The organism is Effusibacillus sp. SKA8 (genome assembly GCF_058273125.1).
Genome location: NZ_JBZCSF010000011.1, coordinates 57672 through 112365 on the forward strand (window position 1 = coordinate 57672; position 54694 = coordinate 112365).

Genomic DNA, 54694 nt, shown 5'->3' on the forward strand with positions numbered 1-54694 from the left:
ACGCTTGGGCCAATCGCTGCTCGCCCTGGTCAACGAATTTCAATTGAACGCGAAGCTGATCGAACGCAAGAAAGTGCATGTGGTATATCTCAAGGAAGGAGACAAGATCATCGAATTCCTGAACATTATCGGGGCTCACCAAGCGCTTCTGCATTTTGAGGATGTGAGAATCCTCAAGGGCATGCGCAATCAGGTGAACCGTCTGGTCAATTGCGAAACGGCCAACCTGAACAAGACGATTCACGCGGCGGTCCGCCAAATCGAAAATATCCGGCTGGTTGAGCAGGTGATCGGGCTGGAAAACTTACCGCCCCATTTGAAGGAAGTAGCCGAACTTCGATTGAAGTATCCCGATATCAACCTCAAAGAGTTGGGATCCATGCTGGCGGGAAACGTTTCAAAATCGGGAGTGAACCACAGGCTGCGCAAGCTGGAAGAGATAGCAGACAAACTCAGGGAGGGATTCGGATGGCCGAAAAAAGTGTAAAAGTCAATTTGCGGGCCGGTCTCCATGCGCGTCCGGCAGCTTTGTTCGTACAACAGGCCAACAAGTTCACCAGCGAGATCTTTGTCGAAAAGGACGGCAAATCGGTCAACGCAAAAAGCATTATGGGCATTATGTCGCTTGCCATTTCAAAAGGGACGCAAATTACAATCAAGGCCGAAGGCGCCGATGCGGAGCGGGCGGTCGAGACTTTGGCCGAAATGGTTGCACGGGAAGAATAGGGCTTATGAATCCGTTGGACTGGATCCATCGCTGGGACGACTATGAAATGATGATGTATGTCGGGAAGGACGACTCTGGGCAGGAAAAAATTTTTATGCAGGTCTCAAGGATCATTCGCACGGAGCAAGCAATCGGCCAAGAGATCCTGTACGACCGGGAGATCGGTCTGTTGAACGCGGAAATCATCCGCGGCGTGAATCGTGACGCTTGGGAAGAAAAGCAGTTGCGCTGGTTTTTGGATACGCATCCCGATCTTGTCGAACGGGAAAAAGCATATCTCAAGGAATGGGAGAAAAGCCGCTAGTTCTTTTCTTGTAGAAGGATCGACGTGAAGCCAAGGTTGCTCTGCAGCAAGCGTTTGAAAAGTATGGTTTGCAGTAGCCTCTCGTTGCCTGTGAAAAAAGCGACCCTCCGTTTTTCGGACGGTCGCTTTTTTACGCGGGTTTGTTGCCGGTTTGTCAGAGCGTTTTTTGACCGGGTTTCCAGTCGGCCGGGCAAAGCCCGCCGGCTTGCAGAGCTTGCAGCACACGCAGCGTTTCGTCTACGCTGCGACCGATGTTGTTGTCGTGTACAACCTGGTAACGGATAATCCCTTCCGGGTCGATGATGAAGAGACCGCGCAGCGAAATTCCCTTGTCTTCGATCAAAACGTCATAGGCACGCGCCACTTCTTTCGTGATGTCGGACGCGAGCGGATAGTTGATTTCGCCCAATCCGCCCTTGTCGCGGGGAGTTTGGATCCATGCGCGGTGCGTGTACACGCTGTCGATGGACACACCGAGGATTTCGGCGCCGAGATCGGAAAATTCTTTCGCCCGGTCGCTGATTGCCGTGATTTCGGTCGGGCAGACAAACGTGAAGTCAAGCGGATAGAAGAACAGAACGAGCCATTTTCCCTTGTAGTCTTCAAGCGATGCGTAGTGATCGAGTGTTTCGAGGTTCTTGGTTGTCACCATTCGGAAGTCAGGCGCTTTTTGACCTACCAGCGGCATATGTAAAACCTCCCACGTAAAATTTTTACCCAAGAGGCGCAGGAACACCGGTGGCTCCTGCGCTCGGGTATTAGTGTAGACAATTGTATGATACCATTATAACTTTCTGGAATCAATACAATAATAAAATGTTTAAAAATTAGACAAAAAAGTTTGAATGTTGACGGCAAGGCTGCGGATTGTCTATAGGGTGAGAGTCCCGAATGGCGAAGGTAGCAGTAGCCATAGCTTAAAGCAAGGGTGTCCGCCGCGAGGCGGAAGCTGATGTTGCTGGCGGCAAACCTCCGGCCTGAGGAACACGAACTTCATATGAGGCTAGCGATTGTTGGATGAGTCTGCACAACAAGACAAGGTCCTTGCTACCAAAGACAATCGAGAGTAAATGAAGCAGGTAGATGGAGGGAAAGACAACGCCCTTACCCGGGGAGACCTGCCGGCGCGCCGATTCAATTGGTAACCCGTACCGTGAGGTACGGCTGAACCGGCAGGAGTCAGCAGAGGCCATAGTACCTGCGAGGAGACGACCAAACAGGGAAGGGCCGAACATGATTGTGAGGGTTGGTCATGGCAAGTTCGAGAGAAGAGCAAAGAAAGCAGAAAATCCCGAAGGGGAGCTATCTTCAGGAGGAAGCAGTGAATCTGCAGGGGACGGAAGAAGCGCCGAGTTCTTCACCGGCACGACCCAAGGAACCAACCCGCGAAGTGTGCCTGGATCACCTGATGGAGCAAGTGGTAAACCGTGAGAATATGCTCATAGCCTTGCACCGTGTCGAGAGAAACAAAGGAGTGGCAGGAGTTGACGGAATGGAGATAAAATCCCTTCGACCATTCCTGCTCGACAACTGGACGCATATCCGAAATCAACTTCTCAACGGGACCTACCAACCGAAACCGGTCCGTCGAGTCGAAATCCCGAAACCAGATGGAGGAATACGGTTACTCGGAATCCCAACGGTGCTGGACCGCTTGATCCAGCAGGCTCTTCTACAAGTCTTAACCCCGATCTTGGATCCCACTTTCTCGTTTTGTGCGCTATGCAGATGATTGTAACATTTACGTGAAAAGCCGACGCGCGGGTGAGAGGGTACTTGCCAGTGTCAAACGATTTGTAGAAGAACGACTCAAGCTGAAAGTAAATATGGAAAAGAGTGCGGTAGACCGGCCATGGAAACGCAAGTTTCTCGGCTTCTCATTCACGTGGTCCAAAGAACCAAAGATACGTCTCGCACCGAAAACGGTGAAACAGTTCAAGATAAAAATACGGGAATTGACGAGCCGGAGGAAAAGTCAATCCATGGAACAACGGATCCAGAAACTCAATGAATATCTTCTTGGTTGGAGCGGCTACTTTCGCCTGGCAGACACGCGTAGCGTATTCCAATCCCTTGATGAATGGGTTCGGCGAAGGCTGAGGATGTGTCTTTTGAAACAATGGAAGAAACCGAAGACAAGAAGAAGGAATTTGATTGCCTTAGGAATCCCAGAGGAGCAAGCGGTTCTGATAAGCGGATCACGAAAGGGTTACTGGAGACTCTCAAACACACCGCAAGTAAATAAAGCCCTTGGTCTCGCTTGTTGGCGGAACAAGGACTTACAAGCTTGGTCGAAAGACTTGACATACTTCGTTCCACAACATGAACCGCCGTATACCGAACGGTACGTACGGTGGTGTGAGAGGACGGGGGTTAGCCGCCCCCTCCTACTCGATCACAAAATGTCTGGTGCACCCGTAGGGAATTGAACCCCAACCTCAGGCTCCGGAGGCCTGCGTCCTATCCATTGGACCACGGGTGCGGATCCGGTGCCGGAACGATTCGGAACGATATTGAATTCGCAAGAACGACGATTTTTATCATACACGAAGCGAGCCGTTTTTGCAACCGCCAAAATCAGGTTCCGCAAAAAAATCAGGTTCAACACAAGGGAGGATGGCCCGTTGACCGGGCCGATTTTTCAGCCGTACAATGAAAGAAACTTGTTTTACATATGAGTGTCAAATTATGAAAGCCTTGGATTGGAAGGCGAAAGGGGATTGTTTGCCATGGCAATTGCGCGGGCATTGACCATCGCCGGGTCGGATAGCGGGGGCGGCGCCGGGATTCAGGCGGACCTGAAGACATTTACCGTGCTCGGGGTGTACGGCATGTCGGCTTTAACCGCGATTACGGCGCAAAATACACAGGGGGTACACGGGATTTACAACCTCCCGTTGGAAGCGATCGAACAACAGATCGATGCGGTGGTGACCGATATCGGAGTGGACGCGGTCAAGACCGGCATGCTGTCGCAAGCGCCGATTATCGAATTGGTGGCGGCGAAGATCAGGCGGCATGCGATTCCCAATCTCGTGGTCGATCCGGTAATGGTGGCGAAAGGCGGCGCCCGCTTGCTGGAAGAGTCGGCACAAAACGCCCTGATTCAACAGTTGATTCCGCTTGCGCAGGTCGTAACGCCGAACTTGCCCGAAGCGGAAGTGTTGACGGGGCTCACGATTCGAACGGTCGCCGACATGAGGGAGGCCGCCAAGCGGATCCGGGAATTTGGCACCCGCACCGTCGTGGTAAAAGGCGGGCACTTGGCAGGCGACGCGATTGACGTTGTCTATGACGGGGAGACATTTGACGAGCTTCGGGCACCGAGAATCGAGACGCGCCACACGCACGGCACCGGCTGTACTTTCTCGGCGGCGGTGACGGCCGAATTGGCGAAAGGCAAGAACGTGATGGAGGCGGTTGCGGTCGCGAAAGAGTTCATCACATGCGCGATAGCGGACTCCTTCGGGTTGGGAGGAGGCCACGGGCCCACCAACCACTGGGCGTACGGGAACAAGCAGCGAGAATCATAATGGAAGCTAACAAGCCCTTTGCGGAGCCTTGCACGGCAAAGGGCTTTATTTTGCGCATCCGGTGCAGGCGTGCTGTCTTCAGGTCCGGCAGACGGCGCTTCGATATGCATATTTGTCACTGCTGTCTGGAGTGCTGTTCCTGTTTTTGTTTCGTGGCGAGAAGCACTTGGTCGAAGAGTCCCGCCGCAACGGATTCCAACACTTTGAGTCCCTCCTCGGTGATGCCTCCCGGGACCGCGACCCGGGAGACGATCTCGTCAAAGGTATAGTTCTCCTCCACCAGAAGTTTCCCGAGTCCGTAAATCATGCATTTCACAAACCGGTTCGCTTGTTCCCGCGGGATGCCGCCCTGGCGGACGGCCGCTTCCGCGAAAGACTGCAGGAGAAACGCGAGAAAGGCCGGCCCGCAGCTCGTCAGATCGGAGCTGACGCGAATATCTTCTTCATTTATGGAAAGTGGAAATGAGATGTGGCGGCAGACCGTCTCGAACAACTCCCGGTCCTCCTGGGTAAGCCGCGTGCCGTACATCGTGAGAATCACGCCGGACAGAGCTTCTTGCGTAACGGAGGGGATGATTTTCACGACTTTGCAAGGCGTTGCCGCCTCCAGCGCGGCAATCGACCAGACGGAGTTGATCGACACCAAAAACTGGCCGGGCGTTAAGTGCGGCCCGATCCGGTCCAAGACGGTTTGCACATCCCCCGGTTTGACGCAAACAAAAATAAAATCGCAAGACTTCGCAAGCGAAACGGCATCCCCCATTTTGCGGATACGGGGGAATTTTGCGACGATTTGATTCAGCTTGGAAACGGTTCGGTTGCAAGCGACTACCTCCACATCCGGCATATCTGAACGGACAAAGGCCCTGGCCAGCATCCCCCCCATGCTCCCGGTGCCGATAAATCCGATACGCAAGGCAGTCTCCTCCCTTTTTCGGTATCTATTGCAGTGTATTCCGCAAGGCGGAAGGGCATGACTAAAACTTGAGAACAGGCAGGACAAGGGGGCACTCAGCCGATGGACAGAACGCCGATTTACCTGATCAGGCGGGGGCAAATTGTGCGCGAAAACCTGATCCGGATCGGACGAACGGAACCCTGGATGCGGGAGCGGTTGCAGGATCTGCAAGTGTATGACATCCGGCAGGTCCGATACGCTCATCTTGACCACAACGGAACTTTTCACGTTCATGTGAAATCTTAGTGACGGTCCGGGGGATTTAGGATAAGATAAAGAAGAATTCGAGCTTTGTCCAAGGGGGAGTTCCCGTGCGGATGGGGTATGGTCTGTGGCAGGAGCAAACCCAAAAACTCGTTATGACACCCGAACTGCGGCAGGCGATAACGATTCTGCAGTTTTCTTCGCAAGAGCTGCTGGAATATCTGGAGTCGGAAGCCGCGCAAAACCCGGTCATCGAATTGGACCCCCCCGACTGGACACAGGTCGCCCGCGAACTGCGTGACGACAGGCAACGCCGAAGCGTCGGCGAAACGAAAGAAGTCCCGATTGGATCGGTGATGCGTACCAACCAGTCGTTGGAGGAGCATCTGAAACGGCAGCTGAACCTTATCAAAACGACGGACCGAGAGCGGCAACTTGCTTCTTATATCATCGGCAGCCTGAATTCCAACGGATACTTGACGCTGCCGATCGAGGAGATTGCAGCGATTCACAAGTGCGACGCGGAACAGGTCGAACAGGCGTTGCGTCTGGTGCAGAGCTTTGAACCGACCGGCGTTGGCGCCCGCACGGCGGAAGAATGCCTGTTGTTGCAGGCGTTGGAGATCAAGGATGTAAGTCCCGTCGTCTTCGACATTATCGAGCATCATCTGGCGAATGTGGCACAGGGGAGAATCGCCAAAATCGCTTCCGCTCTTGGCATTACCGCCAAGCAGACGCAAGAGGCGATCGACCTCATCCGTTCCCTGGACCCGAAGCCCGGGCGCTGGTATACCAACGAGCAGCCTGCCTATATCGTCCCGGACGTAATCGTGGAACGCGTTTCGGGCGAGTATGTGGTGATCGTCAACGACCGTTCGGTGCCGCGTCTGCACATCAACGATTTTTACCGGAAAATATTGGAGCAGAAGGACGACGGAGTGTCCAAGGAAACCAAAGAGTACATCACGGGCAAATTAAACTCGGCCTTTTGGCTGCTGAAAAGCATCGAGCAGCGCCGTCAGACCCTGCAGAAGGTGACGGAAGCGATCGTGGAATTTCAAAAGGAATTTTTCGATCAAGGGGTGCGCAAACTAAAACCGCTTACTTTAAAACAGGTGGCCGAAAAAATCGGGATGCACGAATCGACCGTTTCCCGGGCCACAGCGGGGAAATACGCGCAAACTCCACGGGGCGTCTATGAATTGAAATTTTTTTTCGATTCCGGAGTCGCCACTCTGATCGGCGAAGGGGCTTCGGCGGAAAGCATTAAAGCGAAAATCAAAGCGCTGGTGGAGCAAGAGGATCCCCAACAGCCGCTTAGCGATCAGAAAATCGGCGAATTGCTACAAAAGGAAGGCATCCGGATTTCGCGGCGGACGGTGGCGAAGTACAGGGAAGAGATAGGAATCGCGTCTTCCTTGCAACGAAAGAGATATTAAGGTACAATAATATTATGGCAGATTTGCCATTTTCTTTTCGAGTTATTGGGACAAAAAATGTAATATTGGGACCTATTTCGTCCCGAGGAGGCTCCAGGATGACGAGAGAGATGACGAGAGAATTGATTCAGATTCAACAGAAGCTGGTTCCGGATCTGTTGCAGGAGATGAAGCGGAGGTACCGGATTCTGCAGCAAATCAACTTGACGCAACCGATCGGGCGGCGGGGGTTGGCCCAGCATCTCGAGACAACGGAGCGGATCTTGCGCACCGAAGTTGAATTTTTGAAAGAACAGGGTTTGCTCGCAACGGCGACAGTCGGTATGAGCTTGACGGAGGCCGGCCGTCAGGTTTTGAACGGTTTGCACGAAGCCATGCGCGAGATCGAAGGATTTAGGGAACTGGAGCAGCGCTTGTCCGAGTTTCTGCAAATTCCGGAGGTTCTTATCGTGCCCGGGGATTCCGAAAAAGATGCTTTGGTAAAACGGGAGATGGGATATCTGGCCGCCCGGCTTGTCAGAGACAAGCTGCAGGCGGGGGTTTTGGCGGTTACCGGCGGCAGCACGGTGGCCGCCGTGGCGGAGATGATGCCGGAATTGCCGGTCGCTTGCCCGGTCGAAGTGCTCCCGGCGAGAGGGGGGTTCGGGGAGAACGTGGAGATACAGGCCAATACGATTGCCGCTGTTTTTGCCAACAAACTTGGCGGCACTTACCGGATGCTGCACGTTCCCGACAACCTTTCCGAGGAAGCGTACCATTCTTTGCGCGAAGAAGCGTACACGCGGGAGTATCTCAGCCGCATCCGGAAAACCCGGATGCTGGTGCACGGAATCGGGCGGGCTTTGGTCATGGCCGAAAGGCGCGGAGCGTCGGAAGAAGTTCTGTCGTTGCTTGCCGAAAGGAGGGCGACGGGGGAAGCGCTTGGCTATTATTTCGACGCGGAAGGTCGGATTGTGTACGCGATAAACTCGATCGGCCTGCGAATGAACGATCTCGATCAGGTTGAAACGATTGTCGCGGTGGCGGGCGGGGCGGACAAAGCGGCGGCCGTCCTGGCGGTGGCCCGCGGCAGCAGGCAGGATGTGCTGGTGACAGACGCGGCCTGCGCGGAAGCGATCTTGGAGATGTATGGAAAACATATGAAAGGAGTCGAAAAACGATGATTCGCGTGGGGATTAACGGTTTTGGACGGATTGGCAGGAACGTGTTTCGGGCGGCGATGGCCCACACGGAGATTGAGATTGTGGCTGTAAACGATCTGACGGATGCCGAAACATTGGCGCACCTGCTCAAATATGATTCGGTGCATGGCATGCTGGAAGCGGAAGTCGAAGGAAAAGCGGGTTCCTTGTATGTCAACGGCAAGGAGGTCAAGGTTTTGGCCGAACGGGAACCCGGCAACCTGCCTTGGGGACGGATGGAAGTGGATGTGGTCGTCGAATCGACCGGGCGGTTCACGGACAAGGCGAAGGCGGAGGCGCACATTACGGGCGGCGGCGCGAAAAAAGTGATCATCTCCGCCCCGGGCAAAAACGAGGACATCACGATCGTAATGGGTGTCAATGAGGACAAATACGATCCGCAGGCCCATCACGTTATCTCGAATGCGTCGTGCACGACGAATTGCCTGGCTCCTTTTGCGAAGGTACTGCATGAAAAGTTCGGGATCAAGCACGGTCTGATGACAACGGTGCATTCCTACACCAACGACCAGCAGATTCTCGATTTGCCGCATAAAGACCTGCGCCGGGCCCGGGCAGCCGCATTGAGCATCATTCCGACGTCGACGGGCGCCGCAAAGGCGGTGGCGCTGGTACTGCCGGAATTGAAGGGCAAGCTCAACGGTTTTGCGATGCGGGTTCCGACACCAAACGTGTCTGTCGTCGACTTGAACGTTGAAGTTGAAAAACCGACCACCGTCGCGGAAGTCAACGCAGCGTTGCGAGAAGCCGCCGAAGGGCCGTTGAAAGGCATCCTCGGCTATTCGGAGAAACCGCTCGTTTCCAGCGACTACAATGGAAACCCCCATTCCTCCATCATCGACGCATTGTCTACCCTGGTGATCGACGGCACGATGGTCAAAGTCGTATCCTGGTACGACAACGAGTGGGGATATTCGAACCGCATCGTGGATCTGATCGAATACATCGCGAAAAAATCTTTCTGAACGGGACGGAATCAGTCCCGGGGTAGCGTCAGACGGGACAATTTACGTCCCGTCTAAACTTTGATAAAATAGTACGCTGACAGTGCCTCACTCCATCATCCGGGCACCAAACGAACATTTCATAAAATTTTATTTACATATCGGCGGAGGAGAAAAATGAATAAGAAAAGTGTGCGAGACATCGATGTCCGGGGAAAGCGCGTGTTTGTCCGCGTCGATTTTAACGTGCCGCTGGAAAACGGAAAAATCACGGACGATACGCGGATTCAGGCCGCTCTTCCGACAATCCGGTACTTGCTGGAGCAAGGGGCCAAGGTGATTCTGGCGAGCCACCTGGGCCGCCCGAAGGGGGAGGCGAACCCGAAATACAGCTTGGCTCCCGTGGCGGCCAGGTTGTCCGAGTTGCTCGGCAGAAATGTCGGGATGACGAGCGATTCCGTCGGTCCGCTGGTTAAGGAACGGATTTCGCTGATGCGGGACGGCGACGTTTTGTTGTTGGAAAACGTGCGTTTTCACAAAGGAGAGGAAAAGAACGACCCGGAGCTTTCCCGTCAGTTTGCGGAACTTGCCGACATTTACGTCAATGACGCGTTCGGGACCGCTCACCGGGCTCATGCGTCAACTGCGGGCATTGCCGAATACCTTCCGGCCGTCGCCGGCTTTTTGATGGAAAAAGAGATCTCCGTGATGGGCAAGGCGTTGTCCGATCCCGAACGGCCTTTCACGGCCATCATTGGCGGCGCGAAAGTCAGCGACAAGATTTCCGTCATCGAAAACCTGCTGACCAAAGTCGACCGCCTGATCATCGGCGGGGGGATGGCCAACACGTTTTTGGCGGGGCTGGGTTACAAACTTGGAAAGTCGCTGATCGAACCCGACAAATTGGACGACGCCAAAGCTCTGGTGGAGCGGGCGAAAGAAAAAGGAGTCGACTTGCTGCTGCCGGTCGATCTCGTGGCAGCGACCGAATTTGCGGCAAACGCGGAACAGCGGACGGTCGATTTGAACGAAATGCCGGACGATTGGATGGCCCTGGACATCGGACCGAAAACGGTGGCGAAGTACCGGGAAGCGATTCGCGCTTCCAAAACGGTGATTTGGAACGGGCCGATGGGCGTGTTCGAATTCGACGCGTTCGCCAAAGGCACCCATGCGATTGCGCAGGCGGTCGCGGAGGTGCGGGGAACGACGATCGTCGGCGGCGGGGATTCGGTGGCAGCCGTTGAAAAAAGCGGCCTTGCGGACCGCATGACCCATATTTCCACCGGCGGTGGCGCGTCTTTGGAGTTTCTCGAAGGGAAAGTACTGCCCGGCGTGGCAGCGCTGAACGACAAGTAACCGGCAGCGGGGAGGGGACACGGGATGGCGTCTACACGCACTCCGATCATCGCAGGAAATTGGAAAATGTACAAAACATCCGCGGAAGCAAAGGAGTTTGCGCGTGCGGTCGCGAAAGAATTGCAAGACACTACCGGCGTCGAGATGGTGGTGTGCGCCCCGTTTACGGCGCTGGCGGCGCTGCAAGAGACGCTTTCGGGCACCGGGATTGCACTTGGCGCACAAAATGTTCATTTTGCCGAGGAAGGGGCGTATACGGGGGAAATTGCCCCCCGCATGCTGACGGAACTGGGGGTTCGCTACGTGATTGTCGGCCACTCGGAGCGGCGGGCCTATTTTAACGAAACGGATGAAACGGTCAATCAGAAAGTCCACGCCGCTCTCAAGCATGCTCTGGTCCCGATCGTCTGCGTCGGGGAAAATCTCGCCGAGCGGGAAGCCGGGCAAACCCATGCGGTTGTGGAAGCTCAGACCCGAGCGGCGTTTGCGGGCGTGGAAGCGAGACAAGCCGGCGGAACCGTGATCGCCTACGAACCGGTTTGGGCGATCGGCACCGGCAAATCTTCAACGGCGGAAGACGCCAACGAAGTGATCGGGCATATCCGCAAGGTGTTGGCGGAACTGTATGGCGGGGAAACGGCCGGCTGTATCCGCATCCAATACGGCGGATCGGTGAAACCGGAGAATATCGGGGATTTTCTGGCGCAGCCGGATATCGACGGCGCGCTAGTCGGCGGGGCCAGTTTGGCGCCCGAGTCCTATGTGGGATTGATTCGCGGCGCGCAGGGAAAATTCCACTCAGCGGAGTAAAACATCCTGTTTTAGGAGGGAGACCAGATGGCAAGACCCAAACCTGTCGCGCTGATCATTTTGGACGGCTTCGGTTTGCGGGAAGAAAAAGAGGGCAACGCCGTCGCCCTGGCGAACAAGCCGAATTTTGACCGCTACTGGGCGGCGTATCCGCATACGCGGCTCAATGCATCCGGTGAAGCGGTCGGACTTCCCGAGGGACAAATGGGCAATTCGGAAGTCGGGCATTTGAATATCGGAGCGGGGCGGATCGTCTATCAGGACTTGACCCGGATCAGCAAATCGATCCGCGAAGGGGAATTCTTCGAGAATCCGGTGTTTCTGAACGCCATCCGCCACGTCAAACAAAACGGCACCAAACTGCATCTGTACGGCCTTGTGTCGGACGGCGGGGTGCACAGTCATATTGCGCACCTGTTCGCTTTGCTGGAATTGGCCAAGCGGCAGGATTTGAGCGAGGTTTATGTGCACGCGTTTCTGGACGGACGGGATGTGATGCCTCATACCGCCGTTAATTACATACGGGATCTGCAGGACAAGATGGATGAACTCGGCGTCGGGAAACTGGCGACGGTGCAGGGGCGTTACTACGCGATGGACCGCGACAAGCGCTGGGAACGGACGGAAAAAGCGTATCGCGCGATGGTGTACGGGGAAGGCCCGCAGTACACCGATCCGATTTTGGCGTTGCAAGAGAGTTATGAAAAATCGGTGACCGACGAGTTTGTGATGCCGACGGTCATTGTAAAGCCCGACGGTTCGCCGGTGGCGTTGATTGAGGACCGGGATGCGATCATCATGTTCAATTTCCGCCCGGACCGCGCCATCCAGATTTCGCAGGCGTTTACCAACAAGGATTTTCGCGGGTTCGACCGGGGGCCGAAATGTCCGAAAGATTTGTATTATGTGTGTCTCACCCATTTTTCCGAAACGGTTGACGGCTATGTCGCTTACAAACCGACCGATTTGGACAACACAATGGGCGAAGTGCTGACACAGCACGGTCTGAAACAGCTGCGGATTGCGGAAACGGAGAAATTCCCGCATGTCACCTATTTCTTTTCCGGCGGACGGGAGGCGGAGTTTGCAGGGGAAGAGCGGATTTTGATTCCTTCTCCCAAAGTCGCCACGTACGATTTAAAACCGGAAATGAGCGCGTATGAGGTGACGGACGCACTGCTTAAGGAACTGGACGAGGAAAAGTTCGACGCCGTCGTTCTGAACTATGCAAACCCCGATATGGTGGGGCATACCGGCGTGCTGGAGGCTGCGGTCAAAGCGGTGGAAGCGGTCGACGAATGCCTGGGACGGGTTGTCGACAAGATTCTCGAAAAAGGGGGTGTCGCGATGATTATCGCCGACCACGGCAATGCGGACATCATGATTGATCCGGTGACGGGCAAACCGTGGACCGCCCATACCACACAACCGGTTCCCTGCATTGTCACCAAACCGGGGCTTCAATTGCGGGAAGGCGGTGTTCTGGCGGATGTGGCGCCGACCTTGCTGAAGCTGCTGGAATTGCCGCAACCTGTTGAAATGACGGGAAAATCGCTGATTGTGGAATAACGGGAACCGCAGTGTCCCAAAACAATTTGAGTGCAAAGGATGATGGATGATGAGTATCATTTACGACGTTCGCGCCAGAGAAGTGTTGGATTCCCGCGGGAACCCGACAGTGGAAGTCGAAGTGGAACTGGAAAGCGGCGCTGTCGGCCGCGCCATCGTGCCGTCGGGAGCGTCAACGGGCGCGTACGAAGCGGTTGAGCTGCGGGACGGAGACAAAAACCGCTACCTTGGCAAAGGTGCTCTGAAAGCGGTCGAGAACGTAAACGAAATGATCGGACCTGAGGTCACCGGCATGGATGCGCTGGATCAGGTCGGCATCGATAACCTGATGATTCAACTGGACGGCACGCCGAATAAAAGCAAGCTGGGCGCCAACGCAATCCTCGGGGTGTCGATGGCGGTGGCTCACGCAGCAGCCGATTTTCTCGGGTTGCCGCTTTACGTTTACTTGGGCGGCTTCAATGCGAAGACACTGCCCGTTCCGATGATGAACATTCTGAACGGCGGAGCGCATGCGGACAACAACGTCGACATTCAGGAGTTCATGGTGATGCCGGTTGGAGCGGAAAGTTTCCGGGAAGCCCTGCGCATGGGTTCCGAAGTGTTCCACAGCCTGAAGGCGGTCCTTAAGGAACAGGGCCTGAATACGGCGGTGGGCGACGAAGGCGGCTTCGCGCCGAACCTGAAGTCCAACGAGGAAGCGCTCAAGGCGATTATGACCGCCATCGAACGGGCGGGCTACAAGCCGGGCGAGCAGGTTTTTTTGGCGCTCGACGTGGCGTCGACGGAAATGTACAGAGACGGAAAGTACCATCTCGAAGGCGAAGGCGTGACCAGAACTTCGGAAGAGATGATCGCCTGGTATGAGGAACTGACCGGCAAGTACCCGATCATTTCGATTGAAGACGGTTTGTCGGAAGACGACTGGGAAGGCTGGAAAAAGCTGACTGAACGCCTCGGCTCGAAAGTCCAGCTGGTCGGAGACGACCTGTTTGTGACCAATACGCAACGCCTTGCGCAGGGCATCGAATCCGGTGTGGGCAACTCGATCCTTGTCAAGGTCAATCAGATCGGGACACTAACCGAAACATTCGACGCGATCGAAATGGCGAAACGGGCGGGCTACACGGCCGTAATCTCGCACCGTTCCGGCGAAACGGAAGACGTGACGATCGCCGACATCGCCGTTGCGACCAACGCGGGGCAAATCAAGACCGGCGCTCCGTCCCGTACGGACCGGGTGGCAAAATACAATCAGCTGCTGCGGATCGAGGACATGCTGGACTATACAAGCCAGTATGCCGGCAGGAAGGCGTTCTATAACATCAAAAAATAGGTTTTCAAAAAATCGGTTTCCCGTGCAAGTGCATTTGTGTTACAATAACCGAGTACCTGTGTCGCAGTAACCGGGCATGGAATGGCCCAGGCAGCGTTGACGGGACCCGTTCGGAGGTGAGAGTATTGTGATGACATTTGCAAAAACCATGCTTGTGATCGTCTGTATCTTGCTGATTATCACGGTATTGCTCCAATCGGGACGCAACGCGGGGCTGTCCGGTGCCATTACAGGCGGCGCGGAACAGCTTATGGGACGCAAGGCCCGCGGATTGGATGCCGTACTTGCCAAGATCACCGCCGGGCTGGCAGTCGCTTTCATTCTGTTGTCGGTTTGGGTGGCTTGGCTTGTGACACACCAATAGTGAAAACGTTGGAAGTGCCGTTCTTTACGAACGGTACTTTTATTGACGAAACGGATTCATTTTTTCCGGGAGCCGCGGCATATGATGTGTCTGGGGTGTGATCAGGCGGAAATCTGCCGACTGGCGGCCGATTTTCTCGAAAGCGTTGGGGGTGGGAACGATGAGTCTGAAACGGCCGGAAGCGTTTGATTTGGCGGGTGGAAAAACGGGCGTGCTGTTGATTCACGGATTTACCGGAACGCCGTCCGAATTGCGTCCGATGGGCGAATATCTCGCGACGAAGGGATTTACCGTCAAAGCGCCGCTGTTGGCGGGGCACGGGACCACCCCCGAACAAATGATGAACACCGGCATGAAAGACTGGATCAAGTCGGCCGGAGACGCTTATTTCGATCTGCAGCGCCGCTGTAAAGACGTGTTTGTGGCCGGGCTTTCGATGGGAGGTTCGCTGGCCCTTCATTTGGCCGCGAGGCTTCCGATAAAAGGGGTGATCCCCATGTGTGCGCCGATTTTTGTCACTGACCGCAGGGCCCGATTTTCGCGGTTCGTTGCCCCGTTTGTCAAGTTTAACCCGCACAAAGTGCCTTACCCCGAACACGTTGAGCCTTACATGGCGGGTTACAACAAAACGCCGGTCAGGTGCGTGCCGGAGTTACTCAGGCTGATTCGTACGGTGCGGAACGAACTTCCGGAGATCGAGGCGCCCGCTTTGATTTTGCAAGCGGAACAGGATCAGACGGTGCGGCCCGAAAGCGCGACTTTTATTTATCAGCATATCGGCTCCCGGCAAAAGCGGCTTCTCTGGTACCCGAATTCCGGGCACATCCTGACGGTCGACCGGGATATGGAGCGGGTTTTTGCCGACGTGGAAGCGTTTCTTAAAGAAAACGGGGGATGAACGGGCAGGCGCATCCTCGTTTTTTGTGAATCGAGTAGTCGGCAACCGATTCGTGTATAATATCAGCACAAGGTATGCGAAAGGAGGTGTGGGAGTGTGGAGCGGCAGCAAATCGTCGATTTTATGAAAGAAAAGTTGTACAAACCGATGAATGTGCTGGAACTGAAAGAAGCGCTCGGCGTTGAGGACGGCGATGAACTGGAGCGATTGGTGCAACTGCTGAATCGCATGGAAGACGAGGGGATCGTCGTACGGACCCGGACCCACCGGTACGGGCTGCCTTCCAAAATGAATCTCGTTGTTGGCCGCTTGCAGGGGAAAGCGAAAGGGTTCGGATTTGTGATTCCGACCGATCCCGGGGAAATCGCCAACGGCGACGTGTACATCAACGCGGGCGACATGAACGGGGCGATGCACGGGGACAAAGTGATTGCACGCGTACATAAAAACGCGGGCATCAACGGACGCCGGGAAGGGGAAATCATCCGGATTCTCGAACGGGTACATAAAACGGTGGTGGGGACGTTTGTTTCCCAGCAGCAATATGCGTTTATCATACCGGACGATCAGCGGCTTGGCATCGAACTGTTCATTCCGGAAGCGGAGTTTAACGGCGCCGCCGACGGTATGAAGGTGGTGGCGGAGATCACCCATTATCCGGAAGGGTGGAAGTCGCTGCAGGGGAAAGTGATTGAAGTGCTCGGCTATCCGGATGAACCGGGAGTTGACATTCTGGCGGTGATCCGGAAACACGGGCTGCCGGAATCGTTCCCGGAGGAAGTCCTGCAGGCTGCCGAAGCGGTACCCGATACCCTGTCGGCAGAAGACCTGAAGGGGCGCAAGGATTTGCGGAGCCGCAAAATGGTGACGATCGACGGCGAAGACGCGAAGGATCTTGACGATGCGGTATCTGTCGAGCGTTTGCCGAACGGAAACATTTTATTGGGCGTCCATATTGCCGACGTGGGTTACTACGTTCGCGAAAATTCCGCTTTGGACAAGGAAGCGTTTAACCGGGGCACGTCCGTCTACCTTGTCGACCGGGTAATCCCGATGCTGCCCCACCGGCTGTCCAACGGAATCTGTTCACTCAACCCGAAGGCGGACCGGTTGACTCTCACCTGCGACATGGAATGGTCGCCCGATATGCAATTGGTGCGCCACGATATTTATCCCAGCGTGATCCGGACCGACGAACGGATGACTTACACAAACGTGCGCAAAATCCTGGTGGACAAGGACCCGGAATTGATTGAGAGATACAAAGAGCTGGTGCCGGATTTTCAATTGATGGAAGAACTCGCGATGAAACTTCGGGAGCGGCGGATGCGCCGCGGCGCGATCGACTTCGATTTCGTCGAGACGAAAATCGTTGTCGACCGGGAAGGCAAGCCGGTTGAGATCAAGAAGCGGGAGCGCTCCATCGCCGAACAAATTATTGAAGAGTTCATGCTGGCAGCCAACGAAACGGTGTCCGAGCACTTTCATTGGCTGAACGTCCCCTTTTTGTACCGGATTCACGAGGAACCGGACGCGGAGCGAATCAGCGATTTTAACGATTTTATTTACAATTTCGGGTATTCGTTGAAAGGGATTGGCAACAGGGTGCATCCAAGAGCGATGCAAAAACTGTTGGAAGAGGTGAAAGGCAAACCGGAAGAGCGGATTGTTTCGACGGTGATGCTGCGTTCGATGAAGCAAGCGAAATATTCCCCCGAACCACTCGGACATTTCGGGCTGGCCGCGGAATATTACAGCCACTTTACGTCGCCGATCCGCCGCTACCCCGATTTGGTGATCCACCGCATCATCCGGGAAGTCATCGCAAACGGAGGTACGTTAAGCCCGCAACGGATGGAAGATTTGCGTTCCCGTTTGCCGGAGATCGCGGAGCATTCCTCCGAGCGGGAGCGTTTGGCCGTCGATGCGGAACGGGAGACCGATCTGGTCAAAAAAGTGGAATACATGGAAGGGAAAATCGGCGAAGAATTCGAAGGGTTCATATCCGGCGTTACGGCTTTCGGAATTTTCGTCGAATTGGACAACTCCATCGAAGGAATGGTGCACGTCTCCTATCTGGAAGACGACTACTACCATCATGACGAAAAGCGGTACGCCCTGATCGGGGAACGAACGGGAAGAACGTTCCGGATCGGTGATAAGGTCAAGGTGCGTGTCGAAGCGGTCAGCAAGGAAAACCGGACGATCGATTTCCGCTTGCTTGCGGGCGGCGAATATCGCGGACTGGGCAGGGGCAAACGGGCGGACAAAGAAGAAAAAGCGAAGGAAGTTCGGGGAAGGGCGGCGGACCTTAAGCAACGGCAGGACAAACCGCAGCGAAAACGCAAACGGCGGGGCAATGCGGCAGTTTTGGCCAAAAGAGCAAGCAGGGCCAGCAAGAAGAAACGATCTAAATTTTGAAAGACCTCCAAGCAAAGAGATTTTATCAATAAATTGCCAATTTTCGCATGTTATGATAGTTTATCATATGAGGGATACTCTACTTGGGGGAGAAATTATGATAGCCTTGGGGGATAAGATTCAACGTCTCCGCGTATGGAGGGGGTTGACGCAGACCGAATTGGCTTCCGGTTTGGTCACACCGAGCATGATTTCACAAATCGAAGGCAACAAAGCGAATCCCTCCACCGAGTTGTTGTTGAGCATCATTCAAAAGTTAGGGGTTTCGGTGGAAACGTTCCTGAAGGACGTTTACCTCGACCTCGGCGGAAGGGGGATGTACCGCTTTGCTCTGGAACTGATGGAACATCAGCAGTACGGGGCGGCTCTGCAGTTTCTCGAACAGCTGGAAGGACGTCCAAACCTGGTGGAATCCGCCGAATTGCTGTATCACGTGGCTGTCTGCCAAAAAAATACCGGAAAGGTTCAAGCAGCGATCGACAAACTCGACCGTGTGTTAAGTTCCATTCAGAGCGGGGAAGATCGGGGATTCACCGCCAAAGTGTTGTATGAAATCGGCGACGCGTACAGTCAGTTGCACAACCACAGCTTTGCAAGCTTTTACCTGCAGAAAGCGGATTCCCTGTTAAAGGAACTGCCGGAAGCGGACCGGATTTTGCGGGCGAACGTGAAAAGCCGGTTAGGCATCGCTTGTTCCCGGCTGGGGAAGCATGAGGAAGCCATCCGTTATCATCAGGCCGCATACGAATTGTATCATCCGGAATATCCGTCCAAAGCCGCCGCGGCATGGATGAATACGGGGATGGAGTACCGGTATCTCGGGGAATACGACAAGGCAAAAAACTGTTATAAACAATCCCTTACCCTGTTTGCCGGACTGCCTGTTGAAAAAAACAGCATTCTGGCCAAGCACAATTATGCCGTCTTATTGAGTTTAACGGCCAAGTACGAACAGGCCCGGCAATTGTTTGAGGAATGTCTGGCCGAATTTAAGGAACACCAATTTTTAGATATGCTGCCAGACGTTTACCATGAAATGGCACAAAACGAACTGAACCGGGGGAACCTTGAACAAGCGAAGGCTTATGCGCTGCAAGGAATGGAAAATGTAAAAGACGACCACTGCGTGCTGCCGCATCTAAAACGGGTGCTTGCGGAGGTTTTATACAAAACCGGTCAGCCGGAAGCGGCCATTCAACACTTGGAACAATCGATTCCGATTTATGAAAAATGCGGTCGTTATGAGGATCTTGTGAAAACGCTGCCGCTTCTGAGCAAGTGTTACCAACAGCTTGGCGATGTCGGCAAAGCGGTGTCCACTCTGGAAAAATCCAAAGCCTACATGAAAAATCTGCTATAAACCGGGTCCGTCAGTTCGACGGGCTTTTTCTATTACGCTTTTTCTGAAGTTTATTTTTGTCACATTTCTGCCGCTCTATTGACGGGGATTCCCGCACTTGTTATAGTAAAGTTTGCTATCGTTGAAGGAGGTGTTCTTGCGTGGCGAAACAGACCGAGGGGCCGAAAGTGTTGGCACAAAACAAAAAAGCGTCCTATGACTATTTCATTGAAGATACGTACGAAGCGGGAATTGTGCTGACCGGGACTGAGATCAAATCGGTCCGCCAGGGCAAGGCCAACCTTCAAGACAGTTTTGCCCGGATTTCAAATGGGGAAGCATGGCTGATCAACATGCACATTTCGCCGTTTGAACAGGGCAACCGGTTCAATGTCGATCCGACGCGCACCCGCAAATTGCTGCTGCACAAAGCGGAAATCATGAAATTGCTGGGACAGACGAAGGAAAAGGGGTATTCCCTGATTCCGCTCAAGCTCTACATCAAAAACGGCTTTTGCAAAGTGCTGCTCGGGCTTGCGAAGGGGAAGAAGAACTACGACAAACGGGAATCCGTCGCGAAACGCGACGCCCAGCGGGAAATGGAACGGGCGCTCCGGGAACGGCAGAAATACTGAACCAAAACCGCTACAAAGTACCGTCGATTTGCGGCGGATTTTATGGTAAACTAATTGATGGAGCGGGGTTTCGTCTCAAATACACTTATGGGGGCGTTTTTGGATTCGACGGGGATTGATCGAGCATGAGTAGCGGGTCGTGGGGCTGCGGACACGTAAAAAACGCGGGCGTAAATATAAACGCAAACAACAAACAACAACTCGCTCTCGCTGCTTAATTGCAGCAGGCCGTCCTATTTCCTATCTCCGGTGTAGGGGATAGGGCGTCATCTTAGCCGGATAGTCCGGCGGCATCGGTCTGCGTGCGCCGGGCGAAATTCAGCGGACTAGCCGATCACCAGCCTGTCCCTCGGCGGGTGTGACGCGAAACTCCAGTAGAGAGGACTGCACCCGGAGAAGCTTGTGTGGCGAGGTCTTCGGACAGGGGTTCGACTCCCCTCGCCTCCACCAAAGTACAGAAAATGAGGTTTTAGACGGTGAGGAGATCGGTGATTTCCCAGCCGTCTTTTCCTTTCAAGATCACGATTTTTTGAAACATGGACTGGATCAATTGCTTTTGTGTTTCGGGTTCGATCAGGTCCCAATCTTCTTTCAAGCTCCTCATCATGTTCCGAAGTTCTTCCACTGGTATTGAAGGTTCCGGTCTGTCTTGCATTTGTTCGTAAAGCGCTCGCATTCGGGCATCTTCTTCTTCGATCAACATCGCATAGTCCTGCGCCGACAACTTGCCATCACCAAGGGCGAGCATCCAATTTTTGCGGCGGCGATTGCTCTTTTCGACTTCTTTCTGGATGTCGGTTTTGGTGTTCCTTTTTTTCGTTTTTTTACTTTGGAACCCGTCGTCGATCAATTGCAAGTGCTCAAATACAAGTTGGTTCAGCATCCGTTCTGAAATGCTCGGCGCATCACAAGTTTTCTTTGCATACTGGTTCAGACACCGATAGCTGCGGTATTCCCGTCCGTTATGCACCGATGTATTGCCGGCGTACGTGGCTCCACACTGTCCGCATTTAACGATGCCACTATACGCATAGGTAAACGACCGTCTGGACATATAACCGGCTGCGCGGCGTGACCGAAATTGCTTGATTCGTTCAAAGTCCTCTTTGCTTACAAGAGGCACATGTTGGCCTTCCGTCAAGATTCGGCTTTCTTCCGGCCAGTGGGCTGGCTTGAAATGGTTATATCCTGCATATGTCGGGTTGGTGAGCACGTTTCGAACGCTTTTGTTATCCCACTTTCCACCTTCTTTGGTGGTCGAGAATTCGTTCATATACTTGGCGATTTTTGTTACGCCCCAACCGCGGTTGAGGTATAGATCGAAAACCTCGCGTACTAGCTTCGCTTCTTCCTCCACAACGACCAGATTGTATTGGTCGTCAAATGTATAACCGAGCGGCGGTCGTGACATGTGTTTTCCGCCTTTTTGCGCTTTTTTGGTGAGTCCTTTAAGGGTTTCCTCCCGCAAATTCTCCAGATAAATCTGCGCCCAGATACCTGAGAAAAAGAGGAATGCTTTCCCCATGGGTGATCGGGTATCAATTTCCTCGGTTCCCTGTGCTGCGATGATCAACCTCACGTCCAGTTTGTTGATGAGTTCCACAAAGGCATACAAATCGCCAAGATTCCGGCTGAGCCTGTCCAATTTGTGAATGAGCAAGGCTTCAAAACGGCCGGCCTTCATGTCGGCGATCATCGCTTGGACGCCAGGTCGTTTGAATGTTTTTCCGCTTACGCCTGGATCCGAGTATACGCGGTACAATTCGAGCCCTTTTCGCTCAAGAAGCTCCATAAGGATATCGTGCTGCGCCTCAAGTGAAAAACCATCCTCTGCTTGCATGTTTGACGAAACGCGAGTGTAAATTGCCGCTCGCAAAGTCACCACTCCTCCTAATGTTCTTCTACATTCGCCGTGACGATATTCGCCATGTCAGCTCTGACGACACCAATCATGACGCCGGTCACGACAAAATCCTCTTTTTCACGTACAATCTCAGGGTACCGATCCCCAGACGTACGGAGGTAAACCGTCTGGTTGAAGATTCCCTCGAGTATCCGGATAACCGCTTCATCCCCGAATTTTAAATAACAGACCTGACTTTCGGTCTGCGGCCAGCGTTGATGGGCAAAGATCAGATAGTCACCCTCACGTATTCCTAGACCTTCGATTCCGTCGTCGGCAACCCTGACAGCAAACCGTGGAAATGGAATATAGGTTGTGACGATCAGACTCTCGCCGGTCTCGTAATCTTCTGCATATTCCGGCGCTATCGTCGATCGATCTCCGAGGATCGGAATTTTGTAATGGTGTTGCATGCTAGTCCACCTCACGAGATAAATTTCGATGTTATATAGCCCCTTCGGGCATGGTAAATATGAACGAGGTTTTCGGCTTTTCGGTCCTTCCGAATATAGAATCCGAACATCTGGGCAACGCGCGGATCCCAACGCTCGACCTTTCTTCCATCCATGAGATTGGTGAATAAACGGCGGACGATCTGGTCGTACCGCCAAGCAGCGAATTCACGGGGAACCTCGAACGTCTCGGCCAAGTATGCAATAGCCTGCTCGGGATACTCCGGAAGCTCGAGATCAGCGACCATAAAAGATGGGATTAGAGCGTACCCTGCAAAATTTTTAACTTGGCTCTCTTGCAACTGGATAAACAATTCCGGCATGCCATCAATCTGACTTCCCTCACTGATCAGACCATGTGCCAGCTCATGCGCGATTTTGACCCGCTGCTCGGGCCAGGATAGGCGGGAGTCGATATACAGCAAGACTTGGTGATCGACAACTGCTGCAAAGCTGGTGGATGGTTCGTAATAAATGGCTTTGACGTTGCATGCGTAGGAGATTCGTTCGATGTCGATGTCCGAAGGCTTTGAAATGCCCAATTCTTGATACAGGACATAAACATCTTCCTCGATCCAAGTAGTGGGTTGGGAGATCAGCGATTTTAACACCCCGGTTTCCTCCTCTCAAAATCAAACATATGTTCGTATTTTAGGGTAAAAGAAATAGCCATACGGCTATTTTTTCTTTTTGCGACGCGCCCGGTCCCAGGCTGATTCCTTCAGTTCTCCCTTATTATCTTCGGAGTCTTTCACAATTCGGTGCCAGTACTTCATAACCTCGGCTTTCTTCTCTTCGGGTGCAGAAAGGAAATCATCGAGGAAGATTTTTACTTCAGGTGAAAGCTCATTGGCTTGTCCGAGGTCTGGATCGGTGCGGCCTTTTACCAAATAATCAACGGTTACTCCAAAATAATCGGCGAGTCTCCGAACCGTCGCAATGTCTGGTTCATTTTCGCCAGTTTCATATTTAGCGTATGTAGAACGATTTATGTTGAGGTCCTCGGAGAGTTTTTCTTGAGTGACCCTTTTTTGTTTTCGACATTCTTTAAGTCGGTGCCCTAAATCCACGGGACGCACCCCCTTGTACAACTTAATTATATGTGATTGTACATCACATAAAAATGTTTGTTCTGAAAAATACCAAAAACATATTGACTGTGATGTTACAGAACATTATAATGTGATTAAACAGAACAAAATTGATTCAGAAAGAAGGTGGTGAACAATGAAACGAAGACAATGGCTCATTGACATCAGAAATCAACTGGGATTAACCCAAGAACAAATGGCTGAAAGAGCTGGTGTCGAACGATCCACTTACACAAAAGCGGAAAATGGAAGTTCTGTAAGGATTGAAACTGCAAAGAAGATCGCTTCAGCCGTGAATTGTCATTGGACTCTTTTTTTTGACACCAATTGTGACGAAACAGGACAATTGGAAAACGAGAACAAACAATCCGAGAGTGCGTAGGGGGTGAACCGCATGGAAAAGAAGGCCGTGAAAAAGGTTTCAGCGGTGGTTCACACGTCCAAGTTGCCGCGCGAGATCTTGGAAAAAGCATACCGCGAGATCCAAGCCAAAAAATCGCAGTCTGAGAAAGGTGAAACGGCATGACTGAATCACGAACGCTGCGCATCTGGAACTTGCCCGATGATCAACATCAGCGCCTGGTGGAGATCGCGGTCGAGCACACCAAACTGGCGGCCGAGTTCGGCCGGAGCGATACGCCGGAGGCCCGGAAGGCGGAAATCTGGCGGCGGATCGAGGAACTGAGGGCCGAGCGGGTAGAGATTTTGGGGGAGTGACCGCCGAAAGGCGGCGCGGACAAGCCTTGAAAGGGGGTGAAGCCAAGATGGATATACAAATCAACAAAGTCCAATGTGGTCACTGCGAAAACTTTTTCTATGAGATAGACGACTGTGAGCTGGGACAATGTCCGCATTGCGACGCAGATTTCTCCTTTTGTTGCAAGGCTTTCATTGAAGAGAGTCATATCGTTGTGCTTGAGATCGACTTCCAGACCGGAAGGTTGAGGCTCGTGTAGGAGGAGGTGAAACTGGATGAACGTGATCACAGGTCATTGGTTGGCGCTATCGAAAGAAACCCGCCTGTTGATGTTGCAGGCAGTGGCCGAGATGCAAAAGCTCCGGCGGGCGGTGGGACAAGCTTTGAAAGGGGGGATCGCGTTGGATAAGCCGGAAACCTGCCCGTCCTGCCGGGAGACGGTTCCGCTGATCGAAGTCAAAAACCCGTACATCCGGCAGTTCTTTCGGAAGCTTTGCCGCAGGTGCCTTTACGACGAGATGGAGAGGAGTAACTGACCGCCCGGTGTGGGGCCGAGCGGCCGCGATGAGGGGGTGATGTTCGAGAGGAGAAGTGCGAGGGGTTGAGTTTTGCGAGGAGGTTGGTGCGGGGTACGGTTCAACTATACCAAGTGTTTCCATCATAAGAAAGCAACTGATTATGCGGATTTAACATAAGGGGGTGAGTGTGAAACGTGGCGATGTGGGGAAAAGAACAGGGCGATCTTTTGAGGTTTGCCAGGAAGCGGAAGGGGCTGACGCAACAAGAACTTGGGAAACTGTTGCCGCTTGATCAGGGGCATGTGTCGCGAATCGAAAATGGCTTGGAGGAACCTGGACTTAGCGTGTTACTTAGGTGGACTGAAATTACGGATGCGCGGGATCTCCTGGCCATCATCATCGAGGCGCAGGAGGAACACCGGCGTCTGATGCAGATGAAACTCATGTTTGAGCATATGAAAACCATGTTCCAGCAGGTTGGAGCCTAAAGGAGGGATTGGTGTGAACGTTCAGGTGAAGATTTGGCGTTCGCTGTCGATGGATCAGAGGTTGATTCTGCTGCAAGCAGAGGCGTTTATGCAGTGGATGCGGAGGCAGACAAAGAAAACAGCCTGATCGTGAGCGGACGAGTCAGGCACTACGGTAAAGGATTCACGGACAGTATACCACATCTCAACTGAAAAATGGAGGAGATCATATGAACGCTCTGATGCAACAGGAGCTGGATTCCATCCAAGGACTTTTGGAAGCGGAAGAAACGGAAACTCTGGAAAACGCGCGGGAACGCTTCCGCGTGGAAATCCTCGAGCAAGCCACCTGGTGCCTGCGGAAGATCGCCGCGATCAAGGCGCAGGCGAACGAAGTGAAAGCGGTGGCCGAGGCTGAGATCCAGCGGATTCAACAGTGGTATGAGAAGGAGACGGAAAAGCTGCAGCGTTCCATCGACTTCTTCACTGGGCTGCTTCAGGAGTACCACATGAATGAACTGGCTAAGGATCCGAAACGGAAGACGATCAGCACGCCATATGGGAAGCTGACGTTTCGCAAGGCGCCGGCTAAGTGGGAATACGACGAGGAGCGGTTGCTGGCCTGGCTGAAGCAGAACGGATATGCGGGATATATCCGTGTGAAAGAGGAGCCTATGAAAGCCGAACTCAAAAAGGTACTTCAGCCAGTAAATGGCCGAGTGGTTGACGAGAACGGACAAGTAGTCGAAGGAATTACCGTCATCGAGCAGCCGGATCGGTTCAGCGTGGAGGTGGATGCGTAATGGCGAGCCATCTCCAAGTCGTCGAGAGCCAACAGCAACCGGTCACGATTGAATATGTGCCCTCGGTGGCCATAACGCTAGAGCAGGCGGCAGAGAACCTGCGCAAGCTCGACCAGATCCGGCAGCGAATCATGCGCCAGGGAACGGACTACGACGTAATCCCCGGCACCCCGAAACCGACGCTGTTGAAGCCAGGAGCCGAGCGACTGCTGCAATTTTTCGGCTTGGGGCACCGCGTCGAGTGCGTGCACAAGGTCGAAGATTGGGACAATGGGTTTTTCTACTACGTCTACCGGGCGACGGTGATTAAGCAGTACCCCACGCACACCATCGTGGTGGCCGAGTGTGAGGGCAGTGCAAATAGCAAGGAAAAGCGCTACCGCAACCAGGACGTTTTCAGCATTGTGAACACGCTGCAGAAAATGGCCATAAAACGGGCTCTTGTCGGAGCCACGTTGCAAGCGACCGGGACAAGCGGGTTCTTCACGCAGGATCTGGACGACATGGATCTGGACGTTTCGCAGCCGCAAAGTGGTGGCGGTGAACCGCGCAAGCCGGCCGGCAAGCAAGCTGCCGAAACCAAGGCGCCACATCCGAAAGCACAGGTTGTCGAGCTGATGCGTCAGCTCGGATTCGACTGGAACGCGCTGGCGGAAGTTGCATCGGACGTTCTCGGTAGGCAGGTTAAAAAGGTCATTTCCGACATCAAGACCCCGGAAGAATGGCAGGCGGTTGCAAATGTACTCTCGCAGATGCTCGCTGGCCGGAGTGAACAGCAGGCGGCGGACGGGCCAGTCACTGAACCGGAGCCGGAGATTCCACTGGATGATCTTCCATTCTGAGGAGGGATCTGCCGATGGGCCTGATCGAGGTCTTGTGTGATGCGGATCTCGCAGCCTGCTACGACGGATTCGAGCGGTTGCGGGAGGCCGTGACGATCGCACGGTGTCTGGAGCTGTACGAGGAAGCGGAGGGGGCGGCTTAGGTCGCCCCGAAATGGTGGAAGGGAGCGGCGGGGAGTGAGAAAAGCAGCTTATATTTTTATACCGCTTGCGATTGGCACACTTTGCCTATTCTATCTCTATCCAAGCGAGGCTAAAACTATTCGTCCGGTCGGCGAAAAAATCCACATCGTCCAGCCAGTGGACACCCTCTGGGGTATCGCGCAGGCGAATTATCCGGAGCGGGATCCGCGCGAGATAGTATGTCGGATCAAGAAGCTGAACGGGCTGGAGGATGCGAGATTGCAAATTGGGCAGATGTTGAAGTTGCCGTGAAAGGGTGAAGGTGATGGCGCACAAGGTTTATATCAGTAGCGATATGAGTGTGGATGGAAGATTGATTGATGTTGCGGAGCAGAGTCCTGAAGCTGCTTTATTGTGGCCTTGGATCCTGACCGTGTTCGATGACTGGGGGCGGGCTGAGGCCTCCCCCAAACGCCTCAAGGCCATTGTGTTTCCAGCAATCAGCACGGTGAGCGTTGAAAAGATAGAGGCGGCTCTTCAGCTCTATGCAAAGGTCGGTCTCATTCGGTTTGCGGAAGTGAACGGCAATACAGTTATTGAGTGTGTGGATTGGCTCCAATCGCAATATGGCGGGCGAATACCTTCAGCCGATTGGAAACGGGTCAGGAAGGCTATATTTAAGCGCGACGATTACACCTGCCAATACTGCGGAAAGCGTGGTGGTGACCTTGAGTGCGACCACGTTATTCCCGTGAGCCGCGGCGGTGCAAACGATATCGAAAACTTGGTTACGGCCTGCAAGGAATGTAACCGGAAAAAAGCGGCCAAGACGGCAGAGGAGTGGCTGGGATGAGCCGTAAGCGGTATATCAGCACGGAAATATCCCTTTCGGGAAAGGTTGAGGAACTAGCCAGCCGTGCTGGCGAGTATGCAGTCATCCTCTGGACATGGATGATTCCGCACCTGGACGACTGGGGACGGATGGAGGGAGATCCCGATAAGGTCTTCTTTACCGTGACGCCGCGGTTCGCATTCCTCGGTCGAAAGCCAGAGGACGCCGAAAAGGCACTTCAGGCCATGGACGAACTTGGTCTCATTACGTGGTATGAGGTTGACGGTCGTCGCTACATCCAGGTAAACACTGATACTTTCTATGCTCTTCAGTCTTACATTCCGAAGGCAAAGCGGGACGAAGACAAGTCTGCGTATCCACCGCCACCGTCGTCAGGTGTAGAGCCTGAGACAAGTAACGAGGTAATCCGCAATATGTCGCGGAGTAGATCTGATATCCGTAAAGTACAGCAGAGTAGCGCAGTGTGCGATTCTGCGCTATCAAGTGTACCTTCACCTTCACTTTCACCTTCACCTTCTATATCTTCTTCTGCTGCTTCTACTACGCGCACGCGCGAGGAGGACGATTCGGTCCATCATTCGCCGGTTCGCGAAACACTTTATGCCGCCCACGAAAGGGTGTTTGGATTCGGCTGCAATCCACATCAAGCTGAAATCCTCGGCTCTTACGTGCACGATGGGATGGACGAGGCGGTTGTCATTCGCGCATTGGAGAGAGCGGCAGCAAACGGGACAGGGTACAGTTTCCCGTTAATCCAAAAAATCCTGAACGATTACGTGGCAGCGGGCGTGACAACGCTCCAACAGGCAGAAGCCTTCGACAACGAATTCGAACGTCGACGATCCGCGCAACCACGTGCAAAACCGAGGAGGGTGAACTATGCAGGGGATCAAGGAGATACTCGAACGCCTGGAGCAGAGAGCTCTGGAGGCAAAATCTCATACGGATACTACGACCAGTTCCCAGGACTCATCAAAACAGTGTCCGATCTGTGAGGACACTGAGTTCATCGTGGATGGGTGGACGGCCAAACCGTGTCCATGCGCAGAACAAAAGCGTCTGTATCGCCGGATGAAAAACGCCATGATTCCGGAAGAATTTGCAGACGCCCGTCTCGATACCTACTTGATCAAAAATCCAGTGCAGAAACTGATGCGGGATGCAATCGAGCAGTATCTTGAGGAGTTTGACGAGATCCAGAACCAGTCGCACAACAGCCTCGGGTTTATCGCTGCGTTTGGGGAACAGAAAATCCGGGAGATACGGGACTATCGGCAGCGGGCTGAAGTCAAGCGCAAGCACAACAACTTTGGTTTGGGCAAGACTCATTTGCAAGTGGCGGCCGCTAAAGAGCTTATCCACCGCGGATATAGCGTATTGATCGTGTCCGACGTGGTGTTCATGGAGGACCTTTCAAGAGCGCGTGGCTACGACGACGAGGGCGAGGCAATCAATCGACTGCTGGGGGCTGCGATCCAGGCGGATGTGCTTGTTTGGGACGACATCGGCAAGGCAAAGGTCAGCGAGTTCCGTCGGGACATGTACTACCAGGTGATCAACGAGCGGTACCGGGCGCGTCGGCCGATCATGTTCTCGAGCAACGAGGACATGGAGACACTGACGGAGAAGATCGGGGACGCGGCGGCCAGCAGGCTTTTCGGGATGGCTAAGGGCCGGCTTTACGTGGTCGAGGGGCCGGACTATCGACTGGTAGGGGCGTGAGCTTATGGCAGACATGAAACAGAGTTTGCAACTGCGTCTGATCAAGACTTTCAGCCTGTTGCAGTGTAGTCGCAGCCGGCAGATGGACATTATCGAGCAGGCGCTTGGCGTTCGGAAGAACATTACGGCGATGAACGTGGACGAGCTGAACCGGGTACTGTACGAGATCAACGGTAACCAGGAAGGGGTGGCGGTGTGATATTCAAGGCGCTTCACTTGTTTTGCGGCATAGGCGGTGGGGCTCTCGGTTTCCAAAATGCGCGGGAGGAGTACCGCGGAGTAGTCGGCCGGATCGAGACGCTTTGTGGCATCGATGCGGATCCGGAGGCGTGCGCCGATTTTGAGCGGATCACCGGCGCGCCGGCCGTTCAGATGGACTTGTTTAGCCTGGAGCAATACCGTGATTTCCACGGTCATGAACCACCAGAGGATTGGCAAGAGGCCATGCCCTACGACATCTGGCGGGCGACAGGCGGGGAAACACCGGACATAGTGTTTACGTCGCCGCCGTGCAAAGGATTCTCCGGACTGCTGCCGGAGAAAAGCGCCCGGTCGCGGAAATACCAGGCGTTGAACCAACTGACGGTTCGAGGTATCCGCTTGGTGCTGGAAGCCTTTGAACACGATTTGCCGGCGCTGATCATTCTTGAAAACGTACCGCGAATCACCACGCGTGGCGCCGCGCTGTTGCAGCAAATCAAAGACTTACTCAAACGTCACGGTTACGCGATGCATGAAGGATACCACGATTGCGGCGAGATCGGCGGGCTGGCTCAACACCGGAAGCGGTACCTGCTGATCGCCCGAAACGAGCGTAAGGTGATGCCGTTTGTCTACCACCCGCCGAAAAAAAGCGGGTACGTACGATCGGAGAAGTTGTGGGACCGCTGCCGTTGCCAGACGATCCGGCCGGCGGGCCAATGCACAAGTTACCTCGTCTGCAGTGGAAAACATGGGTCAGGTTGGCATTGATCCCGGCCGGCGGCGACTGGCGGGATCTGGAGAAGATCCCATGGTGGCAGTACCGGATCACTCACATGCCGCGCAAAGGCGCAATGGCCGTCGGCAAATGGGACCAGCCGAGCGGTGCTGTTACTGGGGCCGCGGGGTTTGGGCGGAGCAACGGCGTCCAGGCCGTCGCCGATCCGCGCCTGACGCTGGAGAGCATGTACCCAAGTGGATACGGGGTGCAGGAGTGGGAAAAGCCAGCGCTGACCATCCGAGTGTCCGGCCGGATTATGAACGCACCGGTTTCGATCGCAGGTCCCAGACTGCCGGAGCGAGAAAACCGGCATCCGGGAGTGTACCGTATCGAGCGTTTCGAAGAGCCGGCCCCCTGTGTCACTGGTACGCGATTCGGTAGCGGTGCTCCCGCCATCAGCGACCCACGTACCGGGTTCAAGAAGGACACGCACGGAGCCATCTACCGCGTGATGCGTTACGACGATCCTGCGAACACAGTTACGGGCGCGGCCCGGCCGAACAACGGTGCCCCTTGCATCGCTGATCCTCGACTCGGCTGCTCACCACGATCCGGTACGCTGGGGGTTCAGTGTTGGGACGAGCCCGCAAAGACCGTGATCGGCAGCGGAGACATCCACGCCGGAGCAGCGGCGGTTGCCGATCCGCGGATTCCTGGCGATACCGAACGGGACGTGTGGGTGATCATCGCAGAGGACGGAACCTGGCACCGGCCACTGACAACATACGAGTTGGCCATTCTGCAGGGGTTCCCGACACATCTGGCCGACGGCACACCGTTTGAACTTGTCGGCAGCAATGACGCCAAGTGGCGGGAACGGATCGGGAACGCAGTCCCACCGGCGGCCGCCCAGGCGATTGCTGAGACGATGTTGCGCACGCTGATGGCCAACCGCATGAACGAGTGGCTGATGTCGGGGGAGGACATTTGGGTAGCACCGGAGACGGAAGGCGAAGCGGTGGAGATGCTGCAGTGAATTTGTATCGGAGGAAGTCGAGGGGAGAGGAATGACACGGCTGTATGTGCAGGTGCTCTGCGAACGCTGCGGCCAGCCGCATGGAGCCGCAACTGGGCAGTATTTTGGGAGTTTCATTAGGTGACGAGGACATCCGGAAGGGGCTTTGTCTTACGTGTGAGATCGAATCGAGAAAAGGAGGGCTGGCTGATGCCAAAATGCCGGGGATGCGGGGCTGAAATTGATTGGATTCGGACGAAAAACGGCAAAAGCATACCGGTGGATCCGGACGAGGTATCGGTGGAGGTCGGGGCTCTGGAACCGGACACATGTGTGGTGACAGATAGCGGCAGCGTCCTGTGGGGGCGGCATTACACAGGCGGCGAGATCAACGGGTACATCGTGACGGGGCGAATCTCCCACTTCGTAACCTGTCCGGCGGCGGAGCGGTTTCGGAGGTCGAGGGCACATGCCTAGTGGCATCATCATGGGCGAATGCCCAATCTGTACTGAGCTTGTGTGGGAAGATGAATGGGACTTCACGGACGAACTTGGCATTGTGCATGAAAAATGTTTGGCATCGAACGTTTTGGCGAGAATCGAGCAGGGAAACATCGTCATGCTAGTCATACGCAAGCCGAAGGAGGTAGACGATGCGGATCAGCCAAGCGAACCGCGGCATGGCGTTTGAGCAGCTGATCGAATCCGCAAACGCTCAGTATCTTGCCAGGGGATGGGCGACCATTCAAAAGGTCGCCACTCCGTGGAAAGTGATTCGCCGAGGAAAACAGATCGTGTCTGCATTCCCAGAGAAAAAATCGACCGTCGATTTCGTCGGGGTGTTCAATGGCCGTGCCATAGCATTCGATGCGAAATCCACCAGGGAGCGGACACGCTTTGAGTTGGCACAAGTGGAGCCGCATCAGGTCGATTTCCTACGGCGCTGGCAAGACAACGGTGGGATTGCGTTCCTGCTGATAGAGTTCGCTGTGCTTCATGAGGTATATGCGATGCCGTTCCGGGAATTCGAGAAATGGTGGATGGGACGGATGCAAGGCGGCCGCCAAAGTATCCCCATTCAGGAAATCCGTCTTTCGTGCGACCGCGTGGAACCGAACCATGGGATTGCGTTGGATTACTTAAAGGCGGTGGTATCATGGCAAAAACAAAGCGGAAACCGAGGTGGTACTTGTTGCACCGAAAAGTGCGCGGACGAGATGTGTTTATCTATGAGCCGTTGAAGCGGTACGAACGGAAATCGAGGCTCAAACGCGGTTGGCGGTTGATCGTTCAGGGGGCGATTGCATGGGACTTCATAGAGAAATGAACCGGATGATGAAAAATTCTGGGGAACAAAAACGGCTGTAAATGGCAAATAGGAGGTTTTCGGGCGTGGCTGTGAAGACGTACATGAACCGGCACGAGCGAACCAACTTCATTTTCCTTGTGTCACTTTTGGCGAAGGCAAACGAGATCATCGAAGAGATCGAAAAGCATGGCGGAGATAAAACGATGGTCCGCTATCTCAAAACGGGTTCAACGTGGATCGGAAAAGCACTCAGACACTGGAGCGAACAGGTAGACGAATACACAAACGAGCAAATCTATCGGGAGGCAGAGCGGTACACTACGGCACTGATTTTCCACCGCGACGCCGAAAAACATACGCTAGAGATGATGAAGAAAGACAGGGAGATGCGGGCGAAAGTCGCAGAGGAAATGGGACTTGATCCAATCCACGACCTGACGGAACTGGTGCTGGCAGCAGTCTGTCGGAAATGTGACGGGAAAATCAGTGAGCGGTGTGCGGTGTATGACACGTTAGATGCGCTTCGGGTACCGGAATGGGACGATCATCCGCTGTGTAAGTATGCAGGGTGCGGGGTGGTGGAGAATGCAAGTTGAACTGGCAAAACTAAATCAAGCTGGATACTAACGAGAGGAGGAAACGATCTATGCGCAGATGGAGAATCAAATACGAAAGCGGAATCCAGCAGGTCGTAGAGGCATCCGGCGTGCGGGAAGCATGGTACCGAGGGGACGAACTGAGAAAAGCACAGCCCGGGCTCGGGCGGATCGTGAGTGTTGTGGAGGTGCGGGGATGATGAAATTGACTGATCGCGAACAGGAAATCTTGGATTTCATTAAGAGTTATATCAGCACTAAAGGATACCCGCCATCCATGCGGGAGATCGCGAAGGGCGTTTGGCTGGCGTCGAGTTCCAGTGCACATAAATATCTGACTAGACTGGAGAAAAAAGGGGCGATCCACCGGGATCCGGCGACTCCTCGAGGGATTCAGGTGTTGATCTGAAAAAATGCCCCGGTTCTCTTTTGGGGGAGAGGGCCGGGGCTAACGGATGTTCCTATTGCCCATTATAGCACAAGGGGTGATGGGAATGGTTGAGATTTTGCTAGATAAACAACAGTGCATAGAAACAATTTGCGCCAAATGCCCTGGTACTCTGTGGGGCGAAAAAAGCGTTTGTAGGATTCACGGGAAATCCGTCGGTCAAATTGAGAATTGCCAAGAGTGGGGGAAATTCACACCGACCGGTCTCAAAGACCACGGTGGCCAGCTTGCGTTGTTCGATATTGAGCCAGCTATCGAAATTGTCCAACGGGTGGAGGAGGAGCTGAAGGACTATCACTGGATGGTCAAGGAAATCGATCGCATCAAGGATCTCCTGAAAGAAGCCGGTGAGGGGGCAGTCAGGCAATATGGTGTCGAGAATGGGCAAAAGCCTGTTGGACTGAATAGCGATCCGGTCCACCGTGAGGTGGCCCGACGGGAGCGGTACTGGAAGCGGCTTGAGAAGCTAGAAGCCAAGGTGAAGCGAATCGAGACCGCGCTGGAAAAGATCCAGGACGAGAAGGAGCGAACCGTGCTGGAGTGCATTCTCGATGGCGTTCGGATGAATATGATCGCTCGGCATGTAGGGGTGTCGCGGCAGCGGCTGAATGAAATCAAGCGGGACATCGTGAAGCGATTGGCTTGGGAAATGTACGGGGATGAATTGAAGGGGGCATAGGGTTTTGAAAACATGCTGGAAAGGTAGAGGTGATGTGTTAATGGATATTGGGAATCGGGATCAATTACAAGCCGCTTTGCGGGATATGGCAATTGCCTGCTGGGATTATTTCGAGAGATTGAAACAACAAGGGTTCAATGAAAATCAGGCGTTAATTTTAGTGGCTTCATGGCAGGCAGCAATTTTTCAGAACGGAAAATGATGTCACTATGAGGTTTACATTTCTGACAAAATGGACAAAAGTTTACACTTCTGACAAAATGGACGTTTTTTGCGGGCAGTATCCCGGGAGCATACAATGATTGTGCAGAGATTGGTTCATCCCTCTGTTTCTCTTCCTCCTTCGCCGGTTCTGCCCGGCGTTGGTTACTTGGGGCGCGCGTTAGGATTGTCGTGTATCCTGGCAGTCCGCTCCCTGGCCTCTGCGGTCGGGCGAGTTAAGCGCGCGTCTCCGGGTGACGAACGCTTGGCGGAACCGCTGTGTGGCGGATCATCTTTTGGGCTAATGTTGAGCATCAAGATAGCTTGATCGACATAGGATAAGCAAATGGAAACGCCGTTGTCGGTGCTGCTACGTACGTACCGGTGACGCTGCGAGATAGAGGCAAGGCACCGGAAGTGGGTGCCACGACCGCCAGCGTGCTTGGGGCTGGTGTTCTTTTGTTTGGAGACGGATAGGGCGGTGATGAGATGACGAAAAAGAAAGCGGCGGTGAAACCTCATCCCTGCACAGGATGCATCTGGAAGAGTGATGCGGGGACGAAGGTTGTGTGCCCGTTTACCAAGTGTACCAAGGAAAATGGATGGCGAGCAGGTGCGTAACGGTAACACCAGTGACAGTAACAAGCGTAACGGTAACAGGGAGGTGGCCTTGTATGCCGGCTGGATATTCCGCCCGATGCCGGGTGTGTAACTCGGCATACCGGGCTGAAATCGAAAAGTGGTGCAAGAAAGAGGGATTGAGTCCACGAGCGGCGTCGGCGCGGTTACTGGAACAATACCAGGAGAAGATCAGCCACAAGTCGATATGGCAGCATATGACGGAACATTTCGACGTCCGTGCCGAGGCCCGCGAACAATATCAGCGTAGTCAGGAACAGATGCGGCAACTGGCTGAGAAGCGCGTTTCCGATATAGAGATGCTTGATGACATCGCTTTAGGGTGCTTTGAACTCAACCATGCTGCCAGGGTGTGGTTGAATGATTTGGTCGAGCAGCGGAACCCAAAAATCCCGAAATCGCTGGTCGACCTGGTTTCAACGACAGCCGCCGAGGTACGGCAGCATCTGAAAGTTAAGCAGGATCTACTCGGTGAAAATCCGGCAAACGATATCGCGGATGCGCTACGCGCCTTGTGGGGCGAAGACAATGCTGACAACGAGACAGAAACAACGCCTGATTGAGACGCTGCACAAGGCACGCCGTGATAAAGTGTTTTTCGCCCGTGCGTTCTTCGGGATCGAACTTGGCGGCAAGCAGATCGACGCCGTGAACCTCGCGGGACGCGTCAATGTGAAGGTGGCTGGTCGGCGCTTCGGGAAGTCGACGACGACGCTGGTGGACGTGGTGCATGAGTGCGCCACGAAGGCCAAGCAGCAATGGTACATCACCGGACCGTCTATTGACCAAGCGAAAATCTATTTCCAAGAGTTCGAGCAGCGGGCAGGAGAAAACCCGCTGCTTTCGGTTTTGGTCAAGGACTTCAAGTGGAGTCCGTTCCCGGAAGTCGTTCTGGTCAACGATTCAAAGATCATGGGCCGATCGACGGCGCGTGACGGCGTATACCTGCGCGGGAAAGGAGCGCATGGTGTGGCCATTACCGAGGCCGCGTTTGTCAAAGACCGTGTATACCATGATGTCATCCGTGCAATGGTGCTTGACCGAAACGGTGTCATACGATTGGAGAGCACTCCGAACGGGCATAACTACTTCTTCAAACTATACCAAGAAGGGTTGAACGATTTCACCGGCTATTATCGTGCGATGCATGCCACGGCTTTCGACAACCCGCGACTTGATCCAGACGAACTTGAACGGATCCGCCGCGAAGTACCGGAATTGGCGTGGCGCATCGAATACCTGGCCGAATTCGTTGAGGATGACACGTTCATCTTCCCGTGGTCGGTCCTCGTAGAAGTGTTCGACGATTACGAACCGCAAAAGGCACCTGGGAACGGCCACCGGTACGCGATCGGCGTAGACCTTGCGAAATACCAAGACTACACTGTCATCGTTGTTCTTGACGTCACACGGGCCCCATACAAACTGGCCGAATGGCATCGGTACCAAGGGAAGCTTTACACCGATGTCGCGGCACATGTCAATGAACTTCAGGAGAAATACCAGGCGCGCGTTTACCTGGATGCGACGGGAGTTGGTGATCCGGTCGCGGAGCAGGTACGGAACTGCGAGCCTTTCGTATTTTCGGAACGCACGCGTCAGGAGCTCATCAGCAACCTGACCGTGCTGATTCAGCAGAAGCGGCTTTGTCTGCCGTCGTCCTGGACTGTACTGAGGGATGAGCTCCGGTACTTCCGGAACGTTCGCCGCGGGCTAAAGGTTCGGCCAGAGGCGGCGGAAGGGTATAACGACGATACTGTCATGGCTTTGGCGCTGGTTTGCTGGTCGGTAAAGCCTGGTCGTGAGCCTTTGCCTGAAGACGTCCGAAACTTGTTCAAGGGGGTGAGCATGGTTTGAGCAAAACGACGATACGAAAGCAGAGCTGGTTCTGGCGAGTGATCGGTGAAATCAGCATGTTGCGTACTTCCGGTTTGCAAGCGTTTGGCTTTTTCGCCCCATATACGCTCGACAGCAGCCGGGTGGACTACACCCTGGCCAGGGAGCTGTACCGGAATACGAACGATAGGTACAAGCTCGGGTCCGGGTTCGCGAAGCCTATAGTAAACACGACAGCCGGCTTCATGGGAGAACCGCACTTCACACATGCGGATCCGGAAGCGGATCAGGAGTTGGAACGGGCGTTTTCCAAATGGACAGGGAAAGTTCTCCGCATCAATCGGAACACGCTCCGGGATGGAGACGTGTTCGCTCGGATTGCGTTGATGCCGAGCCGGTTCAAGCCCGATGAGCAGCAGTTTAATTTGATGCTAACGCCTCCGGAATGGGTAACGCCGATCGTCGATCCGCTCACGGGTGGATGGCAACAGGTCATTATCCGGCATCCGGTGGTGGTGACCGACGCTAATGGCCGTAAGCAACAGGACTACACGATCATCGAAACGATCACCCCAACGCAGAGAACCATTGAGGCGGACGGACGGGCGCCGGCGGAGATCCGGGCCCAGAACCGGACGGAACCGAACCCGTGGGGATTCATCCCCATCGTCCATTTCCGGAATGAGGCTGAAGAAAACCAGCTCTTCGGTCTGAGCGACCTGGAACCGGTAGAACCGTTCATGAAAGCGTACCATGATGTTATGCTGTTCGCAGTCCAGGGGTCGAAATTGTTCAGCCGTCCGAAAGCGAAGTTCAAACTCAATGACGTCCAGAAGTTCTTGAGCGACAACTTTTCTCCGGAAGAGATCAAAGCCGGACGGCTGAAGTTTGCCGAGAAAGAAATCTTTCTGCTGCAGGATCAAGACGACGCCGCATTCATTACCGCCGACAGCGGACTCCAGGGAATCACAACGCTCCTGGAATTTATCTTTATGTGCATCGTTGACGTCTCTGAAACACCTGAATTCGCATTCGGTACGGCGGTTGCCAGCTCAAAAGCATCCGTTAGTGAGCAGATGGTCCCGTTGTCTCGGAAAATCCGGCGTAAGCGTGGGCAGTTCGAAGAGTATTACTCCGAGCTGGCGAGCATGTACCTGGCCATGTGGGCGCAGGTCGAGAACCGAACGCTTGACACCTACCACGTTGATGTCGGATGGGATGAGATATCGCCTCGAAACGACAAGGAAGTGGCAGAAACCGTAAAGACACTGGTCGAAGGGCTTGCCCAAGCAGTGGAAGGCGGCCTGATGTCCGTTGACGCCGCGGCCGAGTTCCTGCGCGAATTCGTCCCATCCATGTTGCCGTGGGTGGATCCGGATGCGGACGACGACGAACGCCGCAGGGTGGCGAAGACGTTCCAAACGCTCTCCAGGTTGCGGGACGGAGAAGGGCTGGACGGAGCAAGTGACAATCAGCCGGACGGACTTGGCCAGGAGGAATGATGAATGGCGATCGGTGACATTGACCGTGCCAAGCGGGATCTGGATGTCAAGGCCAAGGATTACCGGGAAGCTGCCGGGGATTACGCAGAATACCTGAAGCGTTCACGTGAACGTTTTGAACGTGCCGAGGTCGTCACCGTCCGGCAGGTACGGGAAGTGTACCGGAGAGCTGCACGGCGCGTCCGCGACGCCGTTCGCACCGTTACGCCTGGAACGCTTCGGGAACGACACCTGTTGGCACTTGCAAAAGCGCTGGACTCTGTAGCCGAGACGTTGCGAGGACAGTTGGACAGCGTATTGCGTTCCGGCATCCAGTTGGCCGTCGATATTGCTGTACAGCCCGCCGAACAGATTACGATGGAAGCGATAGGCGACGTCTTTGACCGAGCCGGCATCCGGGCGATGTTCACGAACGTGAACCAGCGCACGATGACTGCGCTGCTCAGTAGAACCCGCGGCGACGGACTCCGCTTGTCGGACCGGATATGGCGGACAAGCCGGACATGGCAGCGTGCAGCTGCTCGTGTCATTGAAGACATGATCGCCAGAGGACAAAACAGCCGGGAAGCGGCTCGTTATATCGACCGATACTTACAGCCGCAGACGCACACTGTACTCAAGGCGGAAACGCGACGGCGCTTGGGAGTGCCTAAGGACGTGTCGATGGAAGCCATGCGCCTAGCCGTGACGGAGATGAACAATGCCTTCCATGAAGGGACCATCATTGCCGGCCGGGCGACACCGAGCTACCAAGGCATTCACTGGCGCCTTTCGCATGCTCATGTGGTGCCGGATGTTTGCGATAAGTTGGCCGCGGGAAGTCCGTATCCGAAAGGGCAGGAGCCGACCAAACCGCACCCATGGTGCCGATGTGTGGCGATCCAAGCTCACGAGGATCCGAAAGTATTCATGCAACGGTTGCGGGAGTGGGTGGAAAATCCATCGTCGCAGCCGGATCTGGAATCGTGGTATAATGAACATGCGAAACCTTTTCTCTCCAAACCCGTATCACTCCCTGAGAAGGGTAAAGGTGGCGGACAGAGCCAGCCTCCGGCAGAAGAACCAGAGTCGCAAGAGAGTTCATACATTCGTCTTGCACAAGAACATGGCATCAGCCGAAAGGCAGCCGCTGTAATCGAGAAAGTCGGGGAAGACATACGGCAGCAAACTATCCGTCACGGTATTGAATACGCAGCCATGGTCGATATGAACAGCGGTGAAATGCTCGGGGAGATTTTGGACGGGCAACAAAGCGCAGTCGATATTGGCGAACACATCCGGCGGATGAAACCGGGGAAAAAATATGTTCAAATTCATACGCATCCCAGGAGTTCGTCGTTTTCGCCTCAGGATATTATGCTCCTATATCGTTATGATATTGGCGCAATGGCGGTATTCGGGACAGATGGACGGAAATACGTGATGTCGAAAGTATCGGATGCGATTGAAGATATTTTGGACATCAAAGAAGCATACGACAAAGAGATTCAGGCTTTACAGCAAAAATATGCTGATCTTGTACTGAGTGGCATGATGACGCAGGAAGAAGCCTGGAAGGAACATAGTCATGAAGTATGGCTGAACATTGCCGCGAAACTCGGCTTCAAATATAGCCGATTGAAGGAGTGACAGGCCGTGAAGGATAGAAAAGAGCCCACTGCCGGAGAAATCAAAATGCAAATTGAAAAAGGAATTGTCAACGACTGGAGCGATGCCAATCCTCCAGATTATGGCGTCCCGCCAAAGCAGAAAGTCGTTGATATAGAAACTTACCGAAACCGCCAGAAATAGGCGGTATTTCTTTTGCCTGAAAGTGAGGTGATCAATATGTCCATCTTGCGTTACAGTCCTCAATCAAAAACATACACGCCGCAGGGGCAGGACGGGAAATGGGCACCGAAGGTGCTGACGGCGAACACGCAGCAAAAAGCGCCAACCGGTCCCGTCACTTACCCGCCCGGTCATCAGGGATCGCCGAATGTCCTGACGCAGAAGTAACGAACCGTCTACCCGTTTTGGATAGGCGGTTTTTTCATGCCCATGAAGGGAGGTGAGAGCGTTGAAGAAGGGCGAATTGATTCGGCTCACGGCGCTGATCGCCGGCGAGATGAAGATAGAGGACGTACCTCTCGCTTCATGGGTGAATCTCGACAAACTGAAAGCGGGCGATGACGATCCGCTCGAGGTCGTAGTCGAGGTTCCATCCGGACGTTCGAAGAGAGGTTGGAATTACCGTCCAGCAGCGCTTCAGCGAATCGTAGGTGAAGTGATGAGCACCGGGCTTCCCGGATTTCTTGGCCACCAGAAAGCGGAGAACGTGGATACCGAATTCCCGACACCGGTCACGCACTGGATCGGTGCAAAATGGGAAAACGGGAAAGCCTACTTCCGCGGTCTGGTGGACGCCGCAGCTAAGGATTTGAAGCGCTGGATTCGCGCTGGTGTGATCCGTCAGGTCAGCATTTTTGGGCAACCGAAGCTGCAGCAGACGTCCGGTGAGATAGATGTAGTTGACTACCGGCCGATGTCGATCGACTGGACGCCGTTGAACCGTGCCGGGATGCCGACGCGGATCGTGGCGGTGGGCGAGATGGACACCATTGGCGGGGAGATGGACCCCGAAGATCATGGAGGTGATGACGGCGTGAAACGAACGCTGAAAGAAATTCTGGACGAACTGAAACAGGTCATGCAGGCCAACGGAACGACGTTTGCGGCTGTGGCCGGGGAAATGGGCTGGCAGTTTCAAGACGTTGCACAAACTTTGGGCGGCGAACAGTATGCGCAAATGCAGGCTGCACAGCAAGCGGTCGGTGAAATGGCGGAATTGTTTGGTCTTGATAAAAGTGCAAATCCGGCCGATGTCGTCGCTGCTGTGAAAGCAGCACGGGAGGCACAGGTTGCCGCGGCAAAGGTGCAGAGGGAGCAGTTGATTGATAGAGTAATCGGCGAAATGGTCGTGGCCGAGGCGGCCCGTCCGCTGGTGAAACGGCTACTAAACGTTCCGGAGAATGCGGACGAGGCCGCGATTAAAAAGGCTGTCGGTGAAATGTTGGAACAGCAGGAAATCAAACAGGTCGTCAGTGGTCTGTTTAATCAAACGGTGTACCGGCCGGCATTCACCGAGGCGCCTGTGACTGGTGGTGGACAACATACTGGGCTTGTGACACGGAAAGCAAGAATCTGAGGAAAGGGTGAGAGTGAATGGGACGCAAAGTATCTGACGGGCGTTCGGTCCGCGTGACCGTACCCCAAAACACAACGATTGAAGCAGGGAAGTTCTATCTGCTCAATGGTTTCTTTGGCTTGGCAGTGCAATCCGTGACCACCGGTACAGGTGAGACGGCCGAAATCATCCTGAACTGCGAGCAGGCCGAATACGAAACCAGCCAAATTACCACTGCTGATGCATTTGCGAAAGGCGACAAGGTGTATTGGAATGACACAACTAAGCTGCTGACTACTCAGGCCAACCCAGATGCCAGCGGCAACCCGCAAAACCGTCCGGTTGGCCGCGTGACGGTCGCCAAAGATGCCAACAACGTGATCTGGTTCGTGCTTGGTCCGCAAATCCAAGCACATGCATAATACGGAGGTGAGAAGCGAATGTCGATGAAAATCGTATCGTTTGAAACACTGAAAGAAGAACGTCGCAAACAGACCCTTGAGGTTCAAGTGCCATATACGTCTCCGACGGGCGAGATGCGGACGGTGACGAAAAAGATCGTCAACGGGGAAATGGAAGTCTTCGACTTCGCGCAGCCCTTGGGTGAGATGATCACCACGCCGGCGGGTTTGGATCAGATCGTGCAAAAAACCGTGATTGATCTGGAACTCGGCCGTGAGGCGGTTCCGCTGCTCTACGGTCCGATTTACCGCCGCGTCGAGGACCCGAACTTTACGGAGCATGTGGACATTGCACCGTTCACGTCGGCGCAGGTCGTATTCCTGGAGCATATGGAGCTCGAAGAAGTGAAGTTTGGCACCCGGAAGGTCGGCACGAAAGACACCGTTCCGATCATCACGTATGCTGCCGGATTGCAATGGACAGAGGACATGGTGCTCTACGATAAGACATGGGAGGTCTCCGAAGCAAGCCGAGCCATGGGAGAGGCGTACAACGCGCTGCTGAACCATATTCATCTATACCCCATCATCAGCTACAATTACGCGGCCAAAAACAAGACGGCTGCGGTGACGACGGAAGCAAATCGCATCCTGAATATCCGGGCGACGATCCGGAAGGGGCTCATCGACGCGAGCCAAGACAAGAATACGGACACCATGGCGCCGCGACGTCCGACGATCTTGCTTGCGCATAGTGCGAACCGTTGGGATATTGAAGAGTCCCTGCAGCGTCTGCAAGTGGGTGGATCGATCTACCCGGCACTGGGACAAATCGACACGTTGATTTTCTATGACGGGTACAGCATCACCGTGGGCGAAAAAACTTACACCTACGGAGGCTGCCCGACAGACAAGGCGTACCTGATCGAGCCGCAGAAGTATTACCGCGAACTGGTGAAGCACGATCTGCGCGTGGATGCTGCAGGCGCTGACTTGAAACGGTTGATCGAAAACGCTGTTATCGGCCGTGCTCGCCGTGGTGTGGTGGCTTCGCCGGCAAATTCCGTGCAGGAAATCACTTTGCCGGCATAAGGAGTGATAATTGATGCCTAAATGCATTGATTGCGCCTGGTTCCCGTGGGACCCGGGCGCTGATTTTTCCATGTTGCCGGTTGCCCGGTGCCACTCTTCACTGAAAGCTAGACGGTGGCCAGGGGAAGCGGCGACCGCGGCGCATGAGTGTCCCTATTTCACAGCGAAGGAGGGGGCAACGGCAAATGAATCACCGAAAGAAGAGCCGGCCAAGGAAGAACACGCTCATGTCACTAGGAGGCGGCGGACATGATCCCAACGCCGGAACTGAGAGCTGAACTTCGGGAACTGATTGATGAGGTCATCCCGGCTGGCGGTACGGAGGTGGATACCCGGTTCACGGATGCCCAGCTGGACGCCATTCTGACAAAGGCAAATACGATTGAAGAAGCAGCGGCCGCAGCATGGGAGCGGAAAGGACTGCGTGCGATGAGCGAGCGCGGCGGTCTTGAGGAAAGTCAGGCGGGAAGCGAACGGCTGAAATTCGTCTCCATTGAAGCATACCGAGACCACTGCTTCCAAATGGCAGCCTACTTCCGCGGAAAAGTTCCTGGTGGAGGCTCGCGGCTTTTCGTGTATGAGGCGCCAGCGATCGAAGGTGTGGAAGCATGAGCGAGGTTGTCGAGGCTCTTAGACGAGCACAGCGGCAAGCGATCGTGGAGAACGCGGTCCAGATCACGATTACACGCACCGAAAAGATCGAGGTGGACGGCGCTTTCCAAGAACGGATCAGCACGGTCGGCCCGTTTACTGTTCGTTTGTTTCAGCGGAACAGCGGCGCTGCTCCGCAGGAAGTATCTACGCTGGCCGGTACAAAGCATGTCGATACCCGATGGGGACTGCTTGCCGATTGGCAGGTCGATATCCGCTCTGGACCAAATGTGAAGGACGAATTCGAGGCATACGGGAAGCGCTTCCTCGTGGTGGCCGTGTATCCGCAGATGGTGCAGAGCCAGCTTTGCGGCTACCAGGCCGATCTCGAAAGGGTGACGTGACATGGCGTTCGGCGATAATGCAATCGAGTACACGGAACGAAAAATCGCCGGCATGGTTGCCTTGATGCAGAACCTTGCCGGGCATGCCGAGGGAGATATGAAATCTCATGCCCCTTGGATGGACCGAACAGCTAACGCAAGGAATGGATTGCATACCGGGATTGAGATCGGCGACAACGAGTTCCGACTCTATCTTTCTCACGGTGTGGATTACGGCGTGTTTCTCGAACTAGCTCATGGCGGAAACTACGCCATCGTGCGGCCAACGGCTGACCAATATAAGAGTAAGCTCCGAGATGAAATATTGAATTGGTGGCGGTCGGTATGAGGGCGGCAATCAGACAGCAATTAATTAACCAGGTGCCAGATGTCCAAGGCCGGGTCTATGAACCCCATGCAGCTGGAGCCAGCACAGCAAAACCTTACCTGGTGCTGCGCCAAGGGGTTGACGCCGAAGATACGCCATGGACGGGTTTCAGGCGAATCATCGAGGTCTGGCCTTACGTTGCCCGGACCACTTTCCAGAAGGTTGACGATCTGGCGGCCAAGGTAGTGGTGGCCCTGGACAAACAGATTTTGACCGATACCGCCACCGGCGAAGTCTTTACCTGCCAGTATCTGGGCACTGTAGGGCAAGATTATGTGGACGAAGAATGGGATGCCATCACCCGGGGCCTGCGCTTTGCAGTGCTGGCCTTGCAGCCGGTGGCGGTGCCTGAGACGATGGCAAATGACCCCTGGTTGGAAGCTCTGGCTAAGTGGACCGAGAAAGTGTTCGGTACTTCTTGGACGGTCTACCGCAACGCCTGGCCACTAGGCTATAAGCGACCGGCAGTAATGTGGCGGTTAACTGGAGTTGAGGTCCGGGAAAGGGCCCTGGCGATGTTTGAGGTACAGAAGAGGTTTATCGGGCATGTTCTGGGCAGTACGCCAAATGAGCAAATTGCCGGGGCATTGACTGTGGTCCAGGAACTAGGAAGCGCGATTAAATTGCCCTTGGACGTGGCCAACAAACGATACCTGACGGTGAACAACCCCGGGGTGGATTACCGTGCAGACGCTCTGACCTCCGGGCAGGTATCGGTAACATTAAGCCGGCTGACCAACCGGCCGATGGTAGAAGCGCCATTGATTCAGAAAGTAAATCAAATCGGAAATATCCAGTGAGGTGGTAAGCATGGCTGAAAAGAAATCTATGCAGGTGCCGCGATATTCTCGGGAAGAGCTTATGGCCAACGCCGAAGCTCTTTTTGGCGTTAAACCGGAGGTGGTAGTGGGGGCATTACATGGTAACGACCAGACGGAATTCACGGTAGATGAGATATGGAAGATGATTGATAGCTTTTTAAAGAGGAGGGTTAGTTGATGGCAGGAGGACAATGGTCGCCAACTGAATTACCAGTGCTTCCAGGTTTATATTTGAACTTCCAGGCCGCAGCTCTGGCAGCTATCCAGCCTGGGGCCCGGGGTGTGGTGATTGCGCCGGTCAAAGCCCATTGGGGGCCAGTGCGGCAGTTTGTGGAGATTGCGAGCGAAGCGGACATCATGGATATCTATACCAACGATGAGACCAACGGCGCTACGGCATACACTACCCTGCGTCTTGCGTTGCTCGGCGGCGCCAAGAAGATCCTCGGGTATCGTCTGGCCGACTCCAATGCCGCCGTGGCTTCGGTGACGCTGACGGATACTTCCACAACTCCGGTAAACGTCCTGCGACTGGACGCAAAGTATCTCGGGGCGCGCGGGAACAACTTCAAGGCCGTGGTCCAGGTGAACCCCGTGGACAACACGAAGAAGGACATCAAACTCTACGAAGGCACCACGCTTCTGCGGACCTTCACCTTTACTAACGGCACCATTCAGGCAGCGGCGGACGCCATTAACAACGATACCGGCAACAAGTGGATTGTGGCTACCAAGTTGGCTGAGGGCAACGGTGTTTTAGCTGACGTTTCTAACGTTGCAATGGCTGGTGGCAACTCCGGTATCGCCGCAATCGCCGCGGCGGACTATACTAACGCCCTGGCCGCTTTTGAGACGCAGGAATTCAATCTACTGACCCTGGACGGGGTTACTGACCCGGCTATCCAGACCAGCGTGGTTTCCTGGGTTTCTCGGGTGCGTGATGAGGGTAAGGGCATTATTGCGGTCCTGGGCGGCTCCCTGGCCGACGATACCGCAGCCGACGCAGTATCCAAGGCTACTACCCGGAGCGCCAGCTTCAATCATGAAGGCGTGGTCAACGTCGGGGTAGGGGCCATCCTAGACGGCATTAGTTACTCCAGCGCCCAGATTGCGGCCTATGTTGCGGGTCTCATTGCAGGCCAGAAGCTCAGTGAATCCACCACCTACGCGGCTACACCGTTTGACGACGTAACCCGTCGCTGGACCAGGAGCGAGATGGAGACGGCTGTCAAGAACGGGGTATTTTTGTTGTTCCACGATGGTCGGATAGTCAAGGTTCTGCGTGGGATGAACAGTTTGATTACGCTCCGTCAAGGCCAAAACAATTCCTGGAAGAAAATCAGGACGATCCGTGTGATGGATGCGATCAACACTGATCTCACCAAAGCTGCTGAGGACAATTATATCGGCAAAGTGAACAACACCGAAGAAGGGCGGCTAGCTCTCATTGGCGCCTGTAAGCAGTATATGAATACGCTTGTCCAGGGTGGAGTGATCGAAGCGACGGGTTGGGACGTCTTTCTCGATCCGGACTACTACGGCCCGGCGGCAACACGGACACCGGAACCGGATCAGGTCTATATCCGCTGGACGGCGCGTTTGACCGACGTCGTTGAACAGATTTTCGGTACGTTTATCGTGCAATAAAGGAGGCAAGATAAACCATGCTTGATCCTTCTCGCGTTATTCTTGGTACGTATGGCCAAGTGTATATCGATGGGGTATGGCAGACGAACGTCAATCATCTGGAAGCGAACGTCGAGATTGAAAAACGTGAATTGCGCCTTTCCGGCATGGAGTGGACCGTTCATAAGAAGGGTGCTAAAAAGGGAACCGGCACCATGAGCGGGTTCAAAGTCACGTCAGATATGATCCGTCGCGGCTTCTCAAAGTTCGATATCATCTCCAAATTGGCCGACCCTGAAGCCTACGGATTCGAACGAATTCGGCTTATCAACTGCATGCCGGACCGCATCCAGCTTGCCAACTGGACGGCCGGTGAGGAAGTCATGGAGGAAATTCCGTTTACGTTTGAAGGGTACGAATTGCTTGATCCGATCATTGCTTTGTAAATGTTGGGAGGGTATAAGAAGTGGACTTTGAAAAAATGACCGAGGAGCAGATTTTGCAACGGTTGTTGGATGCGGACACAGTTCCGGAAAAAACCGTTGTGTTGAAACGCCTGGGAGTTCCGGTGAAACTGCGGGCGCTCACGGGAAAACAGGTGTTCAATCTAAAAGAAGAGTGCACCACCCGAAGAGAAAAGAAAGGCCGAGTCATTGAAAATTTTGACGAGGAAGCTTTCAACATCGGCCTAATCGTCCAGGCCACGGTTTCTCCAAACTGGGGAGACCCGAAATTGAAGGCGAAGTTTCAAGCAAGCGGCCCGGAAGAAGTGTTGAAGAGAATCCTTCTTGCCGGTGAAATCCAGCAACTTGGCGATGAAGTTCTGGAATTGTCCGGGTTCAATACGGAGCTGGAAGAAGTAAAAAACTAATCAAATCCGGGGGGCTGGCTGGCATGCTGCATGCGCTATTTGTGCGGCACCACCTGCGCCCCGGAGAGTTTTGGTCGCTGCCTCGCGGAGAGCAGATTTTTCTGCTTGCTTCAATTGAATTAGAACTGTCAGAGAAACCAAGGCCGAAGCTGCAGAAGGGAGGGACAATGCGTGGCCGAACGTGAATACTATCGCCTGGATCTCGTCGTAGGCACAAAAGGTACAGAAGAGACGAAGCGCGAATTGCGTGCGATGGATAAATTCATCGAATCAACACGCAAGCGCGGGGAAATGCTCAACAGGTTGCGGATGAGTCCGGCGGTGAAACTGGAAGATAAGATAACGAGTCCAGCCAAGCGCATACAATCGGCCCTGCGCGGCCTCGCCTCCCAAACGTGGACAGTGACTGTCAAAGCGAAAGATCTTGCAACGGGGACCATTGGTCGGATAAAAGAGTCCGTCTTTTCGCTCCAAGGTGCCGCTTTGACAGCGGCAGGTATGTTCGGTGTTCATAAACTCGGTGAGGCGACTATCGGCGCTGCCATGGACTTTGAAACTCAAACGATCTCTATGGAGCATTGGCTCAAGGGTAACAAACAACTTGCCCAAGACTTTACGAACTGGTTGGATCAATTTGCTGCCAAAACCCCTTTTGAGATGGAGGATGTTTTCCCAACTGGAGCAAGGTCTATCGGAATATCGGACAGTGACCTTGATGTCGCAAAACGGTTGGTAAAACTTTCTGCTGATATGGCAGCCTTGACACCAGGAAAGACCATGCGAGACGCAATCGAGGCCCTGGCGGATGCCCAGATGGGCGAATTCGAGCGAATGAAGGAATTCGGCATGAAAGTATCACAAGATCTGTTTAAGCAGTGGGGAGGATTCGGCGGGTTCCTGTCGCAGGCTGAGGAAAAGTTTGCAGGCGGCGCCGAAAAACTCAGCCAATCCACCCGCGGCATGGTTTCGACGATCACCGACTTTATCAAAACGCAATTCCGGAGTGTTGGTATGGGAATCAATGAGGCGATGGGGCCGAGGCTGAGGAAGATCACCGACTGGTTTGACAGCAACCAAGACACAGTGAAAAGATGGAGAACAGCATTGATCAACTTCGGGCGTGAAGCGGCTGAGGCGGTTCTGTCAAAATTGGAATCTGCCTTTAATTATGTGCGAGTTCGTTATCTGGACAACCCCGAGTTTCAAAAATTGGACTTCCCGGCTAAAGTTAAGTTTATTTTTGATGATCTTTTTCAGGTATATCAAAAGTGGCTTTCATCCGGAGGGCAAGAAAAGATCGATGCAGTGAGTACAAGTTTAATGACATCCCTTGCGAATGGCATAGAAAATGCTTCTGGGCCAATTTCGAAAGCGGCACTTTCGGTTGGATCTACAATCGGAGAAGGGTTAATTACTGGGTTCACTGAAGCCATTAAAAATCATCCTTTTCTCGGGATGATAATCGGCGCAGGAATCGGTATGCGTTTTGGCACAATTGGAGCGTTAATTGGAGGTGTTGTTGGAGGAGCATATAGCGTTGGAGCAAAGGCAGGGGATGCGATACTGAATCTAACAGATAAAACCAGCTCCGCGATTCGTGAAAACAGGATGCAATGGGCAGAAGGTGCGTTCGATGCAGTAAAAAACACACCGGCAAATGAACCTGTTTTTAAAGGGGATACAACTTTTGAACAAAGAAATGTTTCGTTTTGGGACAGAATTAAAAACTTTTTCACGCCCCATGCAACCGGCGGAATTTTGACACGTCCCCATCTTGGTCTTGTGGCTGAGAAGGGTCCAGAAGCGATTATCCCTTTATCTTCTCGTATGCGTTCGCGGGCATTGGAACTTTGGCAACAGACGGGCGAATACTTGGGCGTCAGACCGTATGCTGCTGGTGGATTTTCCGGAGTTGTTACCGCTCCTGTTCCCGTGGCCGCAGGCACAGGCGGAATTCAGGTCACTGTGTCCAATATTACCGTTTCTACGGGCGGCGAATCGATCGACTATGAAAAGCTGGCTTGGAAATTCATCGCTGAATTGAAAAAAGTACTGGAAAACAAAGGTTAAAGATTTTACACTATTCCTAGTGGGTGAAATTCCCATCTAGGAGGTGTTTTTATGTTTTTTCTTGAGCTGGTTGCTTCTTTTATTCTTCTAGGTTTATTCCTTGGGGCGACAGGACGTGCGTGGAATAAAAATGGGGAAGCCGATGAGGTAAAAATAACAGAAGCGAATGAGCTTAGGCAAGAAGACAGAGATCTTGAAAGAAAAAAATCACTTCGCATAGGGGCGGTATTGTTGGCGATTTTGCTTCTCATCGGCTTATGGACCCAAACTAGAGAAGATGAAACACCGAAAAAAGACAACCGAGTTTCTACAAATAGTTCAAGCAAAGTGGATGAACAGACAGTCATTAAGAACGATGACGAAGTGTTTCTCAAGAATATTGTTGTGGAAGCGAACTTCCAAGATGTTTTGAAAGATGGAAAACAAAAGGTTGTTGTATATATTTCCAATAACAATAAGGATCAACTGTTTACCGGATCAGTAAAGGTGGATGTAAAGAATTCTTCCGGCGAAACGCTTGGTTGGGATATCGTTTATCCGGAAAAGTTAGTTCCTCAAGGAAAGACATGGGCAATCATCTGGGCGAAAGCTGGCGGTACAAAAATTGACTATGAAGCAAAGGGGACGTTTACCTTTTTTACCACTCCTCGCGAGAATGGATATCAAATCGTCGATACAATGCCAGGACTCAATTATCAAAACTTCTCGATTGTGGTCCCGCAAATCGAAAAGAATAAGTTGGTGGAAATATGTCGTGAGTTCAAGGGTAAGTACACAAATGACTCCGGATTAGTGGGTTTTCGGGTAACTTTTTATGAAAAAGATCGGTCGACTGATGCTAAAGCACAATATTGGGTTAATTTCAACAGTGGGCTATCTCAGTTGATAATTCATGACACAAACGAACAAATCGATATTCAATGATCGGACGCTTTGATTGAGCGTCCTTTTCATTTGAAGGGGGATATGGAAATGGACATTTACCTCATCGATCCAGCCGGTCCGCAACTTCATCTTCCGGTGAATCCGATTGACGAAATCGTGATCCGCCGAGAGAAACAGTACGAGACGATCAACATCATCAATATCGGCGAAGTGGACTTCGCATCCGGGCAGAAGGTGAAAGAGATCACCTTCTCTTCTTTTTTTCCGGCGGAGTACGACGCTTCGTATTGCCGCTATCCGGACATCCCGGACCCGCAGGAGGCCATGAACCAGTTGACCGCGTGGATGGCGAGTGAGAAGCCGATCCGGTTGATTATCACAGATACACCTGTCAATGTCCTTGTATTGGTTGCCACTCATACAAGCCAGTTTCGCGGTGGGGAACCGGGGGATATCTACTACGACCTGACTCTCCGGACGTGGCGTGAAATCAAGGTGCGGACCACGGCGGAAGCAGCTACGCCGGTGAATGTAGACCAAGGAATTGCGAGTCGGCCTGACCTTAAACCTGTGCCGAAGGTCTATGAAGTGAAGCCCGGCGATAGCCTATGGAAGATCGCAAAGCTTCAACTTGGAGACGGTGGGCGTTGGCAAGACCTGTTTGCGGCAAACCAAAGCGTGATTGGTTCTGATCCAACGATCATCAGGCCGGGTCAACAGTTGGTGATCCCTGTATGATCACACCAGGCGGAAATCGATACGAAGTTGTTTTGGAGAATCAGTACTTTCTGCGGGAACTTGTCGAGAACATTACACTGACTGAATCATTAGACGAAATCGCCTATCGCGGTGAAGTAACCCTGACTGTGACTCCGGATTTTCCAGGTATCGCTACCGGGCAAGAAATAAGAGTATCAGGGATACCATTCGGAGGAAATCAGATGGTATACCTGCTTCACCCTGGTGTTGTGTGGGAAATAGAAAGCGTCAAACGAGGAATTAAACACTTGTCTGTGACATTTTATGACCGAACCATCAACCTGTCGAAGTCAGAGGAGGAATATTTGTTCCCAGATGGTCAGACTGCGGATCAACGACTCCGTATCTACGCCGAACAATGGGAGATACCGCTTTCCGGAAATGTCCCGAACACAGGAATTTCGCTTGCGAAGTCTTTGAAGCGTCCAGCATCTATCTACAATCACATCATGAGTGACCTGAAAGAGACAGCGAAAAAAGGCGGGAAATTGTACAGGCCACGAATGACACCGGATGGACTGGAACTGTTTGAGATCGGGAGCAACCAGACGATCTGGGTTTTAGAAGCGGAAGGCGGCGTTGAGGAGATCGTACAGCGCAGGACTTTGGAAGGCGCTGTCACCCGCGTCAAAGTGCTTGGCCAAGCGGACGACGATCAAAAAAGCCCGGTTCTTGCAATTGTTGATGGTGAGACTGCGGAATACGGTACAATCCAGAAGATTTTGCAGGATTCTGAAATCAAAACGGTAGCGGAGGCAAAAGAAGCCGCTCAACAGATGCTTTCCGGCATGCAGGAGACTTTCCGTGTGACAGGAATCGATATCAACACAATCCGCGCTGGCGATAAAGTGTCATTGAACGGAATCGAGTTGATCGTTTCATCCGTTACGCATAACCTTGGCAATCCTGGGCACATGAGTCTTGAGCTTGAGACATTGGAGCAGGTCAGGAGGCGAATCTACCTTGGCTAATCCGTTCAATCAAATTGCGAGGATGCTGGACGACAGGATGAGGGGACACGCAAGCAGCGCAGTGACTGGATTGTTTCTGGAACTTGGAACAATCACGGAAACAGGACTTAAGCTTGACTCGTTCAAGCATGAGATACGCGACTATTTGATTGCAGATTGGACGGCAACGCTTGGATTTCCTGCATTTTCGTTTGTTGGAACAGAAACGTCACCGGTCGATGAACTTGGCAATCCTCAAAGCGGAGCAACAACTTCGTCGCACACACGTTATGATTTTTTGCAAAAAGAGGTAGGAAACGTAAAGATCAACTTCAAACCAGAGTTGAAACCAGGCGACCGGGTTCTTGTTGCTCCAGTAAATAATGGTCAGGACTTGGTCGTTGTATGTAAGGTGGTGAGCAGGTAATGCCGAATTTGTTTCCTAAGAACACCGCTACAGCAACCCCGGAGATCACAGAGTTGAACCGAAATGAGGTGCAATTTGGCCGGAGTTGGCGTTTTGATTTCGATGTCGGCGAGTTCGTTTTAACTCCAACCGGCGCTGTAAGCAAAAGTGAAGGGGTGGACGCTTGGCTTGAATGGTGCAAAAAAGCACTGGCAACCGAACGATACAAGTATTTGGTGTACTCGCGGAATCACGGGCAGGAACTCGAAGATTTGATCACAAGGAGATTAACGAAGGCTGGAACCGAAAGTGAAATCAGAAGAATCGTGACGGAATGCCTGACGGTAAACCCTCGAACGGCGAGCGTTGACAACTTCACGTTCGAATGGAAAGAGAATGCCGTCTTTTTTACGTGTGAAATACGAAATGTTCGCGAGGAGACCGGAACCGTATCAGGAAGCGTGGTGATATAAAGTGGCTACACTACCAGAGTATTTGAGCGAGCAGACGGAGACGGCTATCCGACAAAGGATGTTCGACAGTTTACCTTCCGACTTGGATAAGACGGAAGGTTCTTATATTTGGGACGCCGTTTCTCCTGCTGCCATCGAGTTGGCCCAGGCAGCTATCTGGGCGCAGGAGGTGCTCCGGCGTGGATTCGCCTCCACAACCTTCGGTGCATACCTGGACTCGCGGTGTGAAGAGCATGGGATCACCAGAAGACCGGCGGTGGCGGCGAAAGGGCAGATCAAGATAACCGGAACACCAGGAAAAACGATCCCGGCCGGTGCCCTGACAGTTGCAACTGAAGCCGACCCGCTGACCGGAACGCCGTCTGTATCGTTTGTTACGACGCAGGACGTGACCATTGACGCCACGGGCTCCGTGTACGCGACGATCCAGGCGACCGACCCAGGGAAGGCCGGAAACGTACCAGCCGGTGCCATCAAAGTGATCGTCACGCCGGTGCTGGGAGTGGCCTCCGTGACCAACGATGCGCCGACAACCGGCGGTCTGGACACCGAAGACGATGCCTCACTATTGGCCCGCTACCTCCAGCGTGTGCGGGCTCCATCAGCGGGCGGTAACAAAGCCGACTACGTGAACTGGGCTATGGAGGTTCCGGGGGTAGGAGGCGTGTCGGTTATTCCTGTTCGGGATGGACCGGGAACTGTCAGCATTGCGATCATCGACACCAACAAGTCACCGGCCAGTCAGACGCTGGTTGATTCGGTGCAAAACTACATCGCGCCTCCCTGGGTGAACACGGTCGAAGCAGAAACGATGACCATCGGCGGGTACGGAGTGAGCATCGACACCACGCAGACCGATGATACCGGAGACAGTGTGAAGATGGTCTATGATGCAACCGGGGCAGCGACAGTCACCCACTCCGGAGTGCAGACGATCCTCCAGCAACCCGGGATCTGGCAGGTCAGACCAAAGATCAAGGCGGACAACGTCTCAGGAACCTCGGACCTGCTTCAAGTCGGCGTGTGGAACGTGTCTGGAAACGCATGGGCGAAAGTCAGCCCGAGCAGTACAACGGATGCCGTAAAGACATTCCGAGCGACCGACCTATCGACAGCATTCGATGACATGCGGTCTGTGGAATTTTACTGGAA

69 protein-coding genes, 1 tRNA gene, 1 other RNA gene and 2 pseudogenes (2 of these 73 only partly in view) are annotated in these 54694 nt (G+C 53.7%); 66 read left to right on the plus strand and 7 right to left on the minus strand.

Going from position 1 to position 54694, the window contains the following annotated elements:
* The 3 genes in view from whiA to AC4ED1_RS10230 are tightly spaced (at most 5 nt apart) and all read left to right on the plus strand, a layout consistent with a single transcriptional unit that may run on beyond the window.
* Positions 1-487: the 3' portion of a DNA-binding protein WhiA gene (gene whiA, locus AC4ED1_RS10220; protein ID WP_490938238.1), read on the plus strand. 464 nt of this gene lie to the left of the window's left edge; only the last 487 of its 951 coding nucleotides appear in the window; the start codon falls outside the window, past its left edge; it ends in the stop codon at positions 485-487.
* On the plus strand, positions 469-726 hold the full coding sequence (locus tag AC4ED1_RS10225; RefSeq protein WP_490938240.1) for an HPr family phosphocarrier protein: 258 nt from the start codon (positions 469-471) through the stop codon (positions 724-726). Before whiA ends, AC4ED1_RS10225 begins: the two co-directional genes overlap by 19 nt.
* Before the next feature lie 5 nt (positions 727-731).
* A complete protein-coding gene (locus AC4ED1_RS10230) occupies positions 732-1031 on the plus strand; it encodes a hypothetical protein (RefSeq protein WP_490938242.1) in 300 nt (99 codons plus the stop codon).
* A gap of 154 nt (positions 1032-1185) precedes the next feature.
* Here AC4ED1_RS10230 and AC4ED1_RS10235 read toward each other — a convergent pair whose 3' ends face one another.
* Positions 1186-1719, minus strand: coding sequence for a peroxiredoxin (locus AC4ED1_RS10235; protein WP_490938244.1), 534 nt, complete (start codon positions 1717-1719; stop codon positions 1186-1188).
* 720 nt (positions 1720-2439) lie between these two features.
* Here AC4ED1_RS10235 and AC4ED1_RS10240 point away from each other — a divergent pair.
* Positions 2440-3357, plus strand: a pseudogene (locus tag AC4ED1_RS10240) (group II intron maturase-specific domain-containing protein).
* An 81-nt stretch (positions 3358-3438) separates the two neighbouring features.
* On the opposite strand, the gene AC4ED1_RS10245 reads toward AC4ED1_RS10240, so the two are convergent.
* Positions 3439-3513 (minus strand) — tRNA-Arg (locus tag AC4ED1_RS10245).
* Positions 3514-3760: 247 nt separating this feature from the next.
* Between AC4ED1_RS10245 and thiD the strand changes: the two genes are divergently transcribed.
* A complete protein-coding gene (gene thiD, locus AC4ED1_RS10250) occupies positions 3761-4564 on the plus strand; it encodes a bifunctional hydroxymethylpyrimidine kinase/phosphomethylpyrimidine kinase (protein ID WP_490938246.1) in 804 nt (267 codons plus the stop codon).
* Positions 4565-4679: 115 nt separating this feature from the next.
* On the opposite strand, the gene AC4ED1_RS10255 is transcribed toward thiD, so the two are convergent.
* Positions 4680-5480 (minus strand): pyrroline-5-carboxylate reductase dimerization domain-containing protein, encoded by an 801-nt coding sequence (locus AC4ED1_RS10255; protein ID WP_490938248.1) that lies wholly within the window; start codon positions 5478-5480, stop codon positions 4680-4682.
* 102 nt (positions 5481-5582) lie between these two features.
* Here AC4ED1_RS10255 and AC4ED1_RS10260 point away from each other — a divergent pair, with 102 nt between their 5' ends.
* The 14 genes from AC4ED1_RS10260 (at position 5583) to ssrA (ending at position 20492) form a co-directional block, all read left to right on the plus strand.
* A complete protein-coding gene (locus AC4ED1_RS10260) occupies positions 5583-5768 on the plus strand; it encodes a YetF domain-containing protein (RefSeq protein ID WP_490938250.1) in 186 nt (61 codons plus the stop codon).
* A gap of 65 nt (positions 5769-5833) precedes the next feature.
* Positions 5834-7165 carry an RNA polymerase factor sigma-54 gene (gene rpoN, locus AC4ED1_RS10265; protein WP_490938252.1) on the plus strand — a complete coding sequence of 444 codons (1332 nt, stop codon included), beginning with the start codon at positions 5834-5836 and terminating at the stop codon, positions 7163-7165.
* Positions 7166-7263: 98 nt separating this feature from the next.
* The gene (locus AC4ED1_RS10270; protein WP_490938254.1) at positions 7264-8328 is read left to right on the plus strand and encodes a sugar-binding transcriptional regulator; all 1065 of its coding nucleotides are present in this window, start codon (positions 7264-7266) and stop codon (positions 8326-8328) included.
* Positions 8325-9332, plus strand: a complete 1008-nt coding sequence (gene gap / locus AC4ED1_RS10275) for a type I glyceraldehyde-3-phosphate dehydrogenase (protein ID WP_490938256.1) — start codon at positions 8325-8327, stop codon at positions 9330-9332. The genes AC4ED1_RS10270 and gap overlap by 4 nt, the downstream gene beginning before the upstream one ends.
* Before the next feature lie 156 nt (positions 9333-9488).
* Entirely contained in the window at positions 9489-10670 is a 1182-nt protein-coding gene (locus AC4ED1_RS10280) for a phosphoglycerate kinase (protein ID WP_490938258.1), read from the plus strand.
* Between the two features lie 24 nt (positions 10671-10694).
* Complete coding sequence (tpiA, locus tag AC4ED1_RS10285) at positions 10695-11480, plus strand: triose-phosphate isomerase (protein WP_490938260.1); 786 nt, start codon at positions 10695-10697, stop codon at positions 11478-11480.
* A 27-nt stretch (positions 11481-11507) separates the two neighbouring features.
* Positions 11508-13049 carry a 2,3-bisphosphoglycerate-independent phosphoglycerate mutase gene (gene gpmI / locus AC4ED1_RS10290; RefSeq protein ID WP_490938262.1) on the plus strand — a complete coding sequence of 514 codons (1542 nt, stop codon included), beginning with the start codon at positions 11508-11510 and terminating at the stop codon, positions 13047-13049.
* A gap of 49 nt (positions 13050-13098) precedes the next feature.
* A complete protein-coding gene (eno, locus tag AC4ED1_RS10295) occupies positions 13099-14385 on the plus strand; it encodes a phosphopyruvate hydratase (protein WP_490938264.1) in 1287 nt (428 codons plus the stop codon).
* 130 nt (positions 14386-14515) lie between these two features.
* On the plus strand, positions 14516-14749 hold the full coding sequence (gene secG, locus AC4ED1_RS10300; protein WP_490938266.1) for a preprotein translocase subunit SecG: 234 nt from the start codon (positions 14516-14518) through the stop codon (positions 14747-14749).
* A gap of 97 nt (positions 14750-14846) precedes the next feature.
* Positions 14847-15647 carry an alpha/beta hydrolase gene (locus AC4ED1_RS10305; protein ID WP_490938268.1) on the plus strand — a complete coding sequence of 267 codons (801 nt, stop codon included), beginning with the start codon at positions 14847-14849 and terminating at the stop codon, positions 15645-15647.
* Between the two features lie 96 nt (positions 15648-15743).
* The gene (gene rnr / locus AC4ED1_RS10310) at positions 15744-18068 is read left to right on the plus strand and encodes a ribonuclease R (RefSeq protein ID WP_490938270.1); all 2325 of its coding nucleotides are present in this window, start codon (positions 15744-15746) and stop codon (positions 18066-18068) included.
* A gap of 97 nt (positions 18069-18165) precedes the next feature.
* On the plus strand, positions 18166-19428 hold the full coding sequence (locus tag AC4ED1_RS10315; protein WP_490938272.1) for a tetratricopeptide repeat protein: 1263 nt from the start codon (positions 18166-18168) through the stop codon (positions 19426-19428).
* 140 nt (positions 19429-19568) lie between these two features.
* The gene (gene smpB / locus AC4ED1_RS10320) at positions 19569-20042 is read left to right on the plus strand and encodes an SsrA-binding protein SmpB (protein ID WP_490938274.1); all 474 of its coding nucleotides are present in this window, start codon (positions 19569-19571) and stop codon (positions 20040-20042) included.
* 89 nt (positions 20043-20131) lie between these two features.
* Positions 20132-20492, plus strand: a transfer-messenger RNA (tmRNA) gene (gene ssrA / locus AC4ED1_RS10325).
* A gap of 19 nt (positions 20493-20511) precedes the next feature.
* Here the strand turns inward: ssrA and AC4ED1_RS10330 are convergent.
* The 4 genes from AC4ED1_RS10330 to AC4ED1_RS10345 form a co-directional block, all read right to left on the minus strand.
* Positions 20512-21918, minus strand: a complete 1407-nt coding sequence (locus tag AC4ED1_RS10330) for a recombinase family protein (RefSeq protein WP_490938275.1) — start codon at positions 21916-21918, stop codon at positions 20512-20514.
* Positions 21919-21932: 14 nt separating this feature from the next.
* Positions 21933-22358 carry a LexA family protein gene (locus AC4ED1_RS10335; RefSeq protein WP_490938277.1) on the minus strand — a complete coding sequence of 142 codons (426 nt, stop codon included), beginning with the start codon at positions 22356-22358 and terminating at the stop codon, positions 21933-21935.
* A gap of 11 nt (positions 22359-22369) precedes the next feature.
* Entirely contained in the window at positions 22370-23008 is a 639-nt protein-coding gene (locus AC4ED1_RS10340) for an ImmA/IrrE family metallo-endopeptidase (RefSeq protein ID WP_490938279.1), read from the minus strand.
* 66 nt (positions 23009-23074) lie between these two features.
* A complete protein-coding gene (locus AC4ED1_RS10345; RefSeq protein ID WP_490938281.1) occupies positions 23075-23467 on the minus strand; it encodes a helix-turn-helix domain-containing protein in 393 nt (130 codons plus the stop codon).
* Between the two features lie 157 nt (positions 23468-23624).
* On the opposite strand from AC4ED1_RS10345, the gene AC4ED1_RS10350 reads away from it, so the two are divergent.
* From AC4ED1_RS10350 to AC4ED1_RS10580, 47 genes and pseudogenes are all read left to right on the plus strand, one after another.
* Entirely contained in the window at positions 23625-23870 is a 246-nt protein-coding gene (locus tag AC4ED1_RS10350) for a helix-turn-helix transcriptional regulator (RefSeq protein ID WP_490938283.1), read from the plus strand.
* Positions 23871-23882: 12 nt separating this feature from the next.
* A complete protein-coding gene (locus AC4ED1_RS10355) occupies positions 23883-24014 on the plus strand; it encodes a hypothetical protein (RefSeq protein ID WP_490938285.1) in 132 nt (43 codons plus the stop codon).
* On the plus strand, positions 24011-24205 hold the full coding sequence (locus AC4ED1_RS10360) for a hypothetical protein (RefSeq protein WP_490938287.1): 195 nt from the start codon (positions 24011-24013) through the stop codon (positions 24203-24205). Before AC4ED1_RS10355 ends, AC4ED1_RS10360 begins: the two co-directional genes overlap by 4 nt.
* A 255-nt stretch (positions 24206-24460) precedes the next feature.
* Positions 24461-24721, plus strand: a complete 261-nt coding sequence (locus tag AC4ED1_RS10365; RefSeq protein WP_490938288.1) for a hypothetical protein — start codon at positions 24461-24463, stop codon at positions 24719-24721.
* Positions 24722-24903: 182 nt separating this feature from the next.
* Positions 24904-25191, plus strand: a complete 288-nt coding sequence (locus AC4ED1_RS10370) for a helix-turn-helix domain-containing protein (RefSeq protein WP_490938380.1) — start codon at positions 24904-24906, stop codon at positions 25189-25191.
* A 209-nt stretch (positions 25192-25400) separates the two neighbouring features.
* A complete protein-coding gene (locus AC4ED1_RS10375) occupies positions 25401-25973 on the plus strand; it encodes a host-nuclease inhibitor Gam family protein (RefSeq protein WP_490938289.1) in 573 nt (190 codons plus the stop codon).
* The gene (locus AC4ED1_RS10380) at positions 25973-26815 is read left to right on the plus strand and encodes a hypothetical protein (protein ID WP_490938291.1); all 843 of its coding nucleotides are present in this window, start codon (positions 25973-25975) and stop codon (positions 26813-26815) included. Before AC4ED1_RS10375 ends, AC4ED1_RS10380 begins: the two co-directional genes overlap by 1 nt.
* Positions 26816-26829: 14 nt before the next feature.
* A complete protein-coding gene (locus AC4ED1_RS10385) occupies positions 26830-26958 on the plus strand; it encodes a hypothetical protein (RefSeq protein WP_490938292.1) in 129 nt (42 codons plus the stop codon).
* 34 nt (positions 26959-26992) lie between these two features.
* Positions 26993-27250 carry a LysM peptidoglycan-binding domain-containing protein gene (locus AC4ED1_RS10390; RefSeq protein ID WP_490938293.1) on the plus strand — a complete coding sequence of 86 codons (258 nt, stop codon included), beginning with the start codon at positions 26993-26995 and terminating at the stop codon, positions 27248-27250.
* A 13-nt stretch (positions 27251-27263) separates the two neighbouring features.
* Positions 27264-27791, plus strand: a complete 528-nt coding sequence (locus AC4ED1_RS10395; RefSeq protein ID WP_490938295.1) for an HNH endonuclease — start codon at positions 27264-27266, stop codon at positions 27789-27791.
* Positions 27788-28786 (plus strand): DnaD domain-containing protein, encoded by a 999-nt coding sequence (locus AC4ED1_RS10400; protein WP_490938296.1) that lies wholly within the window; start codon positions 27788-27790, stop codon positions 28784-28786. Before AC4ED1_RS10395 ends, AC4ED1_RS10400 begins: the two co-directional genes overlap by 4 nt.
* A gap of 16 nt (positions 28787-28802) precedes the next feature.
* On the plus strand, positions 28803-29513 hold the full coding sequence (locus AC4ED1_RS10405; RefSeq protein WP_490938297.1) for an ATP-binding protein: 711 nt from the start codon (positions 28803-28805) through the stop codon (positions 29511-29513).
* A 4-nt stretch (positions 29514-29517) separates the two neighbouring features.
* The gene (locus tag AC4ED1_RS10410) at positions 29518-29712 is read left to right on the plus strand and encodes a hypothetical protein (protein WP_490938299.1); all 195 of its coding nucleotides are present in this window, start codon (positions 29518-29520) and stop codon (positions 29710-29712) included.
* Positions 29709-30485: a DNA cytosine methyltransferase gene (locus tag AC4ED1_RS10415; protein WP_490938301.1), complete on the plus strand. Its 777-nt coding sequence runs from the start codon at positions 29709-29711 to the stop codon at positions 30483-30485. Before AC4ED1_RS10410 ends, AC4ED1_RS10415 begins: the two co-directional genes overlap by 4 nt.
* A 194-nt stretch (positions 30486-30679) precedes the next feature.
* The gene (locus tag AC4ED1_RS10420; protein WP_490938303.1) at positions 30680-31471 is read left to right on the plus strand and encodes a DNA cytosine methyltransferase; all 792 of its coding nucleotides are present in this window, start codon (positions 30680-30682) and stop codon (positions 31469-31471) included.
* A 189-nt stretch (positions 31472-31660) separates the two neighbouring features.
* Positions 31661-31927: a hypothetical protein gene (locus AC4ED1_RS10425; protein WP_490938304.1), complete on the plus strand. Its 267-nt coding sequence runs from the start codon at positions 31661-31663 to the stop codon at positions 31925-31927.
* The gene (locus AC4ED1_RS10430; protein WP_490938306.1) at positions 31920-32141 is read left to right on the plus strand and encodes a hypothetical protein; all 222 of its coding nucleotides are present in this window, start codon (positions 31920-31922) and stop codon (positions 32139-32141) included. The genes AC4ED1_RS10425 and AC4ED1_RS10430 overlap by 8 nt, the downstream gene beginning before the upstream one ends.
* On the plus strand, positions 32104-32691 hold the full coding sequence (locus AC4ED1_RS10435) for a Holliday junction resolvase RecU (RefSeq protein WP_490938308.1): 588 nt from the start codon (positions 32104-32106) through the stop codon (positions 32689-32691). The genes AC4ED1_RS10430 and AC4ED1_RS10435 overlap by 38 nt, the downstream gene beginning before the upstream one ends.
* 151 nt (positions 32692-32842) lie before the next feature.
* Positions 32843-33355 (plus strand): DUF5651 domain-containing protein, encoded by a 513-nt coding sequence (locus tag AC4ED1_RS10440; RefSeq protein ID WP_490938310.1) that lies wholly within the window; start codon positions 32843-32845, stop codon positions 33353-33355.
* Between the two features lie 50 nt (positions 33356-33405).
* Positions 33406-33555 (plus strand): hypothetical protein, encoded by a 150-nt coding sequence (locus AC4ED1_RS10445; protein ID WP_490938312.1) that lies wholly within the window; start codon positions 33406-33408, stop codon positions 33553-33555.
* Positions 33552-33758 (plus strand): annotated as a pseudogene (locus AC4ED1_RS10450) (LexA family protein); the annotation flags it as partial. The gene AC4ED1_RS10445 and the pseudogene AC4ED1_RS10450, both read left to right, overlap by 4 nt.
* Before the next feature lie 91 nt (positions 33759-33849).
* Complete coding sequence (locus tag AC4ED1_RS10455; RefSeq protein WP_490938314.1) at positions 33850-34482, plus strand: hypothetical protein; 633 nt, start codon at positions 33850-33852, stop codon at positions 34480-34482.
* Positions 34483-34486: 4 nt separating this feature from the next.
* Positions 34487-34684, plus strand: coding sequence for a hypothetical protein (locus AC4ED1_RS10460; RefSeq protein WP_490938316.1), 198 nt, complete (start codon positions 34487-34489; stop codon positions 34682-34684).
* A 673-nt stretch (positions 34685-35357) separates the two neighbouring features.
* Complete coding sequence (locus AC4ED1_RS10465) at positions 35358-35885, plus strand: hypothetical protein (protein WP_490938318.1); 528 nt, start codon at positions 35358-35360, stop codon at positions 35883-35885.
* The gene (locus AC4ED1_RS10470) at positions 35851-37179 is read left to right on the plus strand and encodes a terminase large subunit domain-containing protein (RefSeq protein ID WP_490938320.1); all 1329 of its coding nucleotides are present in this window, start codon (positions 35851-35853) and stop codon (positions 37177-37179) included. The genes AC4ED1_RS10465 and AC4ED1_RS10470 overlap by 35 nt, the downstream gene beginning before the upstream one ends.
* The gene (locus AC4ED1_RS10475) at positions 37176-38660 is read left to right on the plus strand and encodes a phage portal protein (RefSeq protein ID WP_490938322.1); all 1485 of its coding nucleotides are present in this window, start codon (positions 37176-37178) and stop codon (positions 38658-38660) included. The genes AC4ED1_RS10470 and AC4ED1_RS10475 overlap by 4 nt, the downstream gene beginning before the upstream one ends.
* 3 nt (positions 38661-38663) lie before the next feature.
* A complete protein-coding gene (locus AC4ED1_RS10480; protein WP_490938324.1) occupies positions 38664-40289 on the plus strand; it encodes a hypothetical protein in 1626 nt (541 codons plus the stop codon).
* 6 nt (positions 40290-40295) lie between these two features.
* Positions 40296-40451: a hypothetical protein gene (locus tag AC4ED1_RS10485; RefSeq protein ID WP_490938326.1), complete on the plus strand. Its 156-nt coding sequence runs from the start codon at positions 40296-40298 to the stop codon at positions 40449-40451.
* Between the two features lie 12 nt (positions 40452-40463).
* Positions 40464-40658 (plus strand): hypothetical protein, encoded by a 195-nt coding sequence (locus AC4ED1_RS10490; protein ID WP_490938328.1) that lies wholly within the window; start codon positions 40464-40466, stop codon positions 40656-40658.
* A gap of 52 nt (positions 40659-40710) precedes the next feature.
* Positions 40711-41847, plus strand: coding sequence for a transcriptional regulator (locus AC4ED1_RS10495; protein WP_490938330.1), 1137 nt, complete (start codon positions 40711-40713; stop codon positions 41845-41847).
* Positions 41848-41864: 17 nt separating this feature from the next.
* Complete coding sequence (locus tag AC4ED1_RS10500; RefSeq protein WP_490938332.1) at positions 41865-42248, plus strand: DUF2190 family protein; 384 nt, start codon at positions 41865-41867, stop codon at positions 42246-42248.
* Positions 42249-42266: 18 nt separating this feature from the next.
* The gene (locus AC4ED1_RS10505) at positions 42267-43319 is read left to right on the plus strand and encodes a phage major capsid protein (RefSeq protein ID WP_490938334.1); all 1053 of its coding nucleotides are present in this window, start codon (positions 42267-42269) and stop codon (positions 43317-43319) included.
* A gap of 249 nt (positions 43320-43568) precedes the next feature.
* Positions 43569-43931, plus strand: a complete 363-nt coding sequence (locus tag AC4ED1_RS10510; RefSeq protein ID WP_490938336.1) for a hypothetical protein — start codon at positions 43569-43571, stop codon at positions 43929-43931.
* On the plus strand, positions 43928-44314 hold the full coding sequence (locus AC4ED1_RS10515; protein ID WP_490938338.1) for a hypothetical protein: 387 nt from the start codon (positions 43928-43930) through the stop codon (positions 44312-44314). Before AC4ED1_RS10510 ends, AC4ED1_RS10515 begins: the two co-directional genes overlap by 4 nt.
* Position 44315: 1 nt before the next feature.
* Positions 44316-44642, plus strand: a complete 327-nt coding sequence (locus AC4ED1_RS10520) for a hypothetical protein (protein WP_490938340.1) — start codon at positions 44316-44318, stop codon at positions 44640-44642.
* A complete protein-coding gene (locus tag AC4ED1_RS10525) occupies positions 44639-45481 on the plus strand; it encodes a hypothetical protein (protein ID WP_490938342.1) in 843 nt (280 codons plus the stop codon). Before AC4ED1_RS10520 ends, AC4ED1_RS10525 begins: the two co-directional genes overlap by 4 nt.
* 10 nt (positions 45482-45491) lie before the next feature.
* The gene (locus AC4ED1_RS10530; RefSeq protein ID WP_490938344.1) at positions 45492-45680 is read left to right on the plus strand and encodes a YqzN/YkzM domain-containing protein; all 189 of its coding nucleotides are present in this window, start codon (positions 45492-45494) and stop codon (positions 45678-45680) included.
* Positions 45680-47149, plus strand: a complete 1470-nt coding sequence (locus AC4ED1_RS10535) for a phage tail sheath family protein (protein ID WP_490938346.1) — start codon at positions 45680-45682, stop codon at positions 47147-47149. Before AC4ED1_RS10530 ends, AC4ED1_RS10535 begins: the two co-directional genes overlap by 1 nt.
* Before the next feature lie 17 nt (positions 47150-47166).
* Positions 47167-47574: a phage tail tube protein gene (locus tag AC4ED1_RS10540; protein ID WP_490938348.1), complete on the plus strand. Its 408-nt coding sequence runs from the start codon at positions 47167-47169 to the stop codon at positions 47572-47574.
* 20 nt (positions 47575-47594) lie between these two features.
* Positions 47595-47999: a phage tail assembly chaperone gene (locus AC4ED1_RS10545; RefSeq protein ID WP_490938350.1), complete on the plus strand. Its 405-nt coding sequence runs from the start codon at positions 47595-47597 to the stop codon at positions 47997-47999.
* Between the two features lie 171 nt (positions 48000-48170).
* Positions 48171-50069: a tape measure protein gene (locus AC4ED1_RS10550; protein WP_490938352.1), complete on the plus strand. Its 1899-nt coding sequence runs from the start codon at positions 48171-48173 to the stop codon at positions 50067-50069.
* Between the two features lie 51 nt (positions 50070-50120).
* On the plus strand, positions 50121-50993 hold the full coding sequence (locus AC4ED1_RS10555) for a hypothetical protein (RefSeq protein WP_490938354.1): 873 nt from the start codon (positions 50121-50123) through the stop codon (positions 50991-50993).
* A gap of 48 nt (positions 50994-51041) precedes the next feature.
* Entirely contained in the window at positions 51042-51692 is a 651-nt protein-coding gene (locus tag AC4ED1_RS10560; RefSeq protein WP_490938356.1) for a LysM peptidoglycan-binding domain-containing protein, read from the plus strand.
* On the plus strand, positions 51689-52684 hold the full coding sequence (locus AC4ED1_RS10565; protein WP_490938358.1) for an XkdQ/YqbQ family protein: 996 nt from the start codon (positions 51689-51691) through the stop codon (positions 52682-52684). Before AC4ED1_RS10560 ends, AC4ED1_RS10565 begins: the two co-directional genes overlap by 4 nt.
* Positions 52677-53090, plus strand: coding sequence for a hypothetical protein (locus AC4ED1_RS10570; RefSeq protein WP_490938360.1), 414 nt, complete (start codon positions 52677-52679; stop codon positions 53088-53090). Before AC4ED1_RS10565 ends, AC4ED1_RS10570 begins: the two co-directional genes overlap by 8 nt.
* Before the next feature lie 53 nt (positions 53091-53143).
* Complete coding sequence (locus tag AC4ED1_RS10575) at positions 53144-53542, plus strand: DUF2634 domain-containing protein (RefSeq protein WP_490938362.1); 399 nt, start codon at positions 53144-53146, stop codon at positions 53540-53542.
* Positions 53543-53564: 22 nt separating this feature from the next.
* Positions 53565-54694, plus strand: partial view of a baseplate J/gp47 family protein gene (locus tag AC4ED1_RS10580; protein ID WP_490938364.1) — the 5' portion only. Its footprint extends 430 nt past the window's final position; 1130 of the gene's 1560 nt are visible here — the first part of the coding sequence; its start codon is at positions 53565-53567; the stop codon falls past the right edge of the window.

Excerpts from the sequence above, each read along its gene's own strand:
- AC4ED1_RS10400 (WP_490938296.1), top strand. The coding sequence starts at position 27,788 with ATGAGCCGTAAGCGGTATATCAGCACGGAAATATCCCTTTCGGGAAAG.
- AC4ED1_RS10505 (WP_490938334.1), top strand. The coding sequence starts at position 42,267 with ATGTCGATGAAAATCGTATCGTTTGAAACACTGAAAGAAGAACGTCGC.
- AC4ED1_RS10510 (WP_490938336.1), top strand. The coding sequence starts at position 43,569 with ATGATCCCAACGCCGGAACTGAGAGCTGAACTTCGGGAACTGATTGAT.
- AC4ED1_RS10270 (WP_490938254.1), top strand. The coding sequence starts at position 7,264 with ATGACGAGAGAGATGACGAGAGAATTGATTCAGATTCAACAGAAGCTG.
- AC4ED1_RS10380 (WP_490938291.1), top strand. The coding sequence starts at position 25,973 with ATGGCGAGCCATCTCCAAGTCGTCGAGAGCCAACAGCAACCGGTCACG.
- AC4ED1_RS10435 (WP_490938308.1), top strand. The coding sequence starts at position 32,104 with ATGCGGATCAGCCAAGCGAACCGCGGCATGGCGTTTGAGCAGCTGATC.
- AC4ED1_RS10375 (WP_490938289.1), top strand. The coding sequence starts at position 25,401 with ATGAACGCTCTGATGCAACAGGAGCTGGATTCCATCCAAGGACTTTTG.
- AC4ED1_RS10560 (WP_490938356.1), top strand. The coding sequence starts at position 51,042 with ATGGACATTTACCTCATCGATCCAGCCGGTCCGCAACTTCATCTTCCG.
- AC4ED1_RS10395 (WP_490938295.1), top strand. The coding sequence starts at position 27,264 with ATGGCGCACAAGGTTTATATCAGTAGCGATATGAGTGTGGATGGAAGA.
- AC4ED1_RS10225 (WP_490938240.1), top strand. The coding sequence starts at position 469 with ATGGCCGAAAAAAGTGTAAAAGTCAATTTGCGGGCCGGTCTCCATGCG.
- gap (WP_490938256.1), top strand. The coding sequence starts at position 8,325 with ATGATTCGCGTGGGGATTAACGGTTTTGGACGGATTGGCAGGAACGTG.
- AC4ED1_RS10410 (WP_490938299.1), top strand. The coding sequence starts at position 29,518 with ATGGCAGACATGAAACAGAGTTTGCAACTGCGTCTGATCAAGACTTTC.
- AC4ED1_RS10535 (WP_490938346.1), top strand. The coding sequence starts at position 45,680 with ATGGCAGGAGGACAATGGTCGCCAACTGAATTACCAGTGCTTCCAGGT.
- AC4ED1_RS10260 (WP_490938250.1), top strand. The coding sequence starts at position 5,583 with ATGGACAGAACGCCGATTTACCTGATCAGGCGGGGGCAAATTGTGCGC.
- AC4ED1_RS10525 (WP_490938342.1), top strand. The coding sequence starts at position 44,639 with ATGAGGGCGGCAATCAGACAGCAATTAATTAACCAGGTGCCAGATGTC.
- AC4ED1_RS10230 (WP_490938242.1), top strand. The coding sequence starts at position 732 with ATGAATCCGTTGGACTGGATCCATCGCTGGGACGACTATGAAATGATG.
- AC4ED1_RS10480 (WP_490938324.1), top strand. The coding sequence starts at position 38,664 with ATGGCGATCGGTGACATTGACCGTGCCAAGCGGGATCTGGATGTCAAG.
- AC4ED1_RS10385 (WP_490938292.1), top strand. The coding sequence starts at position 26,830 with ATGGGCCTGATCGAGGTCTTGTGTGATGCGGATCTCGCAGCCTGCTAC.
- eno (WP_490938264.1), top strand. The coding sequence starts at position 13,099 with ATGAGTATCATTTACGACGTTCGCGCCAGAGAAGTGTTGGATTCCCGC.
- thiD (WP_490938246.1), top strand. The coding sequence starts at position 3,761 with ATGGCAATTGCGCGGGCATTGACCATCGCCGGGTCGGATAGCGGGGGC.
- gpmI (WP_490938262.1), top strand. The coding sequence starts at position 11,508 with ATGGCAAGACCCAAACCTGTCGCGCTGATCATTTTGGACGGCTTCGGT.
- AC4ED1_RS10365 (WP_490938288.1), top strand. The coding sequence starts at position 24,461 with ATGAACGTGATCACAGGTCATTGGTTGGCGCTATCGAAAGAAACCCGC.
- AC4ED1_RS10555 (WP_490938354.1), top strand. The coding sequence starts at position 50,121 with ATGTTTTTTCTTGAGCTGGTTGCTTCTTTTATTCTTCTAGGTTTATTC.
- AC4ED1_RS10470 (WP_490938320.1), top strand. The coding sequence starts at position 35,851 with ATGCTGACAACGAGACAGAAACAACGCCTGATTGAGACGCTGCACAAG.
- AC4ED1_RS10530 (WP_490938344.1), top strand. The coding sequence starts at position 45,492 with ATGGCTGAAAAGAAATCTATGCAGGTGCCGCGATATTCTCGGGAAGAG.
- AC4ED1_RS10280 (WP_490938258.1), top strand. The coding sequence starts at position 9,489 with ATGAATAAGAAAAGTGTGCGAGACATCGATGTCCGGGGAAAGCGCGTG.
- AC4ED1_RS10425 (WP_490938304.1), top strand. The coding sequence starts at position 31,661 with ATGCCAAAATGCCGGGGATGCGGGGCTGAAATTGATTGGATTCGGACG.
- AC4ED1_RS10445 (WP_490938312.1), top strand. The coding sequence starts at position 33,406 with ATGCGCAGATGGAGAATCAAATACGAAAGCGGAATCCAGCAGGTCGTA.
- AC4ED1_RS10520 (WP_490938340.1), top strand. The coding sequence starts at position 44,316 with ATGGCGTTCGGCGATAATGCAATCGAGTACACGGAACGAAAAATCGCC.
- AC4ED1_RS10335 (WP_490938277.1), bottom strand. The coding sequence starts at position 22,358 with ATGCAACACCATTACAAAATTCCGATCCTCGGAGATCGATCGACGATA.
- tpiA (WP_490938260.1), top strand. The coding sequence starts at position 10,695 with ATGGCGTCTACACGCACTCCGATCATCGCAGGAAATTGGAAAATGTAC.
- AC4ED1_RS10455 (WP_490938314.1), top strand. The coding sequence starts at position 33,850 with ATGGTTGAGATTTTGCTAGATAAACAACAGTGCATAGAAACAATTTGC.
- AC4ED1_RS10565 (WP_490938358.1), top strand. The coding sequence starts at position 51,689 with ATGATCACACCAGGCGGAAATCGATACGAAGTTGTTTTGGAGAATCAG.
- AC4ED1_RS10235 (WP_490938244.1), bottom strand. The coding sequence starts at position 1,719 with ATGCCGCTGGTAGGTCAAAAAGCGCCTGACTTCCGAATGGTGACAACC.
- AC4ED1_RS10370 (WP_490938380.1), top strand. The coding sequence starts at position 24,904 with ATGTGGGGAAAAGAACAGGGCGATCTTTTGAGGTTTGCCAGGAAGCGG.
- AC4ED1_RS10350 (WP_490938283.1), top strand. The coding sequence starts at position 23,625 with ATGAAACGAAGACAATGGCTCATTGACATCAGAAATCAACTGGGATTA.
- AC4ED1_RS10420 (WP_490938303.1), top strand. The coding sequence starts at position 30,680 with ATGTACCCAAGTGGATACGGGGTGCAGGAGTGGGAAAAGCCAGCGCTG.
- AC4ED1_RS10500 (WP_490938332.1), top strand. The coding sequence starts at position 41,865 with ATGGGACGCAAAGTATCTGACGGGCGTTCGGTCCGCGTGACCGTACCC.
- secG (WP_490938266.1), top strand. The coding sequence starts at position 14,516 with ATGACATTTGCAAAAACCATGCTTGTGATCGTCTGTATCTTGCTGATT.
- AC4ED1_RS10360 (WP_490938287.1), top strand. The coding sequence starts at position 24,011 with ATGACTGAATCACGAACGCTGCGCATCTGGAACTTGCCCGATGATCAA.
- AC4ED1_RS10430 (WP_490938306.1), top strand. The coding sequence starts at position 31,920 with ATGCCTAGTGGCATCATCATGGGCGAATGCCCAATCTGTACTGAGCTT.
- AC4ED1_RS10355 (WP_490938285.1), top strand. The coding sequence starts at position 23,883 with ATGGAAAAGAAGGCCGTGAAAAAGGTTTCAGCGGTGGTTCACACGTCC.
- AC4ED1_RS10540 (WP_490938348.1), top strand. The coding sequence starts at position 47,167 with ATGCTTGATCCTTCTCGCGTTATTCTTGGTACGTATGGCCAAGTGTAT.
- AC4ED1_RS10515 (WP_490938338.1), top strand. The coding sequence starts at position 43,928 with ATGAGCGAGGTTGTCGAGGCTCTTAGACGAGCACAGCGGCAAGCGATC.
- AC4ED1_RS10315 (WP_490938272.1), top strand. The coding sequence starts at position 18,166 with ATGATAGCCTTGGGGGATAAGATTCAACGTCTCCGCGTATGGAGGGGG.
- AC4ED1_RS10465 (WP_490938318.1), top strand. The coding sequence starts at position 35,358 with ATGCCGGCTGGATATTCCGCCCGATGCCGGGTGTGTAACTCGGCATAC.